Source organism: Halorientalis sp., from assembly GCF_028275115.1.
Lineage (GTDB): Archaea > Halobacteriota > Halobacteria > Halobacteriales > Haloarculaceae > Halorientalis.
In genome coordinates this window covers 1-45,136 of sequence record NZ_JAQCNH010000121.1, presented here as the reverse complement: position 1 = coordinate 45,136, position 45,136 = coordinate 1, and the positions used below count along the sequence as shown (strand labels likewise).

Below are 45,136 nucleotides of genomic sequence, written 5' to 3'. Positions count from 1 at the left end.
CAACGTCAGGTAGTCGCGCGGATTTACGGTGCTATCGTTCGTCGAGAAGCTGAGCTCGGGATTCCACTCGTCCATTCCGTGTTCGTGCGTGCGCCATTTGAACAGCATCATCGCTGCCTTGCGGCAGTTGTCTTTGTGCGCGTTGGACTTGTCCTGGCGTGCGATGTGGCGCAGCCACGCGTCGGCGTGATCGTGGGTGACGTTCGTGGTGTATCGGTTCTCTTCGCTCCACACCCACCGATAGAACTGATCCATGCGGTTGGACCGATACTTGACCGTCGTGCGAGCGTAGCCATCCGCTTTCTTTGGGTTCTTGCCGAAGTGCAATAACCAGTCCAGGCAGGACTCACGCTGGGACCGGTAGTCAACCAACTGGCGTTCGTTGAGTCGTTCCTCGGTAGGCCCGGGCACTACCGTGATGCCTTCGAGGTCGGTCATGCACCCACCTCGATTGCCTCCGGGCAAGTTACCTGGGTGCAGCTTTGGAAATCGCAGGAAGGCGATGGCGTGAATCGGGTTTCGTTGATTGCCCCTTTAGCAACGAGATATCTCTGGAAATCGCCGTACGGCGTCGGTGCTATTCTATCGACGTTTGGATGATTGCCCTCGACCATGGTTCTGTTTTCCACGTCACAGGGCAGAAAACCGCAGGAAGGAACGGGGATTGTATGCTCCGACAGGGATTCGAACCCTGGTCATTGCCGTGAGAGGGCAATATGATTGGCCGGACTACACCATCGGAGCGAACCGGCTTCAGGCGTCACGTACGCCGTCAGCGTATCTGTCACACGATAACTGCGAGTTGTGTTTAACAGTTCCGCTTTCAGACCACCGTGCTTCGTCGTACCATCCGCCTGCTGGCACCCGATACCGGCACCGAGGGCGCCCTGCAGGTCGTGTTCCAAACGACACTGCTACCGACTCCCACGCAGCGTTGTCAGGGACGGAGCGCGCGGGCCGTGCGGGTGGCCGTCGCGTAACCCGGGGGTCTGTATCTACCCACTCACTCGTCGTCGAACGGCGAGCCAGCCGCGTCCGGTTCGTGTCCTTTGAGACTGATGATGTTCTCGCGGCCGACTCGCAACTTGCTAATGTGTTCGTCGTCTTCCATGTCCGAGAGGAGCATGCTCACTTTCGACTTCGACCAACCGGTCTCGTCGACGATATTGGCCTGTCTCATCCGTCCGCCGTTGTCCTCGAGCAGTGAGATGACTCGGTCTTCGTCGGTCAGCAACTCCTCCCCGGGAACCGGCGACTCCTGCTCCGATTCGGCCGCTGACGCGTCGTCGGTGGCGGTATCGGCCGTCGCTCCGGCACCTGAGTCCTCAGTGTCTTCCGGTTCGGTCGCCGTCGACCCGAACATCTCGGTCCGCCAGGCGATACCTGCCCCGACACCGACTGCGATTACGAGGACGGCGACGAGGAACATCGGCGAGAACCCGCCGCCGTCGTTCGAGACCTGAGCCGGGTTGCCTGTGGTGGTCGCGACGTCGCCACCGTCACCGAGCGCACCGGGAGCGCCAGTCGTGAACACGACCCTCGGATTGTCGTCGGTGAACGACTGCGGACCGACCCAGCTGACGCTAGCACCGGTTTCTCTGCTGGTCGTGCTGTCCGGCTCTGGAGCACTCCGATCCGGCAGTAGCGACAGTCCCGGACCAGCCTGGAAGACGAGCCGCTGGTTCTCGCCGACGTAGAACTCCCCCTGGAATACGTCACCGACCATCACGCCATCACCGGACATCTGTGTGAAGTTCGTCCACAGGAACGACATTTCGACGACGCCGCTGTTACCCTGTGGATTCAGTCTGGCCATCCGAGAGAACCGTTCTGCGGACATGTTTCGGCCGGTCGTGCCACCCCCGGCGGCGGTCAGAGCCCGTGCACTGTTCCGAAAACTCACCCAGAGGTCGGTCTCCCGCGTCTCGAAGGTGTCGGCGTAGTCACGGAACTGCTGGCGCTCGCTGTTGTTCAGCGGGCCGCCGGTGAAATGCTTGAACGTCCACCGTGCGGAGCCGTTCGCGTACACCGTGACGACGAACCGCGTCGACTCGAACTGCTGTGGCGTCGCGAGCGCCCCCTCTTCGTCGGCCTGCGTCGCGGCACTGTCGACGCCGGTTGCCCCCCCTTCCCCCAGGGCACCGCCGACCGCGCCCTGTCCCAAGGCTACACCGACGAGCAGGATACAGGCGAAAGCGAGCGAGAGCGGACGAGACATCTAGTGGGACAAGAACCCCGGGAGTTCATAAAAACACTGCGTCTGCCACATTTCGTTGCCGTGGGCCCGTCGCTCGAACCCCCGCTTTCGGGTGGTTGGCTGGTGGAATCGGGCGTCCGCCAGGACCGGGGGCCTCTCAGGGTGCCAGCCGGTTCTTCCGGCTTTTCATGTGTTCGTCGTAGTGCTCGAATGTAAGTGGACACCACTCGGCCGCGAGGTCGAGTATCTCTTCGGTCATCTGCCGTATCTCCCACTGGGCATCCGCCGCCGCTCGCATGTCCGCCACGTGCATCAGCATCCGGACGTTCATCGACATGACCATGTTGACCTCGGTGCCGATGGGCAGGACGAACCGTGCGTCCTCGGGCGGCATCCCGAGGTCGAGCAGTTCCTGGTAGGATTCGACCGCGTCGGCGACCGCGTCCTGGAACAGTGTTTCGCGCTTCTCGGCTGTCTCCTCGCCGACGGACCCGCTTTGCTGATTGCGACCCACCCAGTCGGGGTCGGTCGCCGACGGTGGGGTGACGACCATCTCGCCGTCGCGCACCTCGTCCGGATCGACCTCGTCGAAGGAGACGTACCGCATCGATTGCACGTCGAACGAAACGTGCCTATGTCGGGTGATCTGTGCCATACAGGAGCGGCTGACGCCTTCGACTGCGAAGGTGGCCTGTGGGTGTTCGAAGGGGCCGAAGTGGCCGTGGTCGAGCAGGTGGCCGATCAGTGTCTCTTGCTTGGTCTCGAGCGACTCGCCGTCGATAGACGCCATGACCTCGTCGAACGGCGTCTCGCCGACGAACTCCGTCATGTAGTCGTTGCGAGCTGCGTTGCAGATGAGCTCCTCGGGGTCCTCGGTGGCTTCGAGTAGACGGACCTTCATACCGTCATCCCGGAGCGGAGAGTCATAAATCCTCGACTAGCGTACGCCGCGTGGCCGGCGTCGGCGGATTGAAGCCAATCGCGGTCGAACGGACGGCATGGCCTACCAGATAGCCGCCACCGACGACGTGGAGTCCGTCATCGACGACGAGCACGGCGGGATGTGGTTCCTGAGGGAAGCCCTGGATACCGACGAACTCGGCGTGACGGTGATGCGACTGGAGCCCGGTTCGGAGGGCAGGCCACACGACCACGGCGACGACGGACAGGAAGAGGTCTACTGCGTCGTCGACGGTGAAGTCGTCGTGGAGTTCGACGACGAGACGGTCACGCTCGCCGAGAACGAGGCCGTCAGAATCGACCCCGAACAGCGCCGCCAGATCAGAAACGAGAGCGACGAACTGGCACGACTGGTACTGGTCGGTGCACCGATCTAGAGCGCCGTCCAGTCCGTGGGGCCGTCGGTCAGCCCCATGACGCGGCCCTCGCGGCCGCTCTCGCCGTCCCGGATTTCAACCAGTCCGTCGAAAGCCTGCTTGATAACCTGCAGGGTCTGGTCGTCGTGGGCGCCGCTGTCGATGGTGAACACCCCGACGTAGCCCGCCGCGTCCAGCCGCGAGGAGAGGACGTGACAGAACTTGAACACCGTTTCGCGGTCCGTGTAGGTGAGCATCGTCGACAACGAGACCAGGGCCATGCGGCCATTTTCCGCGCCCGCACCGTGGAGCGCCTCCAGACACTTGGTAATCCCGATGCCGATACCGGTGAGGTCGCCCGGCGAGGAGACCTTGTGGACGTGCAGGCCGGGCGGGGTATCCCCGTCGGCGAGGCTGCCATTCGAACCCTCGGCACGACAGTCGACGACGCCCAACTGAAGATTGCTGACGCCGGCCACGCGGTCACGGTAGTCCTCGACGATGTTCTCCGCACTGTCGCCGGTCGAGACGACCAGCGCGCCGTCGCCATTCCGGGACCCTTCGGCCAGAATTTCAATCGCGAGGCTCTCCTTTCCAGTCATCGCCGGGCCAGCAATCAAGATACTGGTCCCCGGGCGGACGTTCGACACTGCCTCAGTCTTCAGAACAGATGCTAAGTCATACATTGTTGCTACGAGTCCTCACTCCCGCTAATCTGCTGAATCGCCGTGATGAAGTCGGTGTCGTCCTCGACGCCGCCCATCGTTTGGGAGAGTTCTTCCTGCAGGTCGGCGACCCGGCTCTGTAGCCGTGCATACTTATCACTCTCTGCGAGTTCCGCGCCGCTTTTTGCCGTTTCGAGCGTCGCCTGCTTCTCGACCAGCGCGTAGTACTCCTGGAGCAGGCGGTCGTAGGTCGAACGCTCTAAGAGTTTCTCGACGGTTTCGATGAGTTCCGCACTCCTGATGGGTTTGCTGAGATAGGCGTCGAACCCCATCTCCAGAATGTCGAAGTCGGGCTCGACGGCTGTCACCATCGCCACCCGACAGTTCAATTCCCGCTCCCGAATGCGTTCGAGCACTTCGTCACCCGACAACCCAGGCATCATCCGGTCGAGCAGAACCACGTCTACCTCCTCGTCGAGCCGGTCGAGCCCCTCGTCACCGTCCCCCGCGATCCGCACCTCGTAGTCGTCGGCGAGCCAGAGGTTGTACGTCTCGGCGACGTCCGGCTCGTCTTCGACGATGAGGACGACAGGTACTGCTGAGTCCGTCATCTGCGTTCTTGTACGCACTTACCATTCCTCACACATAGCCCTGTGGGTCCATACTCACAGTTGATACCGGTCCGCGACGACCAACGGACTCCTCAGCCGTTCAGCGGGTCGTCTGAGCGCGAAGCGACACACAAAAGCCGACGGTCGCTGTACTCTCATTATGATCGTCAATCTCGCGCGTGGCGTCCGCGCGTTCACCAGTAACGCGTTCCTCGTGGACGGGAAACGTACAGTAATTGTCGACGCCGGCAACGAGTTCGACGTCGTCGGCGCGGCCCGCGAACACGTCGACGACGTGGATGCCCTCGTCCTGACCCACACGCATCCCGACCACGTCGGTAACCGCCCGGACATCGTCGCCGAGTTCGACGTGGACGTGTGGGGCTACGACACCAGCCACTCCGACGTCGACCACGCTATCGACGACGGAGGAACTGTCCAGTTGGGCGACCACGACTACCGCACGCTCCACACCCCTGGCCACAAGGACGACCACCTCTGTTTCTACTCGGAGACTGCCAGCACCCTTTTTGCAGGTGACCTCGTCTTCGCCAACGGCGGCTTCGGCCGGACCGACCTCGCCGAGGGAAACCGCGCGGTCCTGATCGAGAGTGTCGAACGCCTGCAGTCGGTCGTCACCGAATCCCTCGGCGAGATGCACACCGGGCACGGCCCCAGCGTCCAGACGAACCCGTACCAGGACATCGAACTAGCCGCACAGGCCGCTCGGATGGGGTAACGCGACTGTCGGCCCTCGACACTAACTCAGGACTTTTGCGTGGGCACCGTCTCAAGCGCAGTACCGACACGAGTACGAGACTGTTCGAAGATGACCCGGACTGACCCGAACGCCTCCACGGCTAGACGGCGACTGTACGAGGTGATGCAGAGCGACGGTGACTTCGAGGACAAGGCCGAACGCGCGATGGGAATCGGCAAAGCGTATCTTGGCGTCGCCAACGGTCACGTGACGCGGATCGACACCGACAGCGACTACTGGCGCGCCGTCGCCAGCACCGACCCCGACGACGGCGAGTTTCCGCCCGGACTCATCCTCGATCTGGGAATGACGTACTGCCGCCGGACCATCACGAGCGACGGCCCCGTCGCGGTCGACGACGCCGCAGAGCAGGACTGGGTAGACGACCCCGCCTACGAACGCCACGGTCTCAGTTGCTATCACGGCACCACGCTCTCGGTCGACGGAGAGCTGTACGGGACGGTCTGTTTCGTCGCCGAATCCCCCCGCGAGGAACCGTTCTCGGACGACGAGACGCTGTTCGCCGAACTCATCGCCCGAATGCTCGAACACGAGCTCGAACGCCAGCGGACCCAGACGAAACTCGACCGCCTCGACGAGTTCGCGAGCATCGCCTCCCACGACCTGCGGAATCCGCTCAATATCGCACAGCTCTCCCTCGAGTCGGCGCGTGCGAACCGCGACTCCGAACACCTCGACCGGGCACAGACCGCGCTCGACCGGATGGACGGACTCATCGAGGACGTGCTCGCCGTCGCGAGACAGGGCCAGACAGTCGAGCAGACCGAGTTGGTGGCGCTCTCGGAGGTCGTCGATACCTGCTGGGAGATGGTCGAAACCGACGACGACGCGACCCTGACCGTCGACGACGACGTGCGTTTCGCGGCCGACCCAGATCGAGTCCGGCGCCTGCTGGAGAACCTGTTTCGGAACGCCGTCGAGCATGGCTCGACAGGCAAACAGAACTCTCCGAGCTCTGGTGACGCCGTCGAAACCGGCCAGACGACCCCGGAGTCACAGGTGCAGGCGGACCGTGGAGAGCCGACTTCCGTCCGCGTCGGCTGCCTCGACTGCGACGGATTCTACGTCGCAGACGACGGCTCCGGCGTCCCGGCGGACAGACGCGACCGCATCTTCGAGTCCGGTTTCTCGACGGGCGACGAGGGCTCGGGACTCGGACTCGCGATCGTCAAAAGCATTGTCGATGCACACGGGTGGTCGATCGACCTCGTCGAGAGCGACGATGGTGGCGCCCGGTTCGAGGTGACCGAGGTCGTGGTCGAACCCGACTGCTGACCGGTCACACCGTCACCCGGTGACCGCGAGCAGTTCCTCGTACGCCCGCTCGTAGGCGCTAGCGACGGCCGACGGATCCGTCCGCTCCTCGCTCGACAGCGCCGGAAGCGGTGCCGACCCCACCGAGTCGATCAGGTCGACGACGGCCGGAACGCGCTCCTCCAGTTGCCCCTCCTCGGGGCCGCCACTGGTGATCGAACAGGCCTTTCGGTACCGCTCTCCGTCGTAAATCCGGACACGAGCCGGTTCCACGACGGCCACCGCGTCAGGTTCGAACTCCCGTAGCGGCTGGGCCACGTCGCCGTATGACTCGACCACGACGCGCTCCCGGTCGGCGACCCGCCGGGCGATCCCGTCCAGCGCGACGAGGTGTAGGTTCCCCATCACCTCGTTCAGTTCGGGGAGCGAGGAGACGTGAACTGCCTCGTCCAGCGGGAGGTGCGTCTGTGCCTCGGCGGGCATCTCGACGGTGTTGTTGACGACGTAGTTCTCCGCGACCCGGTCGACGACGAACTCCCGGTCTGTCTGGCCGAGCATCCCAGTGCCCGACCCGGGTGACGGCCGCCAGAGCCGGTGGACCGGATTGACGTCTTCGGGGTCGAGGGTTCCGGGACTGGCCGCCGCCAGTCGTTTCGCGTCTTTGCCGAACAGGCGGCCCTGTCCGACGGCGTACCGGTAGTCGTCGTTGTGGAACCAGTGGTCGTTGCCCGCACGGGGTTTGAATCCGACCGCGTCGAGAGAGTCCAGCAGACCGACGGTGAAAGTGGTCTTCCCGGCGTCGACCCGATCCGCGCCGGCGACGAGCAGCTTCATTCGTCGTCCGTCTCGCTACCGTCCTCGTCGGCCGTCTCACCCACCGCCAACCCGTAGTGACCGGGTTCGTTGTCGTCGGCAGGTTCGGCGAAGACGAAAGCGTCGCTGTTGTCGAGCATCCACGGAACCGCCCAGTCGAGCAGGATGTCCTCCGTGGCCGGGTCGAGTTCCTGTCCCGGTTCCAGCCCCTGGAACAGTCTGGCGATCTCGTAGACCGTGTACATCTCGTCTTCGTCGAGCACTTCGTCGGGATCGCGAAACTCCAGGGAGCGTAGATCGTCGAATTCGGATTTGGGAACTGGCATACCTGGCGGTTCGTACCGACGGTGCTAAACCTCTCGGAACTACGCCGGCCGCTTTGTTCGGTTTGACTGACCTGTAACCAGCCGAAACTGGTATTGAGACGGCGCCGTATCGGGTGTGTATGCCAGAGTCCGACCGATTCGGCGACGACCGCGTCAATGAGATATATCGCCGCGGGATGCTGGAAGACGAAACCACGGACTTCCCGGTCTCCTACGGGGACCTCCGGGAGGCCGCTCACGCGGCCATGAGCGACGAGGGCCTCGCGTACGTTCACGGCGGCGCGGGCTCGGACGAGACCTTCGAGCGCAACCAGGACTTCTCGCCGTGGCGGATCGTCCCCAAGATGCTGCAGGGCGTCGAGTCCCGTGACCTCTCGACGGAAATCGTCGGTGTCGACTTCGACGTGCCGATTGGGTTGACACCCCTCGGCGTCCAGTCCCTGCTCCACGAGTCCGCGGAGCTCGGCACTGCCCAGGGGGCTGCCGAGGTGGACGTGCCGCTGGTCCTGAGTTCCCTCTCGACGGAGCCCATGGAGGACGTGGCTGCGGCGCTCGGTGACACCCCGAAGATGTTCCAGTTCTACTGGTCCTCGGACGACGCCATCGCAAAGAGCTTTCTCGACCGCGCCGAGCGGGCGGGGTACGACGCCATCGTCGTCACCGTCGACGCGCCGATTCTGGGCTGGCGCGAGCGCCTGATCGAGCGTGGCTACTTTCCCTTCCTCGAAGGCGAGGGTGTCGGCAACTACTTCTCCGACCCCGAGTTCCGCTCGCAGCTCGACGAGCCGCCCGAGGAGAACCCGTCGGCCGCGGTCGAACACTACCTCGACATCTTCGGCGACTCCAGCCTCACTTGGGACGACCTCCAGTTCGTCCACGACAACACTGACCTCCCCGTTATTATCAAAGGCATCCTCGACCCCGCGGACGCCCGACTGGCCATCGAACACGGCGCGGACGGCATCGGCGTCTCGACCCACGGCGGGCGGCAGGTCGACGGCTCTATTTCGGCCGTCGAGGCCCTGCCTGCGGTCGCAGAGGAGGTCGACGGTGAGGTACCAATCACCTTCGACAGCGGAGTTCGGCGCGCCTCGGACGCGTTCAAGGCCATCGGCCTCGGCGCCGACGCTGTGTTACTGGGCCGACCGTACGCCTACTCGCTGGCCGTCGGCGGTGCCGACGGCGTCGAAACGTACCTCCGGAACTTCATCGCGGAGTTCGACCTGACGATGGGACTGTCGGGCTGTCGCTCCGTCGAGGAGATAACGCGAGACACGCTCCGTCACGAGTCCGAACTGTACTGAACAGGACCCGCACCCTTCGACGACTGCGGACCGGCCACTGACGGGTCACGCGTCGAAAGAAACGCTGTAGTTGTACCGACTTACTCGTGGCGCGAGACGACCTTGTCGTACTCCTCGGCGGCCTTGTCCCAGTTGACGACATCGAAGAAGCCGTCGATGAAGCTGCCACGATCCGGACCATAGTCGTAGTAGTAGGAGTGCTCCCAGACGTCTAGCGCGAGAATCGGGTTGGAGCCCCAAAGCGCACCCTGGTCGTGCTTGTCGACCGGGACGTTGCGCAGTTGCTTGGCGACGGGGTCGTAAACGAGCAGGGCCCAGCCACCGGCGGCGCCCGCGGCGGCCTCAAACTCGCCTTTCCAGCCCTCGTAGGAGCCGAAGTCCTCCTCGATTCGGTCGCCGAGTTCGCCGCCCGGCTCGCCGCCACCGTTCGGGTCCATGTTCTCCCAGAACAGCGTGTGGAGATAGTGACCGCCGGTGTTGTGGGTGACGTCGCCCATCGCGGCAGCACTGCCGGAGAACTCGCCGTTCTCACGAGCATCAGCAAGCGACTCCTCGGCGGCATTGAGGTTGTCCACGTACGACTGGTGGTGCGTGTCGTGGTGCCATTCCAGTACCTGTTCACTGATCGACGGCTCGAGCGCGTCGTAGTCGTACGGTAATGGTGGCAGTTCAGGGTTAGAGCTTTCTGACATATGTAATCCTCCTCCATTATACTAGTCGTCTGCGCTCGTGTTAAAGGTTTAGACCGCGGGTGATATCGTACAAAATCCAGTCAAATCGTAACCAGGACTGACTAGGAGCGGCACTGCGGCCGGTGGCAGGCGTCACTCCCCGAGTGCCTGCTCGGCGCTCTCGGCAACCGGGGTGACGGGTCGTATCGTCGTTCCCACTTCGCCGAACTCGACGACTCTGACCGTCCCGCCGCACCGGGGATCACGAAGCTGAACGACGTCGGGTCGAAGTTCGTCAGGGAGTGGTCGGTGCCGGTCAGGAAGACGACCGGGATACTCCGTGGCGTGAATGACGTTCCCAGTCCACGGCGCGAGGACGGTCACGGGGAGAGCGGCCGCCTGGCCACGGGACAGCGACCGGCTACTGACCGCCGACTGGATGACGTGGACGCTGCTGGTAACGCGTGCGCGTCGAACACCCGGAACCAGGGGCCCCGCCGGGCTTCGACGAGCGCAATCTCGCCGTACCGCCCGTCTCCCAGACGAGTACGAACGATACGAGAGCGCATCATAACCCCGACTCCCGCGCACCTCGCGCGTCTGGTGGTATAAACACAGCCGCTAGCGTCCGGGGAGTGACGCGCGCTCGGCCCCGCAGTCTCCCGCTTTTAGGAGTCGCCGCGAGCGTGCTCGAACATCTCGATGGCCTGCTCGCGGCGCTCGCCGTGGTCCACGATCGGCGCGGGGTACTCCGGGGCCGCCTGCTGGCGCTGGGTCAGCGAGAGCGTCGGCCAGTCGTGGATCACGTCCGGGTCGACGCCGCGCAACTCGGGGACGTAGGTCGTGATGTACTCGGCGTCCGGGTCGTAGCGTTCCCCCTGTGTCGTCGGGTTGAAGATCCGGAAGTACGGCTGGGCGTCGGTCCCCGTGGAAGCGGCCCACTGCCAGCCGCCGTTGTCGTTGGCCGTGTCGTGATCGACCAGTTTCTGCCGGAACCAGTCGTACCCGTGTCGCCAGTCCAGCAGCAGGTCTTTCGTCAGGAACGAAGCGACGATCATTCGCAGGCGGTTGTGCATGTACGCCTCCTCGCGTAACTGACGCATCCCCGCGTCGACGATGGGATACCCCGTCTCGCCGTCCTTCCAGGCCTGCAGCGCCTCCTGGTCGTCCCGCCACTCGACCGCCTGCTCGTACGTCTTGTAGTTTTCCGTGACGACTTCGGGATTGAAAAAGAGGACCTGTGTATAAAACTCCCGCCAGGCGAGCTGGTCCTGAAACTCCTGGACCGATTCGGCGGCCTCGCTCTCGTCCTGGACCTCGAACTTCGCGGCCTCGGTCTCCTCGTACACCTCCCGGATGCCGATGGTGCCCCACTTCAGATGAGCCGAGAGCCGTGACGTGCAGTCGTCGGCGGGGTAGTCGCGGCGCTCTGCGTAGCGGTAGATGTCGTCGGCACAGAACTCGGTGAGTCGCTCGCGTGCGGCCGCAGGACTGGCCGGTGGCACGTCGGCCTCCGGCTCGTCGAATCCCAGACCCGAAAGCGTCGGGAGCGGTTCGTCGTCGGACACGTCGACCAACTCGTCACCGGTCGGCGCGTCGAAGGGGTCGGGTTTGGGCCGGTCGTGCCACTTCTTCGAGAAGTACGTGAACACCTGGTACGGGTCGCCGTCGTTGGTGGTAATCGAACCGGGCTTGTGAAAGATAGCGTCGTGGACGGCCTCGCGGTCGCGGTCGGCGTCGGCGAGAGCCTGCCGGACTGCAGTGTCGCGGTCGGTCGCCAGCCCGGAGTAGTCTTTACACCAGGTGACGCCGTCGGCCTCGAACTCGGTCGCGAGGGCAGGGAGAACGTCGCGGGGGTCGCCCCGCCGGACGAGGAGGTCGCTCCCGCGGTCGCGATACCAGTCGCGGAGGGAATCGAGCGCGTCGAGCATGAACGCGACGCGGGCCGGCCCAGCGTGGGTCAGCACGTCGCGGTCGAAAACGAACACGGAAACGACGCCGGGTCTGTCGTCGTCTGCCGCGGCGGCGGTGGCCGCTCGGAGGCCAGCATTGTCCGCACCTCGCAGGTCCCGCCGGTGCCAGTGAATACGCATACGTATTGTATGAGTGGCTCCGTCGAAAAGCCTCCGCCCAACCAGTGGGGCACCGAGGGTCCGCTCATCAAGGGAGTATCACCCCGACGGTGTGCCCGTCGTGTCTCCGGACGGTGCCTGCGTCTGCTGTTGGGCCTGTGACTGAGCCTGCTGGAACGTCGACTCGGCGAACAGTGACCCGACTGCGTCTCTCGAGAGCGAGTCGATCAGCGCCTCGGGGGTACCCGAGACGAGTATCACGCCGAACGCCTCGACGGAGTCCTCGACGGTGAGCTCCGTGTCACCGTCGTTCTCCGACTGGAACGAGTCGATGGCGTCACCGTACAGCTCGGCCGACGCTTCCCGAATCCGGGACTGTCCCTCCGACTGGCTGAGCTCTCCGCTCTGGATCTGAGATTGCACCTGAATCTGTTGCTGCTGCAGTTGTCGTTGTGCCTGCTGGCCCAACTGTATCTGGAGTGTCACCGTCGCGCTTCCCGAGGTCTCCCCACCGGAACTGTCGTCGGTGTCGTCGGCGGTCGGCGTTCCGTCGGACTGGAGGGCGTTACAACCGGCAATCGAGAGCGCCGTTCCGGTTCCTGCGAGTTGCATGAACCGGCGGCGGTTCGTGTTCGAGAGCATCGGTTCGTTATTTCTCAAGGGAACCGAAAAAGGACTGTCCTTCGTTCATCTCACCGCACGCTGATACGTGGGCACCGACTTCCGAGACTCGGCCGGTCTCGCGGGCAGAACGTACAGCACAACCGCGCCCTGTGACACGGACGGGCACGAACGATTATTCGACCGGTGGCACACCTACATCCGTGCACGACGAAAGAGTATGGCGCTCGACCAGGCACCCGGGGTTCGGGTCAACGCCATCGCACCCGGCGACGTCGCCACGGAGTCCATCGAGGAAGCGATGGAAGACGAGGACGTCAGACAGTCGCTGCCGGACCAGACGCCGCTGGAACGGTTCGCCGGCCGTCGAAATTACAATGTTAGACTCAACCTCGAGCCACTCACCAGTGGTAGGGGATGGGGAAATTTTTTGAACGGGTGGGCCGACGTGGTTCGTAGTATGTCGGACGAATCCGTACTTCTCGACGTTGAGGACGGCATCGCGACGGTGACGCTGAACGAACCGGACATGCGGAACGCGCTGACGGGCGACGTGGCCGGCGGCATCGTTGATGCCATGGACGAGATCGGCGACTCCGACGCACGATGTGTCGTCATCACTGGCGCTGGCGGGTCGTTCTCTGCCGGTGGCGACATCAACGCCATGCTGGAAGGACTCCACGGTGAGGTCGCGCCCTTCGAGAAGGTCCAGAACATCAACGACACCTCGGAGGCCCTGAAGCGGGTCCACGAGTGCGAACTGCCGGTAATCGCCAAGATCGACGGTACGTGTTTCGGCGCCGGGGCGAACCTGGCAATCGCGTGTGACGTACAGGTCGCGAGCGAAGGCTCTCGGATCAGTTTCGGCTTCCGGCAGGTCGGACTGGCGGTCGACACTGGGACGTCGTACTTCCTGCCCCGAATCGTCGGCCAGAACAAGGCACAGGAACTCGTCCTGACCGGTGCGATGCTCGACGCCGACGAGGCCGAAGACCTCGGTCTGTTCACGCAGGTGTACGACGAAGAGGAGTTCGAGGACGAGGCTGCCGAGTACGTCGACCGAATCGCCACTGGCCCGACAGTGGCGCTGAAGACGTCGAAACGACTCATTCGGCAGGGACTTACTAGCGACCTCGACCAGGCCATGACCAACGAGGCTGCGGGCCAGGCCCAGGTCTTCGAGACCCACGACCACGAGGAGGGTGCGACGGCGTTCATGGAGGGCCGCGACCCCGACTTTGAAGGGCATTAATACCAGGCCTTTTATATTGGGTTCAGATTTTCTGTCGCACCGCCAACAAACGCCATGAACATTTATTACCCTTGTTCACAATTTGGGCACAGACACCATGGTTAACGATGGAAGTAGTGGCAGTGCTGGAGCCGCCAATGGTAGCAAAAATACTGGGGACGAATACAATGGAAACAGATCGAAGCTGAACCGTCGTCGGTTCATTCAGGCGGCCGGTGTTGGGGCTGCTGCGACGGGGTTCGCAGGCTGTCTCGGCGGTGGCCCGGGGGAATCATCCGAAGGCATTCCGAGTGAGGTGACTCTGGGCGTGCTCGCACCGGCCCCGGAGAACAACCCGATCGGTGCCGCAATCGCCAACTCGGCGGAACTGGCCGCAGAGAAACTCAACAACAGCAGCGACCTACTGGGGGACGCCGACAGTGTCAGCGTTTCGATAAAAAATACTCAAGAGAGCCCGTCGACGGGTCGCCAACGCTATCGTGAGTTGACCCTCGACGAAGGCGCCAACATGACGACAGGGGTGTTCACGAGCGAGGTCCTGCTCCAGTTGATGGACCCCATATCGCAACAGCAGACGGTCCACATGACGAGCGGTGCGGCGAGCCCGAAGGCCAGCAACCAGGTCAACGAGGAGTACGATAAGTACAAGTACCACTTCCGAGCCGGCCCGATCAACGGGTATCACCTCGGACAGAACATGGTCGACTTCCTCGAGGCCAAAGGCAACGACCTCGGCTGGGAATCGGTGGCGCTGCTGGTGGAGAACTACGAGTGGACCAACCCGGTCCAGCAGGCGATCGACGACCACATCGGCGATCTGGACGTCGACGTGGTGATGGAAGAGCGGTACGCCTCCGGGACCTCGAACTTCGGTCCGATATACGACTCCGTCGAGGAGTCCGGTGCCGACGCGGCCTTCGTCGCGATGGCCCACACCGGGACGCCGGCAGTCGTCCAGTGGGCACGTGACCAGCGGCCCTTCGAGTTCGGTGGGATTCACGTGCTGACGCAACTCCCAGCTTATTACAGCCAGACCGGTGGTGCCTGCCGCTTCACGGTCTCGCAGAACACGGCGACGCCACAGAGCGAACTCACCGACAAGACCCTGCAGTACGCACAGGACTACAACAGCGCCTACGGCGGCTTCCCGGTCTACACCGGTTACATCACCCACGACGCGATTATGCAGTGGGCGACCGTCGCGACCGAGCGCGGCACGGTCAACGCCGACGAAGTCGTCTCGGGACTCGAGGAGAGTTCCTACACGGGGACGGCGGGGAGCCTCGACTACTACGGAAAGGACCACGAGTACGCACACGACATCAAGTACAACTTCAGGACCGACAGTCCGCCGGAAACGGGCGTCAACCCTGTCTTCCAGCAGTGGCAGGAGAGTGACGGCAGTGGCACTCAGGAGGTTCTCCACCCCGAATACGTCTCGAGTGCCGACTACCAAGCCCCGCCCTGGGTATAGATCGGACCGACCTTTTCAGTTCATTATTTAATACATGGCAAGTACACTCTCGGTCGCACTCACAATCATCGTACAGGCGGCAATGATCAGCGCCCTCTACGCGCTGATCGCAATCGGATTCACCCTCATCTTCGGCGTGGGGGGTGTCCTGAATCTCGCCCACGGGGCCACGATCACGATGGGCGCGTTCTCGGCGTACTACGCCGGACAGCTTGGTCTCGGCCTCCCAGGGGCAGTTCTGGCGTCGGTCGCTGTCCCGGCGATTTTTGCCGGTCTGCTGTATCTGGGCATGGTCAAGCGTCTCGAAGAGGAGCCGATCATGGTGATGATCACGACGCTCGTGGTGAGCGTCGTCATCGAACAGGCCATCGTCGTCTTCGAGGGGACGACCAGCCGGTCTATCCCGCAGCTCATCGAGGGCCAGTTCTCTCTCGCCGGCGCCACGTTCCAGAATCTGCTGGGCGTGATGTTCGTCGTCTCGTGGATCATCATCGGCCTGCTGTTCCTGTTCGTCAACTACACCAAGACCGGCAAGGGCATCCTGGCGGTCAGCATGAGCCACAAAGGGGCGTCACTGGTTGGGATTCAGAGCAGTCGAATCAACCTGATCACCTGGATTATCGCGGGCGCGTTCGCCGGCATCGCCGGACTGTTCCTGGGGTCGTGGCTGACCGCGGACTTCGCGATGGGGCAGGCACAACTGGTGCTCTCGTTTTCCATCGTCGTGGTCGGCGGCATCGGCTCTATCCGGGGCAGCGTCGTCGGTGCGTACCTCATCGGCTTCCTCGAGATCGCGACGACGAACCTCATCTCGTCCAGCCTGCAGGGGCTGGCACCGCTTGTCGTCCTCGTGGTCGTACTGTTAGTGAAACCCGAAGGCCTCTTCGGCCGGGAGTTCGCGGAGTGATACAATGACTGACAACGACACATCTCGACTACGCCTGCTACTCGGGCGACTGAATCCGCTCGGACTGCCGCTGCGACAGAAGATTGGCGTGTTCGGACTCGCCTTCCTCATCGCGATGCCGTTGCTGGTCTCGCTGCCCGTCGTCGGCCGGTTCGTAGTCATGATACTGCCGGCCAGTTCGTGGGAACTCGGGCTGTACAACCTGGCGGCCGCGTTGTTTTTCGGCATGTTCGCGATGAGTTGGGACGCCGTCTCCGGCTACACCGGCGAGATCAGTTTCGGTCACGGCCTGTTCTTCGCCGTCGGGGGCTACACCTCCGCGATGTTGAACATGGGCCACGGGCTCTCGCCGTGGGTGTCCGTCCTCGGCGGTGTCCTGCTGGCCGCTGTGGCCGGTGTCATGATCGGCGTGCCGGCCCTGCGTATCGAGGGGCCGTACCTGTCGCTGGTGACGCTGGTCGCACCGCTCATCCTGCTCCAGGTGTTCATCTACATGAGCGACATCTTCGGTGGCGAGCAGGGCCTGGGCAATCCGGAGAACCTCGTCGGCCTGGGCTTTGTGAGCAACTACTTCCTCGCGCTCGGGCTGTTTCTGGCCGTGTTCGTCCTGCTGTGGGCGCTCACGCGCTCGAACACGGGGTCGATCCTCACCGCTATCCGCGAGGACGAAAACGCCGTCTCGGCCGCCGGGCTGAGTACGGCCAAGTTCAAGATCTTCGCGTTCGTCCTCAGCGGTGCGATCGGCGGACTGGCTGGCGCGGCGTACGTCCACACGCCCGTCGGCTCGCCGACCCCCTCGGAGCTGATGTCGGTCATCATCAACGTCGAGGTCATCATCGCGGCCGTGCTGGGCGGGATGGGAACCATCGTCGGCGCGGCTCTCGGCGGCCTGTTCGTCGCCATGCTGCCCGACTATCTGAACCTCGTCGAGTTCACGGTCCCGGTGATCGGCAAGTCCATTTCGGAGATGTCCTTTTTCCTGTTCGCCATCGTGACGCTGTTCCTGCTGAACATCTTCCCCGGGGGTGTCCTCCGCTGGGGAATCGCACTCGGCCGGCGCGCGACGGGTCGCGACGGCGGCGGGAAGGAAGGAATGGCAGCCGACGGGGGCCAGTCTCCCGAGGACGCCGGTACGAACCCGGTCGCACAGACCATGGAACGATATCAGGAGTACTACGACAACATGTTCGGAGGTGACGACAAATGAGCGCCGACGCCGCGACAGACGAACTGGCGACTGCAACGACCGCCGAAGACGTTCGGCCCGACGACGGCATTCTCGCCGTCGAGAGCCTGCGTAAAGAGTTCGGCGGCCTCGTGGCCGTCGACGACCTCTCCTTTGCGGTGCAGGAACAGGAGATTCTTGGCTTCATCGGCCCGAACGGCGCGGGCAAGTCGACGACGTTCAACTGCGTGACGGGCACGTACCCCCCGACAGCTGGCACCGTCTGGTACAAGGGCGAGCAAGTGACCGGGACCCCGCCGCACAAGATGGTCAAACGTGGGATGGCACGGACGTTCCAGTCGTTCGCGCCGCTCGAAGACCGGACCGTCCTGAAAAACGTCGCGCTCTCGATGATGAACGACACGCTCGTGACGGTGGAAGGCCTGCTCGGTGAGTTCCACGACGAGGCACGGGCGATCTGTGAACGGGTCGGACTCGACGACCGGCTCTACCAGACGCCCGCGGAACTGCCCCACGCCGGGATGCTCCGGTTGGAACTCGGTCGGGCGCTCGGCACCGACCCCGACCTCCTGCTGGTCGACGAGCCCTTCGCGGGCCTCTCCGGACCGGAGGTCGAGAGCGTCTCGGACCTGCTGCTCGACCTGCGGGACGAGGGCATGACGCTTGTGGTCGTCGACCACAACATGCGCGGACTCCTGCAGTTGATCGACCGCGCCATCGTCATCAACTTCGGGTCGCTGCTCGCGAACGGCTCCCCCGACGAAATCAAGAACAATCCCGACGTGCAGGAAGCGTACCTCGGAGGTGGGCTCGAATGAGCTCTGGCACCGGGAGTGAAACCGAGGCGGCAGTCGACTCCCGCACTAGCGGCGAGTCGATCCTCTCCGTCGACGACGTCCACGTTTCTTACGGAAAGGTCCAGGCGCTCAACGGCGTCGACCTGGACATCGGCTCGGGCGAACTGATCTCGGTCATCGGCCCCAACGGTGCGGGCAAATCGACGCTGGCCAACTCCATCTCCGGGTTTCTCCCCTACGACGGGTCGATCGATTACGGAGGAGACGAGATCGAGGAGGTCGCGCCCGAGTCCCTCGTCGAACGCGGACTTATTCAGTGTACCGAGAAGCGGGACCTGTTCGGATTCATGTCTGTCGAGGACAACCTCGACCTGGGTACCTACGTCCGGGGTGACTACGCGGAACGGCTTGAGTTCGTCTACGACCTGTTCCCGACGCTCGAAGAGCGCAGAGACCAGCACGCCCACACCATGTCCGGCGGCGAACAGCAGATGCTCGCCATCGGTCGGGCACTGATGAGCGACCCCGAACTACTCGTCTTGGACGAACCGACGCTCGGTCTCGCGCCGGTCATCCTCGACGACATCAGCGAGGGTATCGACCGCATCCAGGACGAGGGCGTCACGATTCTGCTCTGTGAGCAGAACGTCACCTTCGCGATGAACCACGCCGACCGTATCAATCTGCTCGAAAACGGCGAGATCGTCCGCCAGGGCTCCCCCGACGAACTGCGCGACGACGACTACATCCGCGAGTCGTATCTGGGTGGGTAACGGGCATCGCCCCGATCCCCTTCCGTTGTAAACCACACCGCGTCCGGTGGCACCGATGTTAGCCGTTGACATGAATTCGCAAAACGCTGGTGGGATATAAGGTAACTATTTTAATCACGTCAGCCGTTGTTGGCGAGTGATGACAAACCTCGTAAACGACGTGGCCGAGACGGTCGCAGAATACCCCGAGCAGACCGCCATCTCGTTCCGGGACACGGACATCTCCTACGAGGCGTTCTGGCACCGAACCGGCCAACTCGCGGCCGCACTGCGAGACGCAGGCGTCGAACCCGGTGACCGCGTGGGGGTGTACCTGCCGAATCTCCCGCAGTTCGTCACTTCCTACTACGGCGTTCTCCGTGCCGGCGGTGCAGTCGTACCGATGAACCCGCAGTACAAGGCCCGCGAAATCAGCCACATGCTCGAAGACAGCGGGGCTACGGCCGTCGTCGCGCTGGCCGACCTGGTCCCGTTCGTCCGCGAGGCTCGGGACGACACCGGCGTCGAACAGATCGTCAGCGTCGGCGGTGACGCCGAGGGTGCGACCGAGTTCGACGCGTTCCTCGCCGACGAGCCGATGGAGACCGTCGCTCGCGACGACGACGACGTGGCCGCCCAGCCCTACACCAGCGGGACCACGGGAACGCCGAAAGGTGTCCTCCTCACGCATCGGAACCTGGGCTGGATGACCCGCCACGCGGGCGACGTGATGGAAGAGGACTACGGCCCCGAGGACAAACTGCTCGGCGTCCTGCCTCTGTTCCACATCTACGGCATGACGGTCGTGATGAACGCCGGGCTGTACAACGGCTCGACGTACTACCCGCTACCCGAGTGGAACGCCGAGACCGCTATGGGGCTGATCCAGTCCGAAGAGTTGACGATTATGCACGGGGTGCCGGCGATGTACAACGACATCATCAACCACTCCGGCGCCGGTGAGTACGACCTCTCCAGTCTCCGCTTCGTCAACTCTGGCGGAGCCAGTTGTCCGGTCGAGGTCATCAACCGGTTCGAGGAGATCTTCGGCGTCGAGCTGTTCGAGGGCTACGGCCTGACCGAAACCAGCCCGATCACCCACGCCAACCGTCCCGACGCGCGACGCAAAGGCGCCATCGGCCAGCCGATCCCCGGCGTCGACGCAAAAATCGTGAACGACGATTTCGAGGAACTGCCTCGCGTCGAAGAAGGCCCCATCGACGAGGAGGAAGTCGACCTCGACGAGATTGTCGGCGAAGTCGTCGTCTCCGGCCCGAACGTGATGAAGGGTTACCACGGTCGCCCCGGCGCGAACGACGAGGCTTTCACCGAAGCCGATGGCGAAACCTGGTTCCACACCGAGGACCTCGGGTACTGGGACGAGGACGACTTCTTCTACGTTATCGACCGGGAGAAACACATGATTGTGACGGGCGGGTACAACGTCTACCCGCGTGAGGTCGAGGAACTGCTCTTCGAGCACGAGGACGTGGCCGACGCCGCCGTCGTCGGTATTCCGGACGAACGCCGCGGCGAGAGCGTCAAGGCGTTCGTCGTCCCCGCACCCGACGCCGACGTGACACCCGAGGCGGTCACGGAGTACTGTCTCGAGCGGATGGCCGAGTACAAACACCCCCGCGAAGTCGAGTTCGTCGAGGAACTGCCCCGCACGACGACCGGGAAGGTCCAGAAGTTCGAGCTCCGCGAGCGCGAACAGGCGGACGACTGAGCGGTTCGCTTCTCTCAGACGACCCGCCTTTTTTCCTCCCGACAGGCACAGACGTGGTCGATGGCCGACAGAACGAGGTCGCTCCGCCGACCGTGGACCTGCTCGCGGAGGACGCTCAGCCGATACTGGATGCGTTCGAGCCGGCCCTGGTCCGGCGGTCGCTTCTTCTCGGTCGCGAGAACCCACAACTGTTCGGCCAGGTCGTCCAAGTCGTTCTCTACCCCGGTCTCTGGCGGCGTTTCGATGGCGTTCAACAACGCCCGGTTGGCCGCTTCGAAGTGCTCCCGCCCCATGCGCGGGCACTCACGTTGCCAGGGTGAACTACCCCTGCTTACTCGCCGCCTTCGGCGGCTGCTTGAGGACGGGGGCTTAGCGCCTATGGACTGCTAAAAAGTGACTCCCAACGGAGCTGTGGCGGTGAGGAGGCGTCCGCGTCGGTCTGGTTCTCGCCGGACGAGCGACCGTGGCCCGATGCCGTCCGAGAGTTTCTCCGCGGACCGGCCGGCTCTCGGAGTCGTGTCTCCGGAGTAGAGCAGATAGAACTCGCTCGGGCGTCCGACGCGGACTTCTCCGTCGGTGTCGGTAGCTCCGTTCGGATGGGACTGTGGGTACGGCTCGCACGTCTGGCCGTTACCCGTTCAGAACGACGTCGGCGAACGCCGGCGCACCGTTCTCGTACTTCGGGCGCTCCTCGGAGGCACGGAACTGCCGCACGCTCTCGACCGCCTCGGCTACGCTCGTGGCTCTCGCGATACCGTCGATGCCTCTCCGTTCGGCCTGCTCGGCGAGCGCTTTTTGAAACGGCAGGAACGGATAGATCACACATGGCGTTCCCGCAACGACCGTGTCGGCGATGGAGGAAAACCCGGTACAGACGACGACGTCTGCGGCCGCCGTGTATGGCGTCATCGCCGGCACGGTTTCCCAGTCGTCGTCGGTGACAGACCTGACGTCGAGTCCGTCGGCCTCGAGTTGGCGTCGGATCGCGCCGAAGTTCTCCCCGTGCGTTCCCGGGTTGAGAAGGACGTCGTACGGTTCGACATCGTCGGTCTGGTCGCCCTCCTGTGCGAGTGGCCCGACCCGGGTGATGCCCTTCGGGTCGGGGTCGTCGGCCCACAGTGACGTGACGATAATTCCCTCGGCGAACGCCAGCGAAATCTCGTTGTAGACCGTCAACGGGACCGTCCAGACCGGGTCCAGGAGGTCCGTCGTCAGGTGGTCGATCCGGTAGAACTCGATTCCCAGGTTCGCCGCCGCCAGCCCCGCGAACACGTCGTCCGTGATCAGCGTGTCCGGGTCCTCACGTTCGAGCCACGCATAGACCTCCCGCATTCGCCGGGCCGCAGACGGAACCAGATCGAACAGCGTGTGCTTCAGAAACGGGATCGGCGTGCTCCCCTCGACCGTCACCGTCGTGAGGCCGGGATGGTCGAAGCCGTTGACCTCCACGAACTTTTGGCCTTTGCCGCCACCGGCCATCGACACCTCGACGCCGCGGGATTCGAGCTCCTTCGCGACCGGAATGCTCCTCGCCGCGTGTCCCGCGCCGTCACACCAGTAGACGATCGCGACTTTTTGACTCATGGTCGCCCTATCGCTCCTATTGAATAAATGGGGTGTGGTATTCGATCCGGTCTCCGACCGAATTCAAAGTTACTAATACCCACCCGACTCGGTTGCCAGCATGGAAGACGCCGCTACGGGGCAGAAAAACGTAGTGTTCCTCGTGCTGGACTCACTGCGGAAAGACCGGCTCTCCGTATACAACGACGGCGTCGATTTCACCAGCCACATGCAGGACCTCGGTGATTCGGCTGTCGTCTTCGAGAACGCCGTCACACAGGCCCCCTGGACGCTGCCGTCACACGCGTCGATGTTCACCGGCGAGTACCCGTGGGAACACGGAACGACACACGACAGGAGCTACTTTACTGGCGGTGACACGTTCGTCACCGAGTTCGAGACGGCGGGCTACTCGACCGCAGCGATTACCCCGAACGTCTGGATCACGCCACACAAGGGGATGACCGAGGACTTCGAGTACGTCGAGAACTTCCTTGGGAGGGCGGACAACGAGGTGAGCGTCCGGCTCTCGAAGCTCGGGACGAAACTGTACCACGCGATGGGCGACACGCCGCGTCGCGTGCTCGGCCGCCAGCTCGACCGATTCTTCAGGCTGTTTGGCGTCGACGACTCCACGAAATCCGAGGAGACGGTGCAGGCGGTCGAGACGTATCTCGGCGACCGTGGCGACGACGAGCGGTTCTTCCTGTACGTCAATCTGATGGAGCCCCACGAACCGTACCACCCTCCGAAGTCCTACGCCAACCGCCACGGCGTGGCCGAGGACGCGAACATCCCACACCGGCAGAAAGACATGTTCACCATGGACGATATCGACTACGAGGACCTCCGGAACGTCTACGACGCCTCCGTAGACTACACCGACGACCTCGTGGGGCGAATCGTCGACGCGCTGGCGGCGAACGGCCTCGACGACGATACCGTGGTGGTGGTGCTGTCGGACCACGGCCAGGCGCTCTGCGAGGACGGCGAGCAGTTCGGCCACCAGTTCACGGTCACGGAGCCGGTCGTGAACACGGTGTTGCTGGTCGACCACCCGGACCTCGGCTCCGAGACCGAGGCACGACCGATCGAGTTGCGGAAGCTCAACGAACTGGTCCCCTACTACGCCGGCATCGCGCCCCGTCCCGAGAGGGTTTTCAGTGAGACGGTAAAAGGCGGTATCGAGTACCCGGAGAACTTCACCGGCTACATCCCGCGGGACCGCTGGGACGAGTACTACCGGAAGTACAGGTATGTTAAACGCGACGGGACGAAAGTCGTCAAATCGGTCGACGAGGACGGCGAGGCGCGATACGACGCGTACGACCTCACGACCGGCGCGGCGGTCGCGGTTCCGGACGACCTCAGGAACGCGGTCGACGGACTCGCGTCGGCGGACCGGTCGCCCGAGGACGGGGACCCGGACGTCGGTCCCGACGACGAGATGGACGATGAAATTAAACAGCGGCTCGAAGAACTGGGCTACAGGTAACCGAGACCGGAGACGATAGGAACCATGGGAAACTGCACGTCCGACGAGGACCGTGAACGATTCGCAGCGTCGGGGACGGAACCGGGTGAGCGACTCTCGACTTCGAGGCGTCAGCGAACCCCGGACGGGCCGGAATCGTCGACGGAGACCAACAGGAGGCGTCGATGGGACTCCCGATAACCCTCGGCCGAAAGGGGGCGCTCTGGTTCGGTGTCACCGGACTGTTGTTCGCGATACTGCTCTACCTGGCGGACCTAAACGAGTTTCTGTCGTCCATCGGGCGCGCCGACCCCATGTTGTTCGCGGTCGCCGTCCTCGTCGGGTTCTCGTCGCTGCTGGTCTGGGCGCTGGTTTGGTACCGGTATTTCCGGCGGATGGGGATCGACGCGCCGCTCTCACGGACTGTGCGGATGTTTCTGTCCGGGCACTTCCTGAACTCGATCACGCCGCTCGGACAGTTCGGTGGTGAGCCCATCATGGCGTATATCGTCTCGGACAACACCGGTACCGACTACGAAACGTCACTGGCGTGTGTCATCTCGGCCGACATTCTGAATGCCACGCCGTTTTTTACTTTCACGCTTGGCGGACTCCTGTATCTCGCCGCGTTCGGGTCGATAGATGGACTCCTCCTCGATATTGCGATCCTCTCGGTGTTGATCGTCGTCGTTGGCGGACTGGTAGCGTACCTCCTGTGGTCGGAGAACAAGGCGCTCGGTGCTGTCCTGACCACAGTCTTGAATCTCATCGGAAGCCGGTTCGACCGAGCCGAATCCGTCGTCGAGTCGCTGAAAGAGCGGGTCGACCGGATCGAAGACGCGTTCCAGGAGGCCGGGAGCGACCCACGATTCCTGGCGACGACCGCGGGCTTCTCCCACCTCGCAATCGTCGCACAGATCGTCTCACTGTATTTCGTCTTCCTGTCACTCGGTATCGAACCCGACTTCGTCCCGCTGTATCTCATCGTGAATCTCTCGGTCGTCGCGACCCTCTCGCCAACCCCTGGGGGATCGGGGACGTACGAAGTGGCGTTCTCGGCGCTGGTGACACTGTTTTTTCCGGTCGAACTGGCGACCGCCGTGACGGCCGCAGTGCTGTTTCGGCTCACGACCTACTGGCCGGGGCTGCTCGTCGGATACGTCTCCATGCTGACGCTACAGAGCCGACCAACCCCGGACGGGACCGAACAGTGAGCGAGACCGACTCCGAGTGTCGGTGACGGGAGCCCTCGAGGTGAACCCGTTGGGGTCGGCGGTCGAAACCGAACTCCGCTCACGCTGCCTGGAAACCGCCGGCTTTGCCGGGGGCGTCACTCGATTACGAGACGGTCCGGATAGGACTCGGGGACACCGAATCCTGCCTCGCGCAGCCGTCGACCGCCGCCGGTGAGCCGGTCGATCCACGGCTGACCGGCGTCAGTGAGCGCCGTCGCGGCGTATCGGATCGGCTTCCCGTGTATCGTCCGACCGTCGAGGTCGTACGATGCCCGGGCGTAGCTGTCGGCCGCCGCGGGCGAGGAGAAGTCGATCCGGTCGGGCAGGGAGACGTACGGGAGGTCGCGCTCGACGGCCATGTTACGATAGACGAAGGCGGCGTCCAGGCCGCCCCGTTCGAGGACGTTCCCGAGGTCCGTCTCGGGAAGAATTCGGGCGTTGTCGAGCGTACGGTCGGCGTCAAGCAGTCCCTCGCCGTCGGCCAGTCGGAGCAGCATCACCGTCCGGTAGCCCAGCGGGTCGACTGCCGGGTCGGTACGGCCGACGCCGACAGCGGACCGCTGGACGGCTCCCATCCAGTCTTCACGAACCGCGCCCGCCTGCTCAGCGTCGGGGTTGTACGCCACCACCAGCGCGTTCGTCGCGAACGCCGTCGCCTTCTCTGCCACCCCTCTAAAAAGCCGCGGGTCGGCCAGTGCGACCGCATCCGGGTCGCGAAGGTCGTCCCGGAGCAACTGTCTGGCGGCGACGCTCCCGTGGGCCTCAACCGTCGCACCGGGGACCTGCGTGGCGAGGCTCAGCAGACTCCCCGCAACGAGTGCCGATGGTGTCTGCTCTCCGTCGTCGGTCACACCGCCGTACACTGCCGCCCCGAGACTGCCCGCGACTGCCGTGGTCCCCAGCCCGACGAGCAGATTTCGGCGTGTCAGTTCCATCGTCTGCTCCGAACGATTGTCGTAACCACAATCGACAACATTTGTTGGTCGTTGTGACTATATATAGTTTCGGCCACGGCAGCGGCACGTTCCCGGAACCCAGGAGCGCCAGACCGTCTGTCGTGGCCCGGCGAGAAAACCGCGCCGCCGGTCAGCTTCGCAGTTCCTCGATGATGGCGGCGCAGCCACTCGGGAGCGCAGGCCCGTCCCCGGCCAGTGTGTGCGGGTTCGTCGGCTCGTCAGTCCCGTCGCGTTCGACGAGTCCGGACTCCAGGTCAGTTGCCGTGGTGCCGTGACGTGCTGCCGTGTTCACGGATCTGAAGCGGTCCTAAGGGAGGCCACAGCCGATAGTCCCCTGCTTTTTGAGCAGGACGCACGCCAACAGACAACTCTGGATGTGTTCGATGACCTGATTACGCAGGTGTGAGTACGAACGGGCAGCAACAACGGTTTTGAATTAAAACCCGAAGCCAGGGGTGGGATTCGAACCCACGAACTCCCGATTACAAGTCGGGTGCTTGGACCGCCCAAGCTCCCCTGGCACGTCTCGGGATAGCGCCTACCCCTTTGAGTGATTATCGCTTTCCACCGGCTTCTCCAGCTGGACCCGGTGTGGGTCGTAACCGTGTCGCCGATAGAACCGCCGGGCTGCCTCGTTCTCCGCCAGCACCTCCAATTTCACCGCGTCGACGCCGCGCGCCGCCAGCTTCTCCTCGGCGGTCGTCATCAGCTCAGCGCCGATCCCCCGGTCACGGTACTCGGGGCGCACGTAGAGATTCTCGATAGTCCCTCGTGTCGCCGTCGTCGCCAGCAGCTCTTTCCCTGCGTTGAACATGACGAATCCAAGCACGGTGTCTGGTTCGGCGTCGAAGTCGTCGTCGGCAGTGGCGACAGCGACGTAGAGTCCGTCGGCGACGATAGCTCGGCGCACGTTATCGCCGATAGTGTCACGATTCTCGACTGCTCGGAGGTGCGAACCGACGCAACGCTGTTCCTCCGCGAGTTCCACCCAGAGGTTCGTGACTGTCTCGGCCACGTCGGTGTCCGGACGTTGCACGTTCACTACTCGCGCAGCACCTCGACCGCCGGCAGTTCCTCGCCGGTGAGCAGTCGGAGCGCCGCACCGCCACCGGTGCTGACGTGGTCGAACCCCTCGATGCCTAGCTGCCGAAGCGACGCTGCCGTATCGCCCCCGCCCACGATACTGTACTCGGCGCCAGTGGCCGCGCCGAAGATACGACGGGTGCCGTGGGCGAACTTGTCGTCCTCGAACACGCCCGGCGGGCCGTTCAGCACGGCCGTCCCTGCGGTCTCGAACACGTCCGCGTATGCGGCGGCAGTGGTCTCACCCACGTCGAACACCGGCGCGTCAACCGGCAACTCATCGACGCCGACCTCGACGCGCTCACCGTCCCGCTCGATGGCCACGTCCCCCGGACGGTGAATCAGTTCGCCGTACTCGGCGAGCAGGGCCTCGGCCTGCTCGACGGCCGTCGCGTCGCGGTGGGTGATTGCCGTCATCGACGGCTCCCCGATGTCCACCCCACTGGCCGCGAGAAAGGCGTTCCCGGTCATCCCACCCGTGAGAATCTCGTCGGCCAGTCCGCGTTCGAGGACACTCTCGGCCACGTCGAGGGCGTCGGCGATCTTCGCACCGCCGAGCGCGTACACCCGCGGTCGTGGCGTGTCCTCGATGTTGCTCAGCACGTCGAGTTCCCGTTCCATAACGCGGCCCGCGTAGCTGTCGACCCGCATGGGTAGACCGACGATCGACGGCTGTGAGCGGTGCGCGGCCGCGAAGGCATCGTTGACGAACGCCTCGAGAACCGGAGCCAACCGGTCGACGAGGAACGTCTCGGCGGCTTCCCCCGGTGGGAACTCCATATACTCCTCGCTGTAAAATCGTGTGTTCTCCAGCAGGACTGCCTCGCCCGGACTGAGACCCTCGATCGCGTCCCGGGCCTCCGCGGAGAAAGTGGCGTCACAGTACTCTATGGACCGGTCGAGCAGTCCCGAGAGGCGGTCCGCGTGGTCTTCGAGTGTGGCGAACTCGTCGCCACCGGGGCGACCCTGGTGGGCGAGGACGGCGAGTTTGCCGCCACGTTCGAGCAGTTCCTGCAGCGTGCCGACGTGCGCGTGCAACCGGGCGTCGTCGGTGAGGCGACCATCCCCGTCCAGCGGGCTGTTGATGTCAACGCGCACCCCCGTCGTCGTGCCGTCGACGGCGAGGTCGTCCAGCGTCGGTATCCCCATGCTCCTCTGTCCCGTTCGATAGAGGATATGTGTTTTGTTGTGGGGTCACCGAACGTCTCACCCCGTCTGCCTGCCGCATTCCCACCGGAGTCCGTACCCGGTACCCTTAGACGCCAGAACGACCGCACTGTGTTCAGACGTCTTTACAGTCGCTACAGACGAGCTGGCCGTTGAACGTCGAGAGGTCCCGGGTCAGCGACCCACACAGCTCACAGATCCCCTGGTTCGAGTACTCCTCGTCGGTCGCCGCCGCCTCGGCCGTCGCCGTCACCGCCTCCACCGAGGCTCGCTCCGCCTCCATCCGCTCGCTCTCGACTCCGGGGTCGAGCGTCGAAGCCGTTACCACGTCGTGTTCGGTGATTACGCCGGCCAGTTCGTCGTTCTCCATCACCAGGAGGTGCCGCGAATCCGTCCCGGACATCCGGTCGGTCGCCGCCGCCAGCGACTCGCCGGGCCCGACCGTCGGTGGATTGTTCTGCATCACGTCTGCCACTGCCACAGACGACAGGTCACCCCGCTCGACCGTCGTCTCTAGTACGTCCCGCTGTGTGACCATCCCGATAGGGGCCGTCCCACGCAACACGACGACCGTCTCGACATCTTCCTCGAGCATCAGCGCAGCCGTCTCGGCGAGTCCGTCGCCTTCACTCGCACCCACGTAGTCCCGCCGCATCACCTGTCCAACCGTGACGTTACCGTTCATGTGCTATATTTTCACACACGGTGTCTAAAAGCTATCTGCACCACGCTTAATACCGCTCGAGCTTTAGACAAACTCTTTCGAAGATTCGAGCCAGCGTGGTTCAGACGCTCAGTTCTGCGTCGGCCCCGGTCGCACGAGAGGTGGCTACCCGGGGGCCGCAGTTGTCCATTTGGACGTGAGTCGCCCGTGCGTCCGTCACAGCGACCATCGCTCGATTCCAGACCGATAACTGCCCGTGGCTCCGACAGGTGTCGACGGTTCGTCTACGACTCTTCCTCCAACCGCGCCGTCACCCGTGGCCCGCCGGTGAACGCCACGGTCCCCAGTCGCGAGTCGAACGCGACCAGGCCAGTTTCCGTTAGTTTCGGCAGGTGTTTCTGGTAGATGTCGATCCGCGTTTTCTGCCTGTTGGTGGGTACCGCCGTCTCGCCGGCCTCCGAACGCTCGTCTTCGGCCTCCGACCCCGCTAGATCTGCTGCCAGGTCGTCGACGGGCACCGGCTCCTCCGCGCCCCAAAGGCACCGCAGAAGCCGGCGGCGCGCCCGCGACGCGAGCAACTCGTCGACGACGTGTGCCGGTATCTGTCCCGTTCCGTTCTCTCCGTCCGGTATCCGGTCCGTCGAATGTGTCGCCATAGCTCGTCCCTGGTATACGATACCATTCCACAAGTATGTGTCGCGGTTGCACACTCCAGTGACCGGTCGGTCCGAACTGGGGTCAGAAGGAAGCGTGGCGTCGCTCAGGCGAGTTCGTACGGCCAGTAGCCCGCATCACGCATGGACTGGCCGACGACCCTGTGGAAGTGCGGAAAGTCCTCGAACTCCTCTTGATCGACGTTCTCGAAGATTTCGGCGATGCTGACGACCGTCTCGTAGTCGATTCGGATGGGCTCGTCGCCGAATTCCTCGACGAACTCCGCTCTGGAGAGCGGGAAGTCCTCGTCCTCGTTGATTTTCTTCGCGATGATCGCCTGTCCGTACTTACGGCGTCCCTCGCTGCCTTCGTCTCCATCGGGGTCGTGCGGCCAATCGCTCATGCCGTATGCTCGGGTCGAACTACGCAAAAGCGTTATCCTCCGCGTCCGTCCCCGTCGGCCTCCGGCGCTCCTGCACTGCAGCCGGGCGAAGCGAAATCCTATGCTAGTCGCGCCCCGTCGACGGCCACAACTGTTCGGGGGCCAGAGTCGCCGCTGGCCTCCAGCGGTCGCGGGCCACGTCACGAATTCGACGAGTCGCCCGTCGTGGCGCTCCAGTCGCCGCTCTCGTTCCCGGGCCGTCGTCACGTCCTGTGTTACCTCGCGGAACACGAGAGACCCTCGTCAGCGCCGCTCAGCGGTTCGCCCGCAGACCCACCGTGAGACGGGGATTCGAGCCACGGTCGTTCTCGTTCGCTCGCTGGACACTCCACACTCTGGCTCACAGATTCGCCTCCTCGTCCGTCGTTGTCACTCACGAACTAGTTCGTGCCGACGGACGGTGGGATGGGGATTCGAACCCCAGAGTCCGTGAGGACAACTGCTCTCAAGGCAGTCGCGTTAGGCCACTTCGCTATCCCACCGCAGATTACCTTTCTCTCCGCCGCGTCTAATTCCTGTCGGTCACTCGCGGTTCAGTTCCGCCCTACTCTCGTCCGCCGTCACGCCCAGGTCCAGTTTGGCCAGACACTCCGCGGTGTGGGCGGGGTGGTTCCGCTCGGCTCCGGCCCGTGCCGCAGTCTGTGAGATCGCCGTCACGAGATCCGCACGCGTCTCGACGACCGGCGTCATCGGCAGGAAGTCGACGCCGTGTTCGGCGGCGATGCCGCGGTCGGTCAGCGACTCCACGACCGGCGGTTCGTACGCGCCCTGGAAGTCGATTTCCTCGGCGAACCCGGCGTAGTACACCCGACCGTCACCAGCAGGGCCGAGAACGACCTCGTGCCGCCGGAGCTTCATCGCCGCGTTGTCGACGATACCACGTGTCAGAAACGGGGCCGTCGGCTCGACTACCGCGGCCGACGTGACGGTCTCCTGTCCGAGCAGATGTGTCACCGTGTTGCCCGCCCGGGCCGAAAACGACGAGCCAACCTGGACCTCGAACCGCGCCTCGTCTGGGGACTCCAGCGCCGGCGCGACGGCCGCCCGGAGGTGCGCTTCGGCGGATTCGCCGTCGTGTGCGGGGAGGTCGTCGTCGTCACGATAGTTGACGAGCAGGTCACCACCGCTGGCCTCGACGGCGCGACACACGTCCCGAAGCATGGCGGTATACAGGTCGGTCACCTCGGCTTCCGAGAGCGGTGTCTCCGCGGCGAGTTCCGGCAGAACGAGTCCCTCGCGCGGCGGGTCTGCGAGTACGGCGACGGTAGTCATACGTATCTATCGACGCGGGCGGCCCTTGAACGCGCCGTTTCGAGCGCCGGAACCGTCCCGTTTATACCACTCGTGGACCAAATTCGAAATATAATGTACGAACAGATGAGTGGGCTCGTCGCCGCGGTGGTGGTCGCCGCGATGGTCCTCGGCAGCGTCGCCGGAGTCGTAACTCTCGTGACGGCCGTCCCAGCCGTGACCTCTATCGCGGCAGTCGGCGCGACCCTCTTGCTCACCGCGTTCTTCGTCCTCGTCCTCACTGCCGCCGGCACCGTCGGCAGCGGCGGCGTTTCGAGCCCGTACTGGTAATCAGCGGTTCCGCCGCCCCTTCGTCTGTCTGTAATCACGGTCCAGGAGCGACGCGAGGTGCTCCAGTAGTGCGGTCCGCTGGTCGTCTGTCTGCTCCTCAGGGGCCATCATCGGCACCAACTCGAACCCGCGCCCCCTGATCGTCGTCGCGTGGTCGGTCGTGACATCGAAATCCTCGGCCCGCTTTGTCGTGTACTCGTATGCCAGCGCCTCTAGCGGCCGCTGTCCGACGGGCAGAATCACCTCCGGATTGATCATGCGTACCTCAGCGGTCAGAAAGCCCTCGCAGTTACGAACCTCGTCGTCACTGGGTGGTCGGTCGGGGGTGTGACACCGCGTCAGGCCCGTCAGGAAGACGTTCTCGACGGTCGGTTCGTCGCTGTCGAACGCGTCGACGAACCCGAGGTCGGCGAGGACCGAGAGGACCGTGCGGCCGTCCTCGTCGCCTGTGAACGGGATACCAGTCGCGTCCGCACCCGGCCCGGGCGCTTCGCCGAGGACGAGAAAATCCGCACTCACGTCGCCGTAGCCGTGAACCACCTGTGTCCGAGTCTCACAGAGTGCCGGACACTGTCTGCAGTCCTCGTCCATCCCGAATGGGTTGGCGACCGTCTCCTGGTTCGCGTCCATAATCGTGTCAGGGGCGGCCGGCGCATAAGTCTCGGGTCGCCGGGAACACGCCGTTTCATCGTCGGTGCGTCGAAAAGATGGGACACGCTGACAGTAGTCGGCTCACAATCACAGATGATGGGTCATATCAAGCGCCTCGTCGAGCTGGCTTTCCTGATCGCGTTCGGACTAGTCGAGATTTCGACAAGCGCCTTCGACCAGTACCCACTTCTCATGTGGGTCGGAGCGGTAGTCGTCCTCGCGATACTGGTCGATTCGGTCCGGTGTGCGCGGAGTCAGTGGCGCCAGTTGCGTGAGGCCCGGTCCGGCGGCGAGGCGTCAGGCTAATTTTTGCGGCTCTCTTAGGAAAGCTATGTCATCAGTTCTCTCCGACATCGACCGCCAGCGCCGCCTCGACGGTGACGACAAGCGGTTTTACGACCAGCCACGGTTCGTTCAGCACGTCGACGACTCGTTCCGCGAGCGACTGACCGCGCTGTACCGCGACCGGCTCTCGCCAGGCGACGAGGTCCTCGACCTCATGAGCAGTTGGGTGTCTCACCTCCCGCCGGACCTGGAGCTCGGCGACGTGGTCGGCCACGGGCTGAACGAGGCCGAACTCGAGCGAAACGACCGCCTCGACGGCTGGTTTCTCCAGAATCTCAACGGGGACCAGACACTCCCGCTGGAGGACGCGTCGGTCGACGCGGTCCTGTGTGCCGTCTCCGTCCAGTATCTCCGGTACCCCGGTCGGGTCTTCGCGGAGGTGGCGCGTGTCCTCCGACCCGGCGGCGTCGTGGTCGTGAGTTTCTCGAGCCGGATGTTTCCGCAGAAAGCGATTCGAGCGTGGCGGTCCCGGTCGATGGACGAGCGCGCGGCCCTCGTCTGTGACTACCTCGACTCGACCGGAGCGTTCGGGACACCCTCCGTCCAGAGCGCGGTCCAGCGAGGAGCGGATCCGTTCTACGCCGTGACGGCGGTGAAACCCTAGTCGTCGTCCTCGGTCGGTTCGGCCCGGGTCGCGGCGTCCTCTGGGTCCTCCTGTGGACTCGACGGGTGGTAGTCGGTGTCGTACTCGCCGGGTCGGTCGTCGATGCGGTCGGGATTGACCCGGCCCGAGAGCAACATGAAGTCGAGGACCGTACAGGCGAGCATCGCCTCGACGACGGGAACGGCACGGGGCATTAGGACCGGGTCGTGACGGCCGACGACTTGAACGTCCTTCTCCTCGCCCGTCTCCCAGTCGACGGTCGTCTGTTCCTTGGGGATGCTCGTCGGTGCGTGCCAGGTCACCTCGCCGTAGATGGGTTCGCCGGTCGTGATACCGCCCTGGAGGCCACCGTGGTCGTTGCCGACGGGAAGGGGGTCACCTTCCTCGCTGACCGTCTCTGGACGTGACTCGCCGTCGTCGAACTCCCAGTCTTCGTTACGCTCGCTGCCGCGCATCTCGCGGGCGTCCCGCCCCTTCCCGTACTGGAAGCCGGTCGTCGCCGGGACGGCGAACATCGCCTGCCCGAGACGGGAGGGGAACGAGTCGAAGCGAGGCGCGCCGAGACCACGGGGAACCCCGCGCATCTCGAAATAAATCGAGCCACCGATCGAGTCGCCCTCCTGCTGATACCGGTCGATAGCCTCGCGCATCTCCGCTGCCGTCTCGGGGTGGGCACACCGCACCTCGTTCTCCTCGGTGTGTTCGAGCATCTCCTCGAAGGTAACTGCGGGTGCCTCGATGTCTCCGACCTGGTTGACGTGGGCCTTGATCTGCACGTCGTGTTCCGAGGCGTCGAGGACCTGCTTGGCGATGGCGCCCGCGGCGACCCAGTTGACGGTCTCGCGAGCTGACGAGCGGCCGCCGCCGCCCCAGTTGCGCGTCCCGAACTTCGCCGAGTATGTGTAGTCGCCGTGGCTCGGGCGGGGAGCCGTGACGAACGGCTCGTACTTGCCCGAGCGAGCGTCCTTGTTCTGAATGACCATTCCGACCGGCGTGCCAGTGGTGTACCCGTCCTGTACGCCGCTGTTGATCGTTACCTCGTCCGGTTCGCCGCGCGAGGTGGTAATCATCGACTGCCCGGGCTTGCGCCGGTCGAGTTCCTGCTGGATGTCCGCTTCCTCGATTTCGACGCCTGCCGGAACCCCGGACACAGTACAGCCCATGGCCTCCCCGTGGCTCTCCCCGTAGGTGGTCATCTGGAAGAGCCGCCCGAAACTGTTACCGTTCATTACTGAGTTTTGAGTGGCCCTGGCATTTGAAGCTTGAGAAAGCGTCGAACGCGGGACTTCCTCGGCGAGGGTTTACCGACGAGAGGGCGACCAACTCCGGTCGTGTCCTAACTAGTCGCTGCGGCCCACTCTGCGATCGCACGCGACACCGTGCCGCAGACTGTCCGTCCCGTCTGTGTGTCTCCCCCGCTCACCTGGGACGGGCCGTCACTCCTGACTCGCGTCGGCACCGATGCCACTCAGCACGTCGAAAAACGCCGGGAACGACACGTCGACGTGTTCGCCACCACGGACCGTCGTCGGCCCGTCTGCGACCAGCCCGGCCACCGCCAGCGACATAACGATCCGGTGGTCGGCCCGACCGTCGACGGTCGCGCCCTGCAACTCCGTCTCGCCGCCGTGGATCGTGAGACGGTCCCTTTCTTCCTCGACCGTGGCACCCATCGCGGTCAGTTCCTCGGCCATCGCGCTCACGCGGTCGGTCTCTTTGTAACGGACGTGTTCGCAGTCGGTGATCGTCGTCGTCCCGTCGGCGACCGCGCCCAGCACCGCAATCGTCGGCAACAGGTCGGGCGTGTCCTCGACGCCGACCGTCACCCCGGAGAGTGACGACCGGCGCGTCGTGATACTCCCCTCTTCGCGGTCCCAGTCGACGTCCGCGCCCATCTGCTCCAGGACGTCGACGATGGCGGCGTCGCCCTGTGCGCTCGGCTGAGCGCCCTGTACGCGAAGCTCGTCCTCGGCCGCGAGCGTCCCCGCGGCCAGCAGGTACGACATCGAGGAGAAGTCGCCGGGGACGGCGTACTCACCGCCCGATGGCACGTAGGACTGGCCGCCGTCGACGCGGAACCCGTCGTCCGTCTCGACGGCGTCGACTCCGAACGCCGCCAGAACTTCGATGGTTATCTGGACGTACGGTGCGGATTTGAGCTCGGTCTCCAGACCGACGTCGAGCCCGTCGTCGGTGACTGCCCCGGCCATCAGCAACGCAGTGATGTACTGTGAGGACACGTCGCCGGGAATCGACACTGACCCACCGTCTACGGGACCATCAACCACGAGCGGGGCCTGCCCGTTCGCGCGGGTACTCTCTGCCCGCCCGCCGAGTTGCTCGACGGCATCCAGCAGCGGTCCTTGTGGCCGCGACCGGAGCGAGTCGTCACCCGTCAGAACGGTGATACCGTCGGCGAGCGCACCCGTCGCGGTGACCAGACGCATCGTCGTGCCACTGTTCGCACAGTCGATCACGTCGTCCGGGACATCGGGGCAGCCGCCGAACCCCTCGACCTCGAGCGTGTCGTCGTCGCTGCGGTCCACGGCGCCCCCGTAAGCCGCCACCGCGCGCATCGTCGCTCGCGTGTCTGCGCTCACGAGGGGACCGGTGACGGTCGCGCCGTCGGCGTACCCCGCCGCGAGAATCGCCCGGTGTGTGTAACTCTTCGACGGCGGGGCCTGCACGGTCCCACCGACCCGAGACGGTGAAATCTCCACGTCCATGCAGGAGACCTCGCAGTCCCTCGGCATGAGGGTACCGGACCCGGATGCGACGACCCAGGAGGTTTTGTCGGTCGGGACCCGAAATCGGCCTATGGACCACGACCGCGCTGCACTCGACGCTTTCCTCGAGGAGGCCGGCGTCGACGGCTTCCTGATCGACGCCGCCAGTGACGACTCCGACCAACTGTACCTCTCTGGGTTTTCGGCCCCCGACCCGTTTCACACGCTCTACGACGGCGAAGTCCACCTCCTGGTCTCCAGTCTGGAGTACGGACGAGCGAAATCCGAGAGCCGAGCGGTCTCGGTCGACCGCCACGTCGACCACGACATGCCGGCGCTGGTCGAGGAACACGGCCGGCTGACGGGTGGTCGCCGTGTTCTCGTATCCTTTCTCGAGGACCGCGGCGTCGAGTCCGTCGCCGTTCCAGCACGGTTCCCGCTGGCGACCGCCGACGGACTCCGCGAACGGGGCATCGAGGTTCGAACGCCCGACACGCCGCCTATCGGCCGCGGCGGGACCAACGTGATCGAGGACATCCGGGCAAGCAAGACCGGCGCGGAGATCGACCACGTCCGCACCGCACAGACGGCGAACGAAGCCGCGATGAGTGCAGCAGAGGCCCTGCTCGACGCGGCGACCGTCGAGGACGGAACACTCCACCACGATGGCGACCCGCTCACCAGCGAGCGGGTCAAAGAGGAGATCGAAGTGACACTCCTCCGCAACGGCTGTGCACTCGACGAGACGATCGTCGCCTGTGGGGCCGACGCCGCCGACCCGCACGACCGCGGGAGTGGCCCACTGACCGCCGACGAGCCAATTATTATCGACATCTTCCCGCAGGACAAATCGAGCAAGTACCACGCCGACATGACCCGAACGTTCCTGAAGGGCGAGCCCAGTGACGAGATCCAGCGGTGGTACGACCTGACCGCGGCGGCAAAACGAGCGGCACTCGATGCCGTCGAGCCGGGTGCGACCGGCACGGCCGTCCACGACGCCGTCTGCGACGTGTACGAGGATGCGGGTGAGCCGACCCTCAGAAGCGACGAAACGACCGAAACTGGATTCATTCACAACACGGGACACGGTGTCGGGCTGGACGTCCACGAACAGCCCCTCGTCGGTCCGGGCGGCGACGAACTCGAACCCGGCCACGTCATCACCGTCGAACCGGGCCTCTACCACCCTGCCGTCGGCGGCATCCGGATAGAGGACATCGTGGTCGTCACCGAGGACGGGTACGAGAACCTCACCGACTATCCCGAAGCACTCGTTCTCTAACCGGCCGTACCGTTCCGTGGTGTACTCGTCGAGTCGCCGCTGGGCCGTGCCTCGTCCAGCCACTTCGGCGGCTGGACCGTCACGTCACCAGTCTCGCCGATCCGGTAGTCGACGGCGTAAACGAACGGTTCGCCCCGCTGGGTCCCCCGCAGGTCGATGCTCGCGCGGCGGACGACGCCGCTCGGCGCGATCAGAATTCGGCCCGACGAGTGGTTCAACGTCACCGTCGCGTTCGGGCCGGTCACCGCGCCGGTCAGGTCGAAGGTGGCGTATCGCTGCCCGTCGCGGGTGACGTTCTGCCTCGGCCCGAACTCGCCGAATTCGTAGATCTGCCGGAGCCGCTGGGTGCGGAGACTGCTGCCGTGGACGGTGTTGACGAACGCGATGTCGTTCCGCCCGTCGGTCGTGAACGTGACGTTCCTGGCTCCGAGGTCGGCCGTATCGAACGTCGTCGAACCGTTGGCGGCGAAGCGAGTGAACAACTGCGTCCCGTCGACGTACCGGTCGAGGGTGCCGGTGGCCGCTCGTCTCTGAATCAACTGTCGCTCGCCGTCCGGGTCGCTGGCGACGTCGACAGTCAGGTTCGTGCTCCCGTTCGGCGTCCTGACCCGCACGTCGAGACGAAGTTCGTACCCCCGGTCCCGCAATGTGTCAGTGTGTGCGGCCAGTCGGTCGTATGGGATTCCAGCGTCCGTCGCGGTACCGGTCGTGTCCCCGGGTACGGGCCCCGAGGGGTCGGGTCGCTCGACCCAGGAACACCCGGCGAGGACCGTCGCGACGGCGACTGCGACTGCCAGCGCTACCCGCCTATCCATACTGGGTAGCGTCAACGCGGCGATAAAAGACTCGCGGTCGTCGACCCGAACCGCTTTTGAGCGGGCCACGGTTACGCGGATTCATGAACGTACTCGTGGTCGGTGCCGGTGCGATGGGCCGGTGGTTCGCCGACGCGGTCCGGGCAGGTTTCGAACCGGCACGTGTCGCTTTCGCCGACCCCGACGACGCGGCCGCGAGCGCCGCCGCCGACACCGCGGACGGCCGGACCGTCCCGCTCGACACCGACGAATCGTTCGCGGTCGTCTGCGTTGCGGTCCCGATTCCGGTTGTCGTCGAGGCCATCGCCACCCACGCTAACCGGGCCGAGGACGCAGTAGTCGACGTGACCGGAGTGGCCGCCGAACCCGTCGCCGCTATGCGCGACCAGGCGCCCGACTGCGAACGGCTGAGTCTCCACCCGCTGTTCGCCCCGGCGAACGAACCCGGGAACGTGGCTGCCGTCGTCGACGCCGCCGGCCCGACGACCGACACGATACGAGACGCGCTGACGGCCCGCGGAAACACCGTCTTCGAGACGACCGCCGCCGAACACGACCGCGCCATGGAAACCGTCCAGGCGAAAGCCCACGCTGCCGTTCTCGCGTTTGGGTTGGCCGCCGACGAGGTGCCCGACCAGTTCCAGACGCCCGTCTCCGCGGCGCTGTTCGACCTCCTCGAGCAGGTCACCAGCGGCGACGCGCGCGTATACGCAGACATCCAGCGCGCGTTCGACGGAGCCGCCGACGTGGCCGCAGCGGCCGACGAGTTCGCGGCTGCCGACGGTGACGCGCTCGAGACGCTCTACAGCGAGGCGGGTGACCGACGGTGAACGCCGACCAGCGCGAACAGGTCCGGAACAACGCACAGTACCTCCAGTCAGTTCGACCCGTCGACCCCGAGGAGATTCAGGAGTACGTCGAAGGCCGACCCCACCCGGCCGCCATCACACAGGTGTTGCGGGAGGATGCCTTCGACCTCGGACTGCTGGAGAACGACGACGGAACCTTCGAGCCGGTCGAAGACGGGCCGCTCACCGTCTCGTTCCACGATGTCGAGCGATTCCCGCCGGCGTACTCGATGGCGCTCGAAGAGCTGTTCGTCGAGGCATACGGCGCGGGTTGGCCCGACGGGGAATCCGGCGACGCGATTCGCGAGCGGATTCGCGACCTGAAGACCGACTACCTGTGGGGTAACGACGTCGACTACGACGCGGAAACCGCGCTGGCGTACGCACTGTATCACCTCCCGGGCTACTACGCTGCCGTCCAGTACGTCCTCTCGGACCTGGTCGCGGACGGTCTGTTCCCGCGGAAACTGCGTGTCCTCGACGTCGGTGCCGGCGTCGGTGGCCCGGCACTGGGGCTGGCAGACCTGGTACCCGACGACGCGCTGGTCGACTACCACGCCGTCGAACCGAGCGCGGCGACCGAGGTTCTCTCGGCCGTGCTCGACGAGACCGGTCGGAATTTCCTGACGAGAACCCACGAGACGACCGCCGAGGCGTTCGAGCCGGACGGGGAGTACGACCTGATTCTGTTCGCGAACGTCCTGAGCGAACTCGACGACCCGGTGGGTGTAGTTGACCGCTATCGTGACGCGCTCGCGGCCGACGGGTCACTCGTCGCGCTCGCGCCGGCCGACCGCGAGACCGCTATCGGACTGCGTGCGGTCGAACGTGCCGTCGAGGACGAACTGACTGTCTACGCGCCGACGGTGCGGCTCTGGCCGTCGGCGACACCGGCCGACGAGGGTTGGTCGTTCGACGTGCAACCGGCCCTCGAAACGCCTGCCTTCCAGCGCCGACTGGACGAGGCCGCCAGCGACCCGGCCCACGAGTCCGGCGAATTCGTCAACGTCGACGTCCAGTACGCCTACACCGTCCTCCGGCCGGACGGACGGTGCCGGGTCGAGTTCACGCCGTCGGTCAGCGAGTTCGCACGGATGGCCGACATGGACACCCACGTCTCGAACCGTATCGACGTGGCGGCGATCAAACTGAGCCACGACCTCGCCGGGGGGGACGCCAACCCGTTATTCAAAATCGGGGACGGGAGCGAGCAGGTCGCTCACTACGCCGTTCTCACGAAGGCGTCGCCATTGAACAGCGACCTGCGGACGGCCGAGTACGGCGACCTGCTAGTCTGTGAGAACGTGCTGGCGCTCTGGAACGACGACGAGAACGCGTACAATCTGGTCGTCGACGGTGAGAGCGTCGTCGATTGTGTGCCTGCCGACGCCTGAGTCAGTCTGCTCCAGTTCCCAGCCCGCTCCCCCCCTCGAACCACTCCGCGAACGAACCGAGCGCGAGCAACCAGACGAACGCGATGGTTCCCGCGCCGAGGACACCGAGGATCAGTGCGACCCACCAGAGTTCCCCGCTCCGAAGCAACGCAGACGTGGCCGCAACGAACGTCAAGAAACTTGTCGCCAGCCCGATGAGAATGAACGCACTCCGGAGACGGTCGGCCCGCGAATCGTCGAACTGGTCGAACAGTAGCCAACGGCAATTCCCGAGCACCGACATATCCTCCGGCGGCGTCCTCTCCTCTGCCATGCATAGCACGTACTAAAACGGCTCACATAAAAACTGGCTCCGGCTCAGTCTCCGAGTGTCGCGGGTTAGCGGTGGGCTTTTGCGACGGCCGTCCTCACGAACCGATATGGCCGAACCGGAGATTCTGTTGACGAACGACGACGGCATCGAGAGTACCGGGTTTCGCGCTCTTTATGAAGTGCTCTCGGCTGTCGGGAGTGTGACAGCCGTCGCTCCCGCCGCCGATCAAAGTGCTGTCGGCCGTGCACTCTCACACAACGTCGAGATCCGCGAACACGAGCTCGGCTACGCCATCGACGGCACACCTGCCGACTGCGTCATCGCCGGGCTGGGCACACTGGTCCCCGACGCCGACCTCGTCGTCGCAGGCTGCAATCAGGGTGCCAACCTCGGTGCGTACGTCCTGGGGCGGTCGGGTACGGTTAGTGCCGCCGTCGAGGCCACGTTTTTCGACGTGCCAGCCATCGCCGTCTCCCTGTACGTTCCCGTCAGCACCGACACGAGCTACACCGAAATGAACGTGGCCCAGTCCGCCTACGGGAACGCTGCTCGCGCGACCCGCTATCTCGCCGAACACGCCATCGACGCCGGCGTCTTCGAGCGCGCGGACTATCTCAACGTCAACGCACCCGTCCCGGAACAGAGCGGCGACGACCCCGCGGAGATGGCGGTCACCGAACCGTCCAAAGCGTACATGATGGACGCCGAGCGCGACGGCGGCGAAATCACGCTCCACGACCGCATCTGGCAGCTGATGGGCGAGGGCGACATCCCGGACCCCGAAGGAACTGACCGCCGTGCCGTCGTGGACGGGAAAGTCAGCGTGTCACCGCTGACGGCCCCTCACACGACCGAGCATCACGAGGCGCTCGACGCCCTCGCCGAGACGTTCCCCGGAACCGTCGACTGATCCGCACAGCTCACCGGTGAGCACGTTTCGAGCTCAGGTAGGAGACCCAAATCTTACCTGCCTGTTGTCCCGAGCGGGGGTATGGCCAAGATAGAAATGGAGCTGGCCGATCGCGTCGAGAACGACATCGAACGGATGGTCAGCCAGGGTGAGTTCGTCAACTGGGACGAGGCCGTCGAGAAACTGCTCACGCAGGGCCTGTCGGCCTACGGCCCCATAGAGGAGGAGAGCAAGGAACTCGGCGGCGACATGTTCCAGCAGTCCGTCGCTGACCAGCAAGACCCCGCCATGCGCGACGAACCCGGCGACGACGATTACACACTGTAACCCGGTTCGTTCTCCGCCGCCGTTCCCGGGCAACCGGTGTCTGCGGACCGATTACGTACGTCCAGTCTTCGCGTTAAAAAGAGTTACATCGGTGCCGTGTGCTCGTTTCGACTATGCAACAACTCTTCGTCGATCTGTTGGCACGAAACGCCGAACACGCCAGCACCGTTGGCTCGCGGTTCGACGAGGTGCAGGACGCACAGCACCCCGCTGTCGTCACCGTCTGTTGTTCGGACTCACGCGTCCTCCAGGACCGTATCTGGCGGAACGACGAACCCGGACACATTTTCACCTGTGGTAACATCGGGAACCGCGTCGTCCAGCGGACCGGCGTCGGCGACACCGTCTCCGGCGACGTCCTCTATCCCATCGAACACGCGGGTACCGAGGTCGCCGTCATCGTCGGTCACACGGGCTGTGGAGCCGTGACCGCAACCTACGACGCACTGACCGAGGGCATCGCAGAACCCGACGGCATCGCACACTGTCTCGACCTGTTGAAGCCGTACCTCGAACCGGGACTGGACCTGCTCCCACCGGACCTGCCACGTCCGGACGCGATCAACCACCTCGTCGAGTACAACGTCGACCGGCAGGTCGAGTTCCTCCGCGGGAGCCGCGACGTCCCCGATTCGGTCACCGTTATCGGTGTCGTGTACGACTTCCAGGACATCTACAGCGACCGCCGCGGGGAGATTCACGTTATCAACGTCGACGGCGAGGTCGCGGCGTCGGCCCTGCGGAACGCTCACCCCGAAATCGCGGACCGCATCGAGCGACTCTGGGAGTACTGACCCCTGCCGACTATAGAACCGCGTTGAGGACAAAGCGCGAGAGGCCGGTATCCCGGTCACGTACGTCCGCCCGGAGTACACCAGCCAGACGTGCCACGAGTGCGGCCACATCGGAAACAGAGCCGCACAAGCCTACGTTCCGGTGAACCAAGCATAAGTGCCACGTCACGGCGTTTCAGGGCGACATAAACGACGCAATCAACGTTGCACAACGCGTGGGGAGAGAGAAACCGGCAGGCAATGACTCGCCTCGGGATGGGAGTGCCTGTGACAGCACCACGACCTCGTTCGAGACGGGGGAGCCGTCTCGTGATCACGAAAGACGCGACGCGTCTTTCGAACGACACCGTGAGACGAGCGAGAAACACTCGCAGATGACTCTCTCAGCCTTCCACCGGTCGGAACCCTCTGCCAGCAACAGCGGAACTTAGCTGGCATTCCCCATGCGTGGGAAGCCGCGCCGTCGTCGGGCTACGCCCGACTGCCTGAGGGAACTCCGCTCTCTCTCCGTTCACGGCGCGGAGGATGTCACCCCCTGGAGTCGTACTCTTGATAGATGACGTGGCCGCAGGCCTTGCAGTGGGACGCGTCCCGGTCGTGGGACGCCAGCCCACACTCCGGACACGCGACGGTGACTTTCTCACGGGTGGTCCACTCCCTGACGATACGGCTGGCCTGACGCGGAATGACGATTATCGCCGCGAGGATGGAGGCGACGGTGATCCACCTGCCGGCCGTCGTCGCCGGGATGATATCACCGAACCCAACGGTCGAGAGCGCGACGACCGTGTAGTAGAAGGCGTCCCCGAAGGTGTCCACACCGGGATTGACCGCCTGCTCGGCGCTATAAAAGAGACCTGCCGACGCGGACAGGAGGACCAGAATCGTCAGGAGGAGTCGCATCGCCCGCAGCGTGTTGTCCTCGACCGTTCCGAAGAAAAACTCCGCGTCCTTCGTAAACCGGTAAAAGCGAAACACACGGACGATTCTGAGCACACGCAGGAAACCGACGTTGACCGCGAACATCGACGCCGGGAACGCGACCAGCAACAGCGTCGGCAGAATCGCGAACAGATCCACCATCGCGTAGCCGTTCAGAAATTCCGCAACCCTGTTTTGCGCGCCGTAGAGTCGGAGGACGTACTCGACGAGAAACACGGTGGCGATAAGCACCTCGAGCGCCCACAGCAGGTCCCGAAAGCCGTCTGCGACGGGATACGTCTCCACGATAAAAAGACAGACGAACAGGAGATTCAACAGGAGCAACGCGACGTCGATAGCCTTCCCCGGCAGCGTCTGGTGGTCCAGCAGGTAGAACTGGACCGTCCCTCGGAAGCCGTTCTGGGTCTCGGCCTCACCGTCCATACGCCGCCTTTGTACTCGGGTCGTTACAAATGACCCGCCTATCTGCTCTCGCGTTGTTCGACCTTGTTCAGCTCGATCAACAGTCGAAAAACCGCTTTCACGAGGTTCGAGTCCACGTCGAACCGCTTTGCGTTCTCGCCGGCCCGATTCATAACGGCCTTTTCCTGTGTTTCGTCCGTGGTCGGGAGTCCCTGCTCGTCCTTTACAGCCGCGATGGTCTCGGCCACGTAGGTTCGCTGTGCGATCAACTCTACGAGCTCCCGGTCGATCGACTGTATCTCCTCTCGGAGTTCGTCCAGGTTCATCTCCTCTGTGCGCCGTCGGTCTGTGTCGTTGTCAGCCATGTGTTACCGTCTCGCTCAGTCCAGACGTCTTCCACTTGTTGTAACGCGCTGTGCGTCCCGACCGCGGTGAAACTCGGCCCGGTCCCCGAGAGGGAGACGCCCTCGACCAGCGGCATGGCCTCTACGGCCGGCTCCGTGGGGAACCCCAGTGCCGCACAGTAGGCGAGGCCGTTGACCGTCATCGCTCGCGCGAACTCGCCGTCGAGGGCGAGGTCGGCTACCAGGTCGGCCATCGGTGCGACGTGTTCGCACCGACCCACGTCGGCGTCCGCGGAGAACGAGCGCTCCGGCGGCGTCCACACCAGCACCGACCAGTCGCGTTCCTCGCGGGCCAGCAACTCGTCCTCGGTGTTGTCGGTGACCGTCACGCCGCCGAGCATACTCGCGCTCGCGTCGTCGAACGCGCCCGTCACCGTGACGCCGGCGTCCCGGGCCGCCTGCACGCCGATTCGACAGGCCTCCTCGCGGCCGGGTTCGTCGGTCACGTCGAGCGCTGACAGCGTCGCCAGCACGGTCGCGTTCGCGGCCGCGCTGGAACTCTTCAGCCCGGATGCCATCGGTACCTCGCTCTCGGTACGGACCCGACCGCCCTGCCCGTCGCCGAACCGGTCGACGACCAGTTCGACACATCGCTCTATCAGCCGCGTATCGGCATCGGGTGCGCCGGCGATTTCGCCCTCGACGCTCCCCTCGGAACCCAAATCGACCGTCGCCGTCGTGTAGGCGTCGATGGCGAACGCGGACCCGGTTCCGGTTGCGAGGGCGTTCAACACCGTCCCTGCCGCGGGGGCTCGTGCCCGACCTTCCATCACCCGTTCCTCTCGTATCTCGGTACTTACCTGTGGTGGTTGCCGGTCGCGGGTCGGGC

The 45,136-nt window shown here is 64.4% G+C and carries 50 protein-coding genes, 3 tRNA genes and 1 pseudogene; 23 read left to right on the top strand and 31 right to left on the bottom strand.

The genetic code is table 11. From position 1 onward, the window contains the following. The 4 genes and pseudogenes from Q0964_RS15875 to thyX all read right to left on the bottom strand — a co-directional run. Positions 1-438: pseudogene (locus Q0964_RS15875) on the bottom strand (tyrosine-type recombinase/integrase); the annotation flags it as partial. 231 nt (positions 439-669) lie between these two features. Further along, positions 670-744: transfer RNA gene (locus Q0964_RS15870), tRNA-Glu, on the bottom strand. Positions 745-1,003: 259 nt separating this feature from the next. Then, positions 1,004-2,218 (bottom strand): helix-turn-helix transcriptional regulator, encoded by a 1,215-nt coding sequence (locus Q0964_RS15865; RefSeq protein ID WP_299269468.1) that lies wholly within the window; start codon positions 2,216-2,218, stop codon positions 1,004-1,006. Positions 2,219-2,354: 136 nt separating this feature from the next. Further along, on the bottom strand, positions 2,355-3,098 hold the full coding sequence (gene thyX / locus Q0964_RS15860; protein WP_299269466.1) for an FAD-dependent thymidylate synthase: 744 nt from the start codon (positions 3,096-3,098) through the stop codon (positions 2,355-2,357). A 97-nt stretch (positions 3,099-3,195) separates the two neighbouring features. Between thyX and Q0964_RS15855 the strand changes: the two genes are divergently transcribed. Further along, positions 3,196-3,534 (top strand): cupin domain-containing protein, encoded by a 339-nt coding sequence (locus tag Q0964_RS15855; protein ID WP_299269463.1) that lies wholly within the window; start codon positions 3,196-3,198, stop codon positions 3,532-3,534. On the opposite strand, the gene Q0964_RS15850 is transcribed toward Q0964_RS15855, so the two are convergent. Next, entirely contained in the window at positions 3,531-4,199 is a 669-nt protein-coding gene (locus Q0964_RS15850) for an RAD55 family ATPase (protein ID WP_299269460.1), read from the bottom strand. The two genes, Q0964_RS15855 and Q0964_RS15850, sit on opposite strands and share 4 nt — an antisense overlap. Before the next feature lie 5 nt (positions 4,200-4,204). Next, entirely contained in the window at positions 4,205-4,789 is a 585-nt protein-coding gene (locus tag Q0964_RS15845) for a response regulator (protein ID WP_299269458.1), read from the bottom strand. A gap of 160 nt (positions 4,790-4,949) precedes the next feature. On the opposite strand from Q0964_RS15845, the gene Q0964_RS15840 reads away from it, so the two are divergent. Both Q0964_RS15840 and Q0964_RS15835 read left to right on the top strand, forming a co-directional pair. Beyond that, entirely contained in the window at positions 4,950-5,528 is a 579-nt protein-coding gene (locus tag Q0964_RS15840) for an MBL fold metallo-hydrolase (RefSeq protein ID WP_299269455.1), read from the top strand. A gap of 90 nt (positions 5,529-5,618) precedes the next feature. Then, entirely contained in the window at positions 5,619-6,845 is a 1,227-nt protein-coding gene (locus tag Q0964_RS15835; RefSeq protein WP_299269452.1) for a sensor histidine kinase, read from the top strand. 12 nt (positions 6,846-6,857) lie between these two features. On the opposite strand, the gene Q0964_RS15830 is transcribed toward Q0964_RS15835, so the two are convergent. Both Q0964_RS15830 and Q0964_RS15825 read right to left on the bottom strand, forming a co-directional pair. Then, positions 6,858-7,658 (bottom strand): ATPase, encoded by an 801-nt coding sequence (locus Q0964_RS15830; RefSeq protein ID WP_299269450.1) that lies wholly within the window; start codon positions 7,656-7,658, stop codon positions 6,858-6,860. Further along, positions 7,655-7,963 carry a DUF5827 family protein gene (locus Q0964_RS15825; protein WP_299269447.1) on the bottom strand — a complete coding sequence of 103 codons (309 nt, stop codon included), beginning with the start codon at positions 7,961-7,963 and terminating at the stop codon, positions 7,655-7,657. Before Q0964_RS15825 ends, Q0964_RS15830 begins: the two co-directional genes overlap by 4 nt. Before the next feature lie 119 nt (positions 7,964-8,082). On the opposite strand from Q0964_RS15825, the gene Q0964_RS15820 reads away from it, so the two are divergent. Further along, positions 8,083-9,267 carry an alpha-hydroxy-acid oxidizing protein gene (locus Q0964_RS15820; RefSeq protein WP_299269444.1) on the top strand — a complete coding sequence of 395 codons (1,185 nt, stop codon included), beginning with the start codon at positions 8,083-8,085 and terminating at the stop codon, positions 9,265-9,267. Between the two features lie 80 nt (positions 9,268-9,347). Here the strand turns inward: Q0964_RS15820 and sod are convergent, their stop codons facing one another. The 3 genes from sod to Q0964_RS15805 form a co-directional block, all read right to left on the bottom strand. Beyond that, positions 9,348-9,959, bottom strand: a complete 612-nt coding sequence (sod, locus tag Q0964_RS15815) for a superoxide dismutase (protein ID WP_299269442.1) — start codon at positions 9,957-9,959, stop codon at positions 9,348-9,350. 647 nt (positions 9,960-10,606) lie between these two features. Continuing rightward, on the bottom strand, positions 10,607-12,031 hold the full coding sequence (locus Q0964_RS15810) for a cryptochrome/photolyase family protein (RefSeq protein WP_299269439.1): 1,425 nt from the start codon (positions 12,029-12,031) through the stop codon (positions 10,607-10,609). Between the two features lie 78 nt (positions 12,032-12,109). Continuing rightward, entirely contained in the window at positions 12,110-12,652 is a 543-nt protein-coding gene (locus Q0964_RS15805; protein ID WP_299269436.1) for a hypothetical protein, read from the bottom strand. 199 nt (positions 12,653-12,851) lie between these two features. Here Q0964_RS15805 and Q0964_RS15800 point away from each other — a divergent pair, with 199 nt between their 5' ends. The 7 genes from Q0964_RS15800 (at position 12,852) to Q0964_RS15770 (ending at position 20,728) form a co-directional block, all read left to right on the top strand. After that, positions 12,852-13,883 (top strand): enoyl-CoA hydratase/isomerase family protein, encoded by a 1,032-nt coding sequence (locus Q0964_RS15800; protein ID WP_349254478.1) that lies wholly within the window; start codon positions 12,852-12,854, stop codon positions 13,881-13,883. A gap of 97 nt (positions 13,884-13,980) precedes the next feature. Next, on the top strand, positions 13,981-15,357 hold the full coding sequence (locus Q0964_RS15795) for an ABC transporter substrate-binding protein (RefSeq protein WP_299269433.1): 1,377 nt from the start codon (positions 13,981-13,983) through the stop codon (positions 15,355-15,357). 34 nt (positions 15,358-15,391) lie between these two features. After that, positions 15,392-16,264, top strand: a complete 873-nt coding sequence (locus Q0964_RS15790) for a branched-chain amino acid ABC transporter permease (RefSeq protein WP_299269431.1) — start codon at positions 15,392-15,394, stop codon at positions 16,262-16,264. A 4-nt stretch (positions 16,265-16,268) separates the two neighbouring features. Then, positions 16,269-17,471 carry a branched-chain amino acid ABC transporter permease gene (locus Q0964_RS15785; protein WP_299269429.1) on the top strand — a complete coding sequence of 401 codons (1,203 nt, stop codon included), beginning with the start codon at positions 16,269-16,271 and terminating at the stop codon, positions 17,469-17,471. Further along, entirely contained in the window at positions 17,468-18,268 is an 801-nt protein-coding gene (locus Q0964_RS15780; RefSeq protein ID WP_299269426.1) for an ABC transporter ATP-binding protein, read from the top strand. Before Q0964_RS15785 ends, Q0964_RS15780 begins: the two co-directional genes overlap by 4 nt. Continuing rightward, positions 18,265-19,020: an ABC transporter ATP-binding protein gene (locus Q0964_RS15775; protein WP_299269423.1), complete on the top strand. Its 756-nt coding sequence runs from the start codon at positions 18,265-18,267 to the stop codon at positions 19,018-19,020. Before Q0964_RS15780 ends, Q0964_RS15775 begins: the two co-directional genes overlap by 4 nt. Positions 19,021-19,159: 139 nt before the next feature. Next, a complete protein-coding gene (locus tag Q0964_RS15770; RefSeq protein WP_299269419.1) occupies positions 19,160-20,728 on the top strand; it encodes a long-chain-fatty-acid--CoA ligase in 1,569 nt (522 codons plus the stop codon). A gap of 14 nt (positions 20,729-20,742) precedes the next feature. Here the strand turns inward: Q0964_RS15770 and Q0964_RS15765 are convergent, their stop codons facing one another. Both Q0964_RS15765 and Q0964_RS15760 read right to left on the bottom strand, forming a co-directional pair. Further along, the gene (locus Q0964_RS15765) at positions 20,743-21,021 is read right to left on the bottom strand and encodes a DUF7553 family protein (protein WP_299269416.1); all 279 of its coding nucleotides are present in this window, start codon (positions 21,019-21,021) and stop codon (positions 20,743-20,745) included. A 337-nt stretch (positions 21,022-21,358) separates the two neighbouring features. Then, positions 21,359-22,312 carry a glycosyltransferase gene (locus tag Q0964_RS15760; protein WP_299269413.1) on the bottom strand — a complete coding sequence of 318 codons (954 nt, stop codon included), beginning with the start codon at positions 22,310-22,312 and terminating at the stop codon, positions 21,359-21,361. Positions 22,313-22,412: 100 nt separating this feature from the next. Here Q0964_RS15760 and Q0964_RS15755 point away from each other — a divergent pair, with 100 nt between their 5' ends. Both Q0964_RS15755 and Q0964_RS15750 read left to right on the top strand, forming a co-directional pair. After that, positions 22,413-23,786, top strand: a complete 1,374-nt coding sequence (locus tag Q0964_RS15755) for a sulfatase (protein ID WP_299269410.1) — start codon at positions 22,413-22,415, stop codon at positions 23,784-23,786. A 164-nt stretch (positions 23,787-23,950) separates the two neighbouring features. Continuing rightward, positions 23,951-24,979: a lysylphosphatidylglycerol synthase transmembrane domain-containing protein gene (locus Q0964_RS15750; RefSeq protein ID WP_299269407.1), complete on the top strand. Its 1,029-nt coding sequence runs from the start codon at positions 23,951-23,953 to the stop codon at positions 24,977-24,979. Between the two features lie 116 nt (positions 24,980-25,095). Here Q0964_RS15750 and Q0964_RS15745 read toward each other — a convergent pair whose 3' ends face one another. From Q0964_RS15745 to Q0964_RS15700, 10 genes are all read right to left on the bottom strand, one after another. Further along, positions 25,096-25,935 (bottom strand): extracellular solute-binding protein, encoded by an 840-nt coding sequence (locus Q0964_RS15745; protein ID WP_299269404.1) that lies wholly within the window; start codon positions 25,933-25,935, stop codon positions 25,096-25,098. Positions 25,936-26,086: 151 nt separating this feature from the next. After that, positions 26,087-26,248, bottom strand: a complete 162-nt coding sequence (locus Q0964_RS15740; RefSeq protein WP_299269401.1) for a hypothetical protein — start codon at positions 26,246-26,248, stop codon at positions 26,087-26,089. Between the two features lie 155 nt (positions 26,249-26,403). After that, a tRNA-Thr gene (locus tag Q0964_RS15735) sits at positions 26,404-26,477 on the bottom strand. 17 nt (positions 26,478-26,494) lie between these two features. Further along, positions 26,495-26,998 carry a GNAT family N-acetyltransferase gene (locus Q0964_RS15730; protein WP_299269399.1) on the bottom strand — a complete coding sequence of 168 codons (504 nt, stop codon included), beginning with the start codon at positions 26,996-26,998 and terminating at the stop codon, positions 26,495-26,497. Continuing rightward, positions 26,998-28,188, bottom strand: coding sequence for a phosphoglycerate kinase (locus tag Q0964_RS15725; RefSeq protein ID WP_299269396.1), 1,191 nt, complete (start codon positions 28,186-28,188; stop codon positions 26,998-27,000). The genes Q0964_RS15730 and Q0964_RS15725 overlap by 1 nt, the downstream gene beginning before the upstream one ends. Positions 28,189-28,321: 133 nt before the next feature. Then, the gene (locus tag Q0964_RS15720) at positions 28,322-28,891 is read right to left on the bottom strand and encodes a CBS domain-containing protein (protein WP_299269392.1); all 570 of its coding nucleotides are present in this window, start codon (positions 28,889-28,891) and stop codon (positions 28,322-28,324) included. Positions 28,892-29,154: 263 nt separating this feature from the next. Further along, a complete protein-coding gene (locus Q0964_RS15715) occupies positions 29,155-29,526 on the bottom strand; it encodes a DUF7344 domain-containing protein (RefSeq protein ID WP_299269390.1) in 372 nt (123 codons plus the stop codon). Between the two features lie 104 nt (positions 29,527-29,630). Next, positions 29,631-29,927: a DUF5785 family protein gene (locus tag Q0964_RS15710; protein WP_299269387.1), complete on the bottom strand. Its 297-nt coding sequence runs from the start codon at positions 29,925-29,927 to the stop codon at positions 29,631-29,633. Positions 29,928-30,364: 437 nt separating this feature from the next. Further along, positions 30,365-30,448: transfer RNA gene (locus Q0964_RS15705), tRNA-Ser, on the bottom strand. A 40-nt stretch (positions 30,449-30,488) separates the two neighbouring features. Next, on the bottom strand, positions 30,489-31,238 hold the full coding sequence (locus Q0964_RS15700; protein ID WP_299269384.1) for a glycosyltransferase family protein: 750 nt from the start codon (positions 31,236-31,238) through the stop codon (positions 30,489-30,491). Positions 31,239-31,331: 93 nt separating this feature from the next. On the opposite strand from Q0964_RS15700, the gene Q0964_RS15695 reads away from it, so the two are divergent. Beyond that, positions 31,332-31,547, top strand: coding sequence for a hypothetical protein (locus Q0964_RS15695; protein WP_299269381.1), 216 nt, complete (start codon positions 31,332-31,334; stop codon positions 31,545-31,547). Here the strand turns inward: Q0964_RS15695 and Q0964_RS15690 are convergent, their stop codons facing one another. Then, positions 31,548-32,177 (bottom strand): uracil-DNA glycosylase, encoded by a 630-nt coding sequence (locus Q0964_RS15690; RefSeq protein ID WP_299269378.1) that lies wholly within the window; start codon positions 32,175-32,177, stop codon positions 31,548-31,550. A gap of 114 nt (positions 32,178-32,291) precedes the next feature. Between Q0964_RS15690 and Q0964_RS15685 the strand changes: the two genes are divergently transcribed. Together Q0964_RS15685 and Q0964_RS15680 are read left to right on the top strand one after the other, a co-directional pair. Beyond that, on the top strand, positions 32,292-32,504 hold the full coding sequence (locus Q0964_RS15685; RefSeq protein ID WP_299269375.1) for a hypothetical protein: 213 nt from the start codon (positions 32,292-32,294) through the stop codon (positions 32,502-32,504). A 25-nt stretch (positions 32,505-32,529) separates the two neighbouring features. After that, a complete protein-coding gene (locus tag Q0964_RS15680; protein WP_299269371.1) occupies positions 32,530-33,147 on the top strand; it encodes a class I SAM-dependent methyltransferase in 618 nt (205 codons plus the stop codon). On the opposite strand, the gene aroC is transcribed toward Q0964_RS15680, so the two are convergent. Then, a complete protein-coding gene (gene aroC, locus Q0964_RS15675; RefSeq protein ID WP_299269369.1) occupies positions 33,144-34,376 on the bottom strand; it encodes a chorismate synthase in 1,233 nt (410 codons plus the stop codon). The genes Q0964_RS15680 and aroC overlap by 4 nt on opposite strands. A gap of 207 nt (positions 34,377-34,583) precedes the next feature. Then, positions 34,584-35,873 (bottom strand): 3-phosphoshikimate 1-carboxyvinyltransferase, encoded by a 1,290-nt coding sequence (aroA, locus tag Q0964_RS15670; RefSeq protein ID WP_299269367.1) that lies wholly within the window; start codon positions 35,871-35,873, stop codon positions 34,584-34,586. A 91-nt stretch (positions 35,874-35,964) separates the two neighbouring features. Here aroA and Q0964_RS15665 point away from each other — a divergent pair, with 91 nt between their 5' ends. After that, a complete protein-coding gene (locus tag Q0964_RS15665) occupies positions 35,965-37,158 on the top strand; it encodes a M24 family metallopeptidase (protein WP_299269365.1) in 1,194 nt (397 codons plus the stop codon). On the opposite strand, the gene Q0964_RS15660 is transcribed toward Q0964_RS15665, so the two are convergent. Next, on the bottom strand, positions 37,155-37,973 hold the full coding sequence (locus Q0964_RS15660) for a DUF7537 family lipoprotein (RefSeq protein WP_299269363.1): 819 nt from the start codon (positions 37,971-37,973) through the stop codon (positions 37,155-37,157). The genes Q0964_RS15665 and Q0964_RS15660 overlap by 4 nt on opposite strands. A gap of 83 nt (positions 37,974-38,056) precedes the next feature. On the opposite strand from Q0964_RS15660, the gene Q0964_RS15655 reads away from it, so the two are divergent. Together Q0964_RS15655 and Q0964_RS15650 are read left to right on the top strand one after the other, a co-directional pair. Then, positions 38,057-38,803, top strand: coding sequence for a prephenate dehydrogenase/arogenate dehydrogenase family protein (locus Q0964_RS15655; protein WP_299269361.1), 747 nt, complete (start codon positions 38,057-38,059; stop codon positions 38,801-38,803). Continuing rightward, entirely contained in the window at positions 38,800-40,215 is a 1,416-nt protein-coding gene (locus Q0964_RS15650; RefSeq protein ID WP_299269359.1) for a small ribosomal subunit Rsm22 family protein, read from the top strand. Before Q0964_RS15655 ends, Q0964_RS15650 begins: the two co-directional genes overlap by 4 nt. A gap of 1 nt (position 40,216) precedes the next feature. On the opposite strand, the gene Q0964_RS15645 is transcribed toward Q0964_RS15650, so the two are convergent. Further along, positions 40,217-40,528, bottom strand: a complete 312-nt coding sequence (locus Q0964_RS15645; RefSeq protein WP_299269357.1) for an amastin family protein — start codon at positions 40,526-40,528, stop codon at positions 40,217-40,219. Between the two features lie 106 nt (positions 40,529-40,634). Between Q0964_RS15645 and surE the strand changes: the two genes are divergently transcribed. The 4 genes from surE (at position 40,635) to Q0964_RS18515 (ending at position 42,716) form a co-directional block, all read left to right on the top strand. Then, positions 40,635-41,438, top strand: coding sequence for a 5'/3'-nucleotidase SurE (gene surE / locus Q0964_RS15640; protein ID WP_299269355.1), 804 nt, complete (start codon positions 40,635-40,637; stop codon positions 41,436-41,438). 81 nt (positions 41,439-41,519) lie between these two features. Continuing rightward, positions 41,520-41,765: a DUF7120 family protein gene (locus Q0964_RS15635; protein WP_299269353.1), complete on the top strand. Its 246-nt coding sequence runs from the start codon at positions 41,520-41,522 to the stop codon at positions 41,763-41,765. Positions 41,766-41,878: 113 nt separating this feature from the next. Continuing rightward, positions 41,879-42,559, top strand: coding sequence for a carbonic anhydrase (locus Q0964_RS15630; protein ID WP_299269351.1), 681 nt, complete (start codon positions 41,879-41,881; stop codon positions 42,557-42,559). Between the two features lie 49 nt (positions 42,560-42,608). After that, on the top strand, positions 42,609-42,716 hold the full coding sequence (locus Q0964_RS18515; protein WP_414652178.1) for a zinc ribbon domain-containing protein: 108 nt from the start codon (positions 42,609-42,611) through the stop codon (positions 42,714-42,716). Between the two features lie 371 nt (positions 42,717-43,087). Here Q0964_RS18515 and Q0964_RS15620 read toward each other — a convergent pair whose 3' ends face one another. From Q0964_RS15620 to Q0964_RS15610, 3 genes are read right to left on the bottom strand one after another with little or no spacing between them, the layout of a single operon-like run. After that, positions 43,088-43,924, bottom strand: a complete 837-nt coding sequence (locus Q0964_RS15620) for an ion transporter (protein ID WP_299269350.1) — start codon at positions 43,922-43,924, stop codon at positions 43,088-43,090. A 38-nt stretch (positions 43,925-43,962) separates the two neighbouring features. Next, complete coding sequence (locus tag Q0964_RS15615) at positions 43,963-44,268, bottom strand: chorismate mutase (protein ID WP_299269348.1); 306 nt, start codon at positions 44,266-44,268, stop codon at positions 43,963-43,965. Next, positions 44,226-45,077: a shikimate kinase gene (locus Q0964_RS15610; RefSeq protein ID WP_299269470.1), complete on the bottom strand. Its 852-nt coding sequence runs from the start codon at positions 45,075-45,077 to the stop codon at positions 44,226-44,228. Before Q0964_RS15610 ends, Q0964_RS15615 begins: the two co-directional genes overlap by 43 nt. Positions 45,078-45,136 lie beyond the last annotated feature (59 nt).

Coding starts and splice junctions, on each gene's coding strand:
- Q0964_RS15865 (WP_299269468.1), bottom strand. CDS start 2,218: ATGTCTCGTCCGCTCTCGCTCGCTTTCGCCTGTATCCTGCTCGTCGGT.
- thyX (WP_299269466.1), bottom strand. CDS start 3,098: ATGAAGGTCCGTCTACTCGAAGCCACCGAGGACCCCGAGGAGCTCATC.
- Q0964_RS15855 (WP_299269463.1), top strand. CDS start 3,196: ATGGCCTACCAGATAGCCGCCACCGACGACGTGGAGTCCGTCATCGAC.
- Q0964_RS15850 (WP_299269460.1), bottom strand. CDS start 4,199: ATGTATGACTTAGCATCTGTTCTGAAGACTGAGGCAGTGTCGAACGTC.
- Q0964_RS15845 (WP_299269458.1), bottom strand. CDS start 4,789: ATGACGGACTCAGCAGTACCTGTCGTCCTCATCGTCGAAGACGAGCCG.
- Q0964_RS15840 (WP_299269455.1), top strand. CDS start 4,950: ATGATCGTCAATCTCGCGCGTGGCGTCCGCGCGTTCACCAGTAACGCG.
- Q0964_RS15835 (WP_299269452.1), top strand. CDS start 5,619: ATGACCCGGACTGACCCGAACGCCTCCACGGCTAGACGGCGACTGTAC.
- Q0964_RS15830 (WP_299269450.1), bottom strand. CDS start 7,658: ATGAAGCTGCTCGTCGCCGGCGCGGATCGGGTCGACGCCGGGAAGACC.
- Q0964_RS15825 (WP_299269447.1), bottom strand. CDS start 7,963: ATGCCAGTTCCCAAATCCGAATTCGACGATCTACGCTCCCTGGAGTTT.
- Q0964_RS15820 (WP_299269444.1), top strand. CDS start 8,083: ATGCCAGAGTCCGACCGATTCGGCGACGACCGCGTCAATGAGATATAT.
- sod (WP_299269442.1), bottom strand. CDS start 9,959: ATGTCAGAAAGCTCTAACCCTGAACTGCCACCATTACCGTACGACTAC.
- Q0964_RS15810 (WP_299269439.1), bottom strand. CDS start 12,031: ATGCGTATTCACTGGCACCGGCGGGACCTGCGAGGTGCGGACAATGCT.
- Q0964_RS15805 (WP_299269436.1), bottom strand. CDS start 12,652: ATGCTCTCGAACACGAACCGCCGCCGGTTCATGCAACTCGCAGGAACC.
- Q0964_RS15800 (WP_349254478.1), top strand. CDS start 12,852: ATGGCGCTCGACCAGGCACCCGGGGTTCGGGTCAACGCCATCGCACCC.
- Q0964_RS15795 (WP_299269433.1), top strand. CDS start 13,981: ATGGTTAACGATGGAAGTAGTGGCAGTGCTGGAGCCGCCAATGGTAGC.
- Q0964_RS15790 (WP_299269431.1), top strand. CDS start 15,392: ATGGCAAGTACACTCTCGGTCGCACTCACAATCATCGTACAGGCGGCA.
- Q0964_RS15785 (WP_299269429.1), top strand. CDS start 16,269: ATGACTGACAACGACACATCTCGACTACGCCTGCTACTCGGGCGACTG.
- Q0964_RS15780 (WP_299269426.1), top strand. CDS start 17,468: ATGAGCGCCGACGCCGCGACAGACGAACTGGCGACTGCAACGACCGCC.
- Q0964_RS15775 (WP_299269423.1), top strand. CDS start 18,265: ATGAGCTCTGGCACCGGGAGTGAAACCGAGGCGGCAGTCGACTCCCGC.
- Q0964_RS15770 (WP_299269419.1), top strand. CDS start 19,160: ATGACAAACCTCGTAAACGACGTGGCCGAGACGGTCGCAGAATACCCC.
- Q0964_RS15765 (WP_299269416.1), bottom strand. CDS start 21,021: ATGGGGCGGGAGCACTTCGAAGCGGCCAACCGGGCGTTGTTGAACGCC.
- Q0964_RS15760 (WP_299269413.1), bottom strand. CDS start 22,312: ATGAGTCAAAAAGTCGCGATCGTCTACTGGTGTGACGGCGCGGGACAC.
- Q0964_RS15755 (WP_299269410.1), top strand. CDS start 22,413: ATGGAAGACGCCGCTACGGGGCAGAAAAACGTAGTGTTCCTCGTGCTG.
- Q0964_RS15750 (WP_299269407.1), top strand. CDS start 23,951: ATGGGACTCCCGATAACCCTCGGCCGAAAGGGGGCGCTCTGGTTCGGT.
- Q0964_RS15745 (WP_299269404.1), bottom strand. CDS start 25,935: ATGGAACTGACACGCCGAAATCTGCTCGTCGGGCTGGGGACCACGGCA.
- Q0964_RS15725 (WP_299269396.1), bottom strand. CDS start 28,188: ATGGGGATACCGACGCTGGACGACCTCGCCGTCGACGGCACGACGACG.
- Q0964_RS15720 (WP_299269392.1), bottom strand. CDS start 28,891: ATGAACGGTAACGTCACGGTTGGACAGGTGATGCGGCGGGACTACGTG.
- Q0964_RS15715 (WP_299269390.1), bottom strand. CDS start 29,526: ATGGCGACACATTCGACGGACCGGATACCGGACGGAGAGAACGGAACG.
- Q0964_RS15710 (WP_299269387.1), bottom strand. CDS start 29,927: ATGAGCGATTGGCCGCACGACCCCGATGGAGACGAAGGCAGCGAGGGA.
- Q0964_RS15700 (WP_299269384.1), bottom strand. CDS start 31,238: ATGACTACCGTCGCCGTACTCGCAGACCCGCCGCGCGAGGGACTCGTT.
- Q0964_RS15695 (WP_299269381.1), top strand. CDS start 31,332: ATGTACGAACAGATGAGTGGGCTCGTCGCCGCGGTGGTGGTCGCCGCG.
- Q0964_RS15690 (WP_299269378.1), bottom strand. CDS start 32,177: ATGGACGCGAACCAGGAGACGGTCGCCAACCCATTCGGGATGGACGAG.
- Q0964_RS15685 (WP_299269375.1), top strand. CDS start 32,292: ATGATGGGTCATATCAAGCGCCTCGTCGAGCTGGCTTTCCTGATCGCG.
- Q0964_RS15680 (WP_299269371.1), top strand. CDS start 32,530: ATGTCATCAGTTCTCTCCGACATCGACCGCCAGCGCCGCCTCGACGGT.
- aroC (WP_299269369.1), bottom strand. CDS start 34,376: ATGAACGGTAACAGTTTCGGGCGGCTCTTCCAGATGACCACCTACGGG.
- aroA (WP_299269367.1), bottom strand. CDS start 35,873: ATGGACGTGGAGATTTCACCGTCTCGGGTCGGTGGGACCGTGCAGGCC.
- Q0964_RS15665 (WP_299269365.1), top strand. CDS start 35,965: ATGGACCACGACCGCGCTGCACTCGACGCTTTCCTCGAGGAGGCCGGC.
- Q0964_RS15660 (WP_299269363.1), bottom strand. CDS start 37,973: ATGGATAGGCGGGTAGCGCTGGCAGTCGCAGTCGCCGTCGCGACGGTC.
- Q0964_RS15655 (WP_299269361.1), top strand. CDS start 38,057: ATGAACGTACTCGTGGTCGGTGCCGGTGCGATGGGCCGGTGGTTCGCC.
- Q0964_RS15645 (WP_299269357.1), bottom strand. CDS start 40,528: ATGGCAGAGGAGAGGACGCCGCCGGAGGATATGTCGGTGCTCGGGAAT.
- surE (WP_299269355.1), top strand. CDS start 40,635: ATGGCCGAACCGGAGATTCTGTTGACGAACGACGACGGCATCGAGAGT.
- Q0964_RS15635 (WP_299269353.1), top strand. CDS start 41,520: ATGGCCAAGATAGAAATGGAGCTGGCCGATCGCGTCGAGAACGACATC.
- Q0964_RS15630 (WP_299269351.1), top strand. CDS start 41,879: ATGCAACAACTCTTCGTCGATCTGTTGGCACGAAACGCCGAACACGCC.
- Q0964_RS15620 (WP_299269350.1), bottom strand. CDS start 43,924: ATGGACGGTGAGGCCGAGACCCAGAACGGCTTCCGAGGGACGGTCCAG.
- Q0964_RS15615 (WP_299269348.1), bottom strand. CDS start 44,268: ATGGCTGACAACGACACAGACCGACGGCGCACAGAGGAGATGAACCTG.
- Q0964_RS15610 (WP_299269470.1), bottom strand. CDS start 45,077: ATGGAAGGTCGGGCACGAGCCCCCGCGGCAGGGACGGTGTTGAACGCC.